Source organism: Bacillus cereus group sp. BfR-BA-01379 (assembly GCF_022663605.1).
Classification (GTDB): domain Bacteria; phylum Bacillota; class Bacilli; order Bacillales; family Bacillaceae_G; genus Bacillus_A; species Bacillus_A mobilis.
This window is the reverse complement of record NZ_JAKUFT010000005.1, coordinates 57,672-115,342: the sequence shown is the minus strand read 5'-3', so window position 1 is coordinate 115,342 and position 57,671 is coordinate 57,672. Positions and strand designations below refer to the sequence as shown.

Below are 57,671 nucleotides of genomic sequence, written 5' to 3'. Positions count from 1 at the left end.
TCTTCATTTTCTCCCCCTACATGTTTTAACTATCATAAAGAAAACTGTTTTCGGTTCTCACGCAAGCAAGAATAATATGTAATACATAGTGTAGCGATGCTTAGCCAGAACGTAAAATAACCAATTTCTTCTACAAACAAATGCATAATTCCATATCTCGGCATTTGCCAAAATAAATAATCAATTGCATCATTATGTAATGTCCATATAGCCGCTACCGCAAAATGCCATTTTTTTATACGATAAAACGGTGCATATAACAATCCTTGTACTGCCATCGCAAAATGCGAAAGCATTAACATATACCCCATAACACCAATAGGACCTTTTACATAGATCATAATTGCATTTACAACAACAGCCCATATACCATATTTTATTAAAGTAACAATCGCTAGCGCCTCTATTAATCCCCAATTTCTCTTTATTAAAAAAGCAATTAAAACAAAGACAAAAAAAAGACTCGCCATCGGGCTATCAGGTACAAACGGCCAAAATATAGGTGAAGTTTCTTTTAATTGATTTCCATACCATATAAATCCGTATATTGTACCTAATATGTTAACAACTAATAAAAATAATAATACGGAGCGTTGTCTTAACATTGCATACAAGTAAACCAAGCTGTATGTCCAACACCTTTCAAACAAAGTCATTCTTTCCTCAAACTCTACTCTATTATATAGTAAACTTTCTCTCATCAAAATAAAAAGCTGACTACAATTTTTTGTAGTCAGCTTTTTATTATTTTTTATTATACTTTGCAACGAATTCCGAAAGTTTCTTCAGTTCCTCATCTGTACCTTTAAATACACCTTTAGGCATTGAACCTTTTCCATCTTTCGCAATTTTAGCAATTTCTTCTGGCTTTAAAGTTAAGTTTTGCAGTGCAGGCGCTGCTGCCCCACCCTGTAAATTGTCACCGTGACACGTTAAACAAGTATTTTTTTGCATTAATTTATAGCCATCATCATTTTTATCAACTGGTGCTGTTTTTACAATTGCTCCTTGTTTTTTTGCAGCTTCCCAGTCGTGGTGTGCTACAGATTCCCAAGTTAAAAAGATAATCGATGCAATTGCTAAAAGCATAAATCCAGTTGCTACAGGACGCTTCAACGGGCGTCTTTCTGGTCCTCGATCAAGAAATGGCGCTAACAGTAATGCACCAAACGCAATCCCTGGCATAATAAACGCTCCAATTACAGTGAATGAACCAGAAGCATATGAATACTTTAATAACTGATACAAGAATAAGAAATACCAATCTGGAAGTGGTATATATCCGGCATCAGTTGGATCCGCCATTCTCTCAAGTGGTGACGGATGCGCCACTGTTAAACATAAATAACCGATTAAAAAAACTGCACCAACCATCCATTCTTTTAACAAGAAGTTCGGCCAAAATGCTTCTGTTTTTCCTGGGTATTCAGAATAGTCTTTTGGAATATTTGGTTTCCGAGCTACTGGTACCCGAGAATCTCCTACAAACTTCATCCCTTTGCCGCGATGCATAATCTCCCTCCTTTAGTTCTTTCTCCTTTTATTTAGCAATCTCTTATAGCGGACCGGAAATACCTTGTTTGCGAATCATGATGAAGTGGAAGGCCATTAAACCTAGAAGTGCTGCTGGTAAGAAGAAGACGTGAATAGCAAAGAAGCGAGTTAATGTTTGAGCGCCAACAATTTCGGAATGACCAGCGAGTAATGTTTTAATATAAGGACCAATGAGCGGTGTTTGCTCTGCAATTTGAATCCCTACTTTCGTAGCAAATAATGCTTTCATATCCCACGGTAATAAATATCCGGTAAAACCAAGACCTAACATAACAAAGAAAATAAGAACACCAACAATCCAGTTTAGCTCACGAGGCTTTTTATACGCACCCTGGAAGAAAACTCTAAGTGTATGTAAAAACATCATTACAATGACGAGACTAGCACCCCAGTGGTGCATACCACGAACAATTTGCCCATATGCAACTTCATTTTGTAAATAATAAACCGATTCCCAAGCATTTTTAATATCAGGCACATAATACATCGTCAAAAACATTCCAGATAAAATTTGAATTACAGTAACGAAAAAGGTAAGTCCTCCAAAGCAATAAACGAATGCAGAAAAGTGATGTGCCGGGTTTACATGTTCAGGTACTTCATGATCAGCAATATCACGCCATATTGGTGTAATATCTAACCTTTCATCTACCCAATCATAAATTTTATTTAGCATCTACTTTGCACCCCCTCTTGGCTTCGCTTTTCCTAAATACAGCGTTCCATCTTTCACTTTAGATTCGTACACATCAAGTGGAGCAAGGGGCGGCGTGCCTTTAATGTTCATCCCGTCTTTTGTGTAACGGCCCCCGTGACATGGACAAAAGAATTGATTCGGATGTGCTTTGTCCGAATTCCAGTTTACTGTACATCCTAAATGTTTACATACTGGAGAGAACGCCACAATGTCTCCGCTTTCATCTTTATGAACCCAAGCTGATTTTGGCTCTTCGGACTTGTACCAACCATCAACCTGCTTCACCTTAAAGTCGAAACGTTTCGGCTCTGTTGTAATATCCTTTACTTGTGCAACAGCAACCATATCCGTTCCCGCTTCTTTTCTTAACACCGGATCAAGCGCAAATCGCGTCATCGGCATTAAAATACCCGCTGCCATAAAGCCTCCTACCCCTGTAAGGGTGTAATTTAAAAACTGTCTTCTTGATACACGATGTTCTTTCTCGCTCACGAAAATTTCCCCCCTCTATCAGAAATTGTCCCCTCGTGATAAATTATATAAAAAATAAAAACTAGGACACTATCATGATATAATACGCTTATGCACAGGTCAATATCATACTACTCATAATAATAAGAACTTTCTGTTTATTATTACTTTCCCCATTTTCCTTCTAGCATTACCATTATATTTTTTATATGCGCATGAATAACTTCTCTTTTCGCTTGATCACTAAATTGTTCTAACGCCAATGAAGGAAACCAAAATAAATCTCCTTGTAATTCTTGCATATCTTCTTTCCATGAAAAATCACTTGTAACATAAGCAATATGCTTAAAACCTTGCTCTTGTAAATGATTTGTCCATTCTTGCAAACGACCTTTTTCATTTTTTTGACTTTCTACTAAATACGTAAATGCAGGTAGTAAAAGCACTCTTCCTTTATATTCTCTTTCCAGCTCCATACTCAACAATTCGATAAATTCACCTTGTTCTACTACCATTTTCATTTCTTTTGCTGCCGAAATTGATAAAAGTGGTATAACACCTGTATCTACATACTCTCTTGCTTGCTCAAACTGTTCCACATCTTTTACAATCCATTTCAAATTTCTTCCCTCCCCTCACCTACAAATGACAGAACTTTCACTTTATATATATTAAACCATACTAAAAGAGGTAAAAAAAGAAAAACTACCTATATTAAGGTAGTTTTTCTTAAAAAGTCTGAAATTTGTAAAATTTTATGAATCCAAATGAATTCTACAGCATCTTTAACTCAGCTGTTAACCTATGAAACGCTTCCTGATCCTGCTTATCTAGCGCTTCATCAATTTGTTTCAAAAGACGTTCTCTTCTAAAAGAAAATACACTTTCTTCTAAAAATCTTTCTGCAAGTAAACGATCTTTTTCATTTACTTCAATATGCTTTGGTAAATACGGGTTTTCTTCTAATACAGCTACATAATTGGCATTTTGAAATGATGATTTAAAATTGAGTTGAATATAAATATCCTCATCTCGATTTAAACGAATATCATGAAACGATTTTTCAGCATCCGTTGTCATAACATTTTGTTTAAAAAAGTGAAACGGTGTATCTTTTACACAATTCGCGGACATCACTAAGCCACGCGGACAATATTTTGCATGCTCTACGAAGTGGACTTTATGCATCAATTGGTCGTGACTCATTAAATAATTCAAAATCCATACACATTCACGCTGTTTCAGTTGGTAATTATTCAAAAACCATTTTACAAAATCCTTCTTCTCGTTTACAGAAACAGGGGTATTCATAGCAATTAAGTCCCTCCTCTGTCTTTCTCTTTTCTTTTTAGATTCAAGAAGCGGCATTCAGTTTCCTTCCAACTTATGAAAAATCCTCTAAATTATATAACAATTCTTCAATATGAATTTGTGTTGGGTCTAGTTGTATTAACTGAGTAAATACTTCTTTCGCCTCTTTTCTCATACCTTCTTCCAATAAGAAATAACCGTACTCTTCCAAGAAGTCTGGATGATTCTTAAAAGAAGTATATGCACTTTCATAGTGTTTTAATGCATCCGAATACATTTCTAATTGTTTTTTTGCAAACGCAAGATCCCAAAGTAGTTGTGTATCTGGTTCTCCGCTATCAATCGCACGCTCTACAACGGCAATTAGCTCTTCATACTTTTCTTGTTCTTTTAAGATATACGCATATTTTAATATCGCACCTAAATGTCCTGGATCTAACTCAAGCGCTTTTTGAAGCACTTCCTCTGCTTCCGCTATTTTCCCTAATTTCGCTGCAATGTTCGCTAATTCTACATACAATGGTACAGAAAGCTCATCTACTTTAATTCCTTCTTGAAGTGTTTCATAGCTTTCTTGAAGCATTCCTTCTTTTTCATAGCTTTTCGCTAAATACATGTAAAGCGACGCATACTCCGGATCCAATTCTTTTAGTTCTTGCCAAGCACCAATTGCTCTTTGGTATTCTTCGCCTTGGTATAATGTGAAGGCATATCCAAATAATGAGTGGATATCTTTTTGTTCCTCTAAACCTGCTTCGTAGTAAGAGATCGCTTCTTCCCAATTTCCAATCGCACTTAACGTTTCTGCGAGGCGAAGTGCAATGACAACACCACCCATTACTTTATGTTCCGCTAATAGCGCCTCATAATAAGTGATTGCCTTTTGTTCTTCCCCTTTACTACTATATAACTCTGCTAATCCAAACGTAATAACAGGCTCATCAGGCATCATTTCTTTCGCCTTTAATAGTTTTTGTTCCGCTACATCATCGAAACCTTGCATTTGGAATAAATCTGCAACAAGTAATAACGATTGAACATATAAATCATCATTTTCCGGAATATCATGAAGCACTTCAATTGCTTCATCTTCTTTGTCTAAATCAATATATAATTCTGCTAAAAATACAGTGAATTCACTTTCTTCCGGGTACAATAAACGCAAATCTTCTGTAATTGCTAACGCTTCATCCATAAATCCAAGTGTATGATAATAGCGAGCGATATCGTACTTCTCTTCATCATTCGCAATTTTTAATTGTTCTTTTAATAATTGTAATCCTTTTTCCGCTTCACCATTTTCAATATATGAAACAGCTTGTTCAAAGTTTTGCATAAACGTCTCCTTTAATTCTAACAAATATTATTTTCTGGTCATTTCCCCCGATTTATGCGGGCTAATAATCAGTGAAGATGAACATCCCACTGATTAAAGTTTCACTTTATCATAAGCAACTAGGTGTAAGAACGCAACCTTTAGAATGAGCATACTTCTTCTTGTACTTTCACTGATAACGATTCGAATATGACACCGATACCGCATTACTACTTTCTATTGTACCGTTTTCTTTCATTACCGTGCAAATAACTTCCCTTATTAATTATTAACACGCACGGATCGAGTCATTTAAATAAAAAAGACTCCTATAATAGGAGCCTTCACACACTCTTAAGAGTATGTTTCTTCTTTCTTTACTTGCTCTTTTACAAGCTCTTTCAATAATTCTATAATTTCATCATTTTCTTCTTTCAAACCGACAGTAATACGAATACCATCATGTATACCAAATGCAGCACCAGAACGAACAATGTAGCCTTTCTTCATTAATCGTTCGAAAGCCTCATTACCAGGAATACCGAGTTTTAAGAAAATGAAATTTGTTTGAGATGGATAATAGAATACGTTATATTCCTTACAAAATGCGTAATATTGATTTAATCCTTCTTCGTTCTTTTTCACACATTCTTGTAAAAATGCTTGATCTTCTAATGCAGCAAGTGCTACCGATTGGGCTACAGTCGATGTATTAAATGGTAACCTTGCTACTTCTAGCTGTCCGATTAACTTCGCATTACCAACCGCATACCCGATACGGAAAGCAGCTAAACCATATGCTTTTGAAAACGTACGTAAAACCATAAGATTTTCATATTTTTCAAGAAGTGATAATGTTTGTGGATAGTCTTCTGCTCCCGCATATTCATAATATGCTTCGTCCATAATAACGAGCGTTGACTTAGGAACTGATTCTAAAAATGAAAGTAACTTTTGCTTCTCTACATATGTACCTGTTGGATTATTCGGGTTACAAATCCATACAATCTTCGTTTTATCATCTACTTGCTGTAACATCGCATCTAAATCATGAATGCCATCTTTAAGTGGTACTTCACGAACTTCTGCTCCTTCAATAACAGCATGGTGATGGTATTGAGAGAATGTTGGATTCGCCATTACAACATTTGTTCCTTCGTGTAGTAATGCACGGCTAATCATTTGAATGACTTCATCTAATCCACTACCAAATAACAGTTGTTCCGCTTTAACACCTAACTGCTCTGCTACTTTTGTCCGAAGTTCAAATGCATATCCATCTGGATAAAGAGCATATTGACTCGCTAAAGAAGTTAATGCTTCTGTTACGCGTGCTGAGCAACCGAATGGATTTTCGTTCGATGCTAATTTCACAATTTTTGATAATCCATATTCCCTTTTTACTTCTTCAATGTTTTTCCCAGGTACATATGCTCTCAAAGTTAACAATTGCTCTTTCACTCTCATTTTTCTTCCCCCAGTCATTTTATTCAATTCGATTACACTACGGTTGTAATCCCGCACTGTAATCGTTTATCTTAACCGCCACTATTACGAGAATACCTCAAAACAAGCACTTCACACTTCTTAAGCCATATCCTTTTGAAATGCCTCTAACGCAATATGAACAGTCTCATCTGGAATAGATACGACATTCACTACCCCATATTCCTGCATTAACACCATATGAATTGCTCCAGCATTCGCTTTCTTATCTTGTTTCATCAACTGGACGAGGCGCTCTACATTCAAATCACTTGGCATTTTTGGATAACCGTACTTTAAGAACCACTGCTTCATCTCTTCATAGGAAAGATCAACCTTGTACACCTGTTCACTTAAAAACAAGGCAAATAACATTCCAACCGCTACTCCGTCACCGTGAGTAATATTTCCATATCCTAGCTCTTTTTCAAGAGCATGGCCTAACGTATGTCCAAAGTTCAAATGAGCACGTACGCCTTGTTCTGTTTCATCTTGCGCTACAATATTTGCCTTTACAGGAATCGCCTTCGTTAATATATGAATTAACTTTTCATCACGAAGGTCTGCTAATGTTTGCACTTCTTCTCTTAGCCAATGATACAGCTCTACATCACCAATAAGAGCATGTTTTATCACTTCTGCATAACCTGAACGCCATTCTTTTTCAGGAAGAGACTGTAAAAACGGCGTATGATATACAACTGCTTCCGGTTGATGGAATGCACCGATCATATTTTTACCTAACGGATGATTGATCGCTACTTTCCCACCTACTGCACTATCGTGAGCTAATAAAGTCGTTGGAACTTGAATAAAGCGAATTCCACGCATAAACGACGCAGCAACAAAACCAGCTAAATCCCCAATCATTCCGCCTCCAAGTGCAATAATTAAAGAATTTCTATCTAATTTATTTTCAAGAGCTGACGTATGAGCCGCATAGAAGTTTTCAAAAGACTTCTCTTTTTCACCACTCGGTACAACGAATGAAAATACTTTTTGCTCTATTTGCAATGCATCTACAACTGTCTGTAAATGGAAAGATGCAACAGCTTCATCTGAAATGATCATAACGTTTGATACAGATGGTTGCATATTTTGAACGATTGTTTTCAAATGTGACAACGATTCTTGTCCTACGTGTACATCATATTCTTTTGATTTCGTTTGAATATGTATGTTTCCCATTAAAATCCCCTCGCATATTCATTATGTTTCTCAATATTTTCACGAATAAGGTCCATACGATCTAATCCGAATTGTTCTATTAAAGCTGTCGCTAATTCCCAAGCCACAACCGCTTCTGCAACGACACTAGCTGCTGGAACGGCGCAACTGTCTGAGCGTTCAATGCTCGCTGTAAAAGGCTCTTTCGTATCAATATCTACACTTTGAAGAGGTTTATATAGTGTAGGTATCGGTTTCATCACACCGCGCACAACAATTGGCATTCCAGTCGTCATTCCGCCTTCTAAACCACCTGCGTTATTTGTTCTTCGTGTATATCCATGCTCTTCATTCCAAAGAATTTCATCATGAACTTCACTTCCTGGTCTATGCGCTGCTTCAAAACCAATTCCGATCTCGACACCTTTGAAGGCATTAATGCTCATAATTGCGGCTGCTAATTTTGCATCCAGTTTTCGGTCATAATGCACATAGCTACCAACCCCAATTGGCATTCCTTCCACAATCACTTCAACAATCCCACCGATTGAATCACCATTTGCTTTCGCATCATCAATTGCTTTCATCATTTTGTTACCTGCATCTTCATCTAAGCAACGTACAGGTGATGCTTCTGTAATACTTTTTAATTCTTCAATTGAACGATACGTAACTTCCTTAGCCTCAACACCGCCAATTTCAATTACATGGCCCGCCACTTTAATACCAAGTTCTGCTAACACTTTTTTAGCAACCGCACCAGCAGCAACACGCACTGTCGTTTCGCGTGCTGAAGAACGTTCTAGTACATTTCTCATATCTCTATGTCCATATTTAATCGCACCATTTAAATCAGCATGTCCAGGTCTTGGCTTTGTTACTTTTCTTTTCATTTCTTTTTCTTCTTGTTCTGTTAAAGGCTCTGCGCCCATAATTTTTGTCCAATGCGCAAAATCACGATTTTCAACAACAAGTGCAATTGGAGAACCTAATGTCTCTCCGTGTCTAACACCACTTACAATTTGCACTTGATCTGTTTCAATTTGCATGCGTCTACCACGCCCATAACCCTTTTGCCTTCTAGCTAACTCTTCATTTATATCATCCGCTACTAAAGGCAGTCCTGCCGGAACACCTTCTATAATCGTTGTAAGTTGTGGACCATGAGACTCACCAGCTGTAATATATCGCATACGTTATTCCTCTTTTCGTATATGTATTTATCTCGCTATATTAAGCAATGATATTATCTTTCCTTACTCTAAAAATATGAAAGAAATTATATAATACATCAGCCATTCGTTTATTATCCGATAGGCCTTTTACTTTACATATCAATATATCATAACCGCCCTAACTTCGTAACTAAATGAAATAAAAAAAGTGCAAGAAGAATACCCCTATTCTCCTTGCACTTTCTACTATTATCACAGTGATTAAAGCGTTTACAAATTATTTCAAAATAATTAGTAAATCCATTCATTCATTAATTTTGAGTAGTCAACTAATTCTTCTTCCTTAAAGAAAATAGCAATCTCACGCTCTGCACTTTCTAACGAATCAGAACCATGGATAATGTTTTTCGCAACAGTTACACCGAAATCTCCACGAATTGTTCCAGGAGCTGCTTCATGTGGTCTTGTTTTACCCATCATGTTACGAGCTGTATCTACTACACCTTCACCTTGCCATACCATTGCGAATACAGGGCCAGATGTAATAAAATCTACTAATTCACCAAAGAAAGGTTTCTCTGTGTGCTCAGCATAGTGTTGTCCAGCAATTTCCGGAGTGACTTGCATTAATTTTGCACCAACTAATTGAAAGCCTTTTTTCTCAAAACGAGCTACGATTTCCCCAATGAAGGCACGTTGTACACCGTCTGGTTTTACCATTAGAAATGTTTTTTCCATAAAAAATCTCTCCACTTCTGAATTATGTATGTAATTGTATATCCCCACACACATATTAACACCCTTATCACAATTGTGCAATAGTTTTGAAATAGAGAGATTATTTTATTTTTTAGAAAAAACACTAAAATTTTCGTTTTCCAATATACTTTGCTACATTTTGTAATGCATACTTCGCTTGTCCACGTGGGAGCGGTTTTATAATTTCTAATGCTTTATGTAAATAACGTTCACTAAATGCAAATGCTTTATCAATAGCGGCACTATTCTTTACAGCCTCAATAATTTCTTTCATTTCATCCGCTGTTGTATTTTCATGTACAGATGTGATTTTCTTACGAAGTACTGGATCTTCCATAGCGTATAGAGCAGGAAGCGTAATATTTCCTTGTAGTAAATCTCCGCCAGCAGGTTTTCCAAGCTTCTCTTCTGTGGACACGAAATCTAAAATATCATCAATAATTTGATACGACATGCCTACAAAATACCCATACCAAAATAGTCGATTTACCGTATCACGATTAGCGCCAGCAGCAATTGCTCCTAGTTGACAACTCGCCGCAATTAATAATGCTGTTTTTCGCTTTATTCTTCTTAAATACGTTCGTAAATTTTGGTCATAATTGTATTTATCTTTAATTTGTTCAATTTCACCTTTACAAACTTCTAAAATGGTATGCGATAGCGCCTGATGCGCCTCTGGAATTTCGATATTTGTTATACATTCAAGAGACTTAGCAAATAGATAGTCCCCTGTATACATTGCAATACGATCTCCCCATTTCGCATTCACAGTTGCACTACCACGTCGTAAAAATGCAGCATCAATAACATCATCGTGAACAAGAGAAGCCATATGAATAAGTTCTAACGCAACAGCTACATGCTTAATTGCATCTAACTTATAATCTCCAAACTTTCCCGCAAGCAATACAAATACAGGACGAATTCGCTTCCCACCAGCTTCAATAAGTTGTAATGCCGCCTCTTCTACTAATGGCTGTTCAGAAGCAACTGTCTTTTTTAATTCTTTTTCTATCACATTAATATCCGATCGTAAAAAAGAGTACATAAGTTGTAACTTCATATTGTTCACCTTAACCTAAAACTTCTTTTTTCTATTTTGATTCTGGTTTTATACCTAAATGCATCGCAGCTACCCCAAAAGTAAACGGCTTCACTTGTACACGTTCAAGTCCAGCTTCTTCAAACATACTAGCCAATTCTTTCATACCTGGGAATGAACTAGCAGATTCTTGCAGCCATGAATATTCTTTATAGCTTTTCGCAAATAACTTTCCAAATAACGGCATGATATATTTAAAGTATAAAATATACCCTTGTCGAAAACCAATCATTGTTGGTTGAGATGTTTCTAAACAAATTACTTTTCCACCTGGTTTGACTACACGCGTCATTTCTTTTAATACGTGCATATAATCCGGTACGTTACGTAAACCAAATCCAATCGTTACATAATCAAATGTGTTATCTTCAAATGGAAGCTCCATTGCATTCCCGTGTAGAAGTTCTACTTGTTTTAATTGTAACGCCTCTACCTTTTGCTTACCAACAGATAACATATTTTCACTGAAGTCTAAACCAACAACCTTACCCTGTTCACCTACCGCTCCAGCTAGCGCAATTGTCCAGTCCGCTGTCCCGCAGCATACATCAAGAGCCTTGTTACCTGGTTTTACATCCATAATGCGCATCGTCTCTTTACGCCACGCTTTATGTCTTTGAAAACTAATTACAGAATTCATCACATCGTATTTATCAGAGATTTTCTCAAATACATCATGTACTCTTTCTTCTTTTGATTGTTGCATGCTCGTACCTTCTTCCAATGTAAAATAGCTTATGTCTTCGATTTATCTCTTAACACAGAGTTTATTTCACTTATATCTGTGTGGTTTTCTAAAAATTGATTTTCTTTCTTTCTGAGTTCCATCATCCATCCATGTATTACTGTTTCTACCTCTGCTTGATCCTTCACAATTCCTTGAACTGCTTGGAAAACAGGTGAATGTCTTTTATCAGCATGCAGTTCACATTCTTTTTGAAGACGGTTCTTTCCTAGTACATACGTTATAAACGGCTTCCAATGCGATAACTGAAAATGATCACATGTTTTTTGCAAGAGTGCAGACTCAATCGTAACTACACTTTCCATTATGTCATCCATCGTTTCATGCGCTTTTTGATATAACATTATTTTGTGTTCATTAATTTCTTTAATTCCTTCAGCAAGCGCACGAATTAAAACAATATCACGATTCATAGACAATAAATAATAATATAACCCGCTATAGTAATCACCAGCAAGTACTGTTAGCTGACGACGTTTATGCGATTCATTTGCTTCTTCCCCTGCTTTATTTGATACTCTTTCATGTGTATCAAGCGCAATTTGCACAAGCATAATCGTTACTACATAATGCTCAATTTGTTCTATATGTAAATTTGCACTTTTTAAAGCTCCATATAACAATGCTATTTTTTCTTCATCAATAAATGGTTCTTCAATATAGTTTATAAAATAAGGATGGCGTAATTTCTCCATCAATTTCTCTCTTATACCCGCATACCCTCCGTAGATGTCACACACAAAAATCACCCTTGTTTTCTAATTCATAAAACTTATTATAACACATACATACTATTTTCTATAACCAAAACTTGGCTACTCTTTCCAAACTTCCACCGAACGAAATAACATCTTCCACTCTTTTTAGTAGTCTTTCTATTCTCACTCTGCCTTACTAAAACTATATCATTTATTTACATAAAAAAAAAAGAAAAGCAGTTTCCTACTTTTCTTTACTTCGATTTAATAAAAGATAAAATTTCACTGCGTGCTGCAGCATCATTTTCTAGCACACCACGTACTGCTGTTGTTACTGTTTTCGCGCCTGGCTTTTTCACACCGCGCATCGTCATGCACATATGTTCCGCTTCTACTACTACCATTACACCATGCGGCTCTAGTACTTCCATAATAGAGTTCGCTACTGTTGATGTAATACGTTCTTGCAGTTGTGGACGACGTGCAATTGTATCTACAGTACGAGCTAATTTACTTAACCCTGTCACTTTTCCGCCTTGCGGAATATATGCAACGTGAGCAACTCCATAGAATGGAACTAAATGATGCTCACACATCGAATAAAACGGTATATCTTTTACTAGTACAAGCTCCTCGTGATCTTCTCCGAACACTTTATGCAAATGTTCTTTCGGATCTTCATGCATTCCTGCGAACACTTCTGCGTACATTTTTGCAACACGCTTTGGTGTATCAAGCACTCCCTCGCGATTTGGGTCATCTCCGATTGCCTCTAAAATAAGGCGTACTGCATGTTCAATTTGTTCTAAATTAACTTTTGCCATCCGCTAGCCCTCCCGAAAACCTAAAAGTGATACGAACACATTCTAGCATATTTATGTTTTTAAAAGCAAAAAGAAGAGTTCCCAAAAAGGAAACTCTTCTTCCCTGTTAATATGTAAGGATTATTTAACCGCATCTTTTAACGCTTTACCAGGTTTGAATGCAGGTACTTTACTTGCAGCGATTTCAATCTCCTCACCTGTTTGTGGGTTACGACCTTTACGAGCCGCACGCTCACGAACTTCGAAGTTACCGAATCCGATCAGTTGTACTTTATCACCTTGTTTTAAAGCTTCTAAGATAGAATCAAAAACAGCGTCTACTGCTTTTGTTGCGTCCTTTTTAGAAAGGGAACTTGCTTCTGCAACAGCATTGATTAAATCTGTCTTGTTCATGCCATTCACCTCCTCCCAAAGATAAGACTGTATAATGATCATAAAATGAGTCTTACTTTCATTTGTAGGCAATTTTTGCAAATTCTATACTACAAAGATGTAGATAAATCATTATCAACGCCTATATTATACGATTCTCCTTTATAATTCAATATTTTTAAGGAAATTGTTACTCTTAAAATGTGAAAATCTGATGAAACTTGACAATTTACAACAATATATTAGATAATGACTGTTTATTTTTCTATTCTATACGCGAAAATCAAAAAAATCCCTCTGCGATGAGAGGGATTTTTTTCTTATAATATAATCGCAATTAATCCGCCAGATCCTTCGTTAATAATTCTTTCTAGCGTTTCTTTTAATTTATATCTCGCATTTTCTGGCATTAAAGATAGTTTTGCTTGTATGCCTTCTCGAACAATAGAGCTAAGCGAACGTCCGAATATATCAGAATTCCAAATTGATAATGGGTCATCTTCAAAATCCTGCATTAAATAACGAACTAATTCTTCACTTTGCTTTTCAGTACCAATGATTGGCTCAAACGTTGACTCCACATCTACTTTAATCATATGAATAGATGGCGCTACAGCTTTTAATTTCACACCAAACCTTGAACCGTGACGAATAATTTCTGGCTCATCTAAGCTCATGTCAGCTAGCGCAGGCGCTGCTACACCATATCCTGTTTGCTTTACCATACGCAGGGCATCCGCCACTTGATCGTATTCTATTTTTGCATGAGATAAATCGAGCATAAGCTTCAACAAATGATCTTTCCCTCTAATTTCTACTCCTACTACTTCTTTTAAAATTTGATCATATAATTCATCTGGTGCATATAAATCAATCTCTGCTACGCCTTGCCCCATATCAATGCCAGCTAGGCTTGCTCGATCAATAAATTCATACTGACTAAACTGCCAAACGACGCGGTCCACATCACGAAGACGTTTTATATCCTTTACAGTCTCTTGAACAGCTTCTTGATAGCTTTGGCGTAACCAATGCCCTTCATTTAACACCATCACCCAGCTCGGAAGGTTAACATTCACTTCTAAAACCGGGAACTCAAATAACGCTTCTCGAAGCACATTGTACACATCTGTTTCTCTTAAACTCTCTACACTCATCGCAATGACTGGGATATCATATTCTTCAGATAAACTTTGGCGCAATTGCTCTGTATCTGGATGATACGGCTGTACAGTATTAATGATCATAATGAAAGGTTTTCCGACTTCTTTTAACTCATTTACTACACGTTCTTCTGCCTCTATATAATCTCTTCTTGGAATTTCACCAATCGTTCCATCTGTTGTAATGACAACACCAATCGTTGAATGCTCTTGAATTACTTTACGTGTGCCGATTTCTGCAGCTTCATGGAATGGAATAGGTTCTTCATACCAAGGAGTATTAATCATGCGCGGGCCATTCTCATCTTCATAGCCTTTTGCTCCTGGAACCGTATATCCGACGCAATCTACTAATCGAATATTCACTTCAAGACCTTCATCTACTTCGATAGAAACCGCTTGGTTTGGAACAAACTTCGGTTCCGTCGTCATGATTGTACGACCAGCAGCACTTTGAGGCAGTTCATCCTGCGCCCTTTGACGGTCAGACTCATTCTCAATATTAGGAATAACTACAAGTTCCATAAATTTTTTAATGAATGTTGATTTCCCTGTTCGAACAGCTCCTACAACTCCAAAATAAATATCACCGCCTGTGCGTTCCGCAATATCTTTAAAAATATCTACCTTTTCCAAGTGATTCCCTCCCTCAATATTTTTGGGAATAATTCCACGTTTATAGTCAACTAATACCTTCTCTAACGTTGCCTATGATATCTGATATAATATAATGGTATTCTAGAAGTTCGGACAATATATCATATAATTTTGTCCAATTTCATATGACTATTAAAAAATACCTTTTGTTTGCATCGCAAGTTGTGTAACATAAAAAACCTTTCTTCTAGAACTTATTCACTAAAAGAAAGGTTCATGACTTATGATTTTAAAAAAATTGGTTCTCCATTCTTTACCGTATACGGTAAAGAATACGCAGGTACAAATGGAGAATCGTTCGAAAGTATATTCCGAATATCTTCCCCCTCCTTAAATTGACCTTCATTTTTTTTCAACGCTTCATATAAGTCGATTCGATAATCAACATAAACTTCTCCCTTTTCATTGATTACAAAAGGAAGCCCTTTACCAGAATACGGACTTGTCACTTGCGGTACATCTTTATATCCTAGTTTTTTGAAATCTAATTCATACACACCATCTGAAATTACCTTTTTAAAAGGTGGATATCGATGTTCATCCCGATACATCCTAAGCTTTAATGATAATTCCTGGATTTGTTCAGCCATCCTAACATCAATTAACTTTACTGTCGGGTTTGTTTCAACATCTATTAATACGTATTGGTATACGCCCCCGCTTTCATACGCATTCCCTGGCGCTTCTTGTATGTAACGCGGCGCAATCTTTTGAAAATCGATTGGATACTTTTGATAAATAGGCGTATTCATATCCCGCGTCTTAATCGGCAATATCCCATCATTTTGCTCCTTAAATGTCGCTACAGCTTTTTGAACAACCTGTAGCTGATCTTCATAAGGAACAGCATTTTGTTTCATATTTTCTTTCGGATACAGACATCCTGTTAAAAGGCTCATACAACAAAATATTAAAATAATATGGACTTTTTTCACTAGCAATCACCTTTTCATACTAATATAGCTTGCTTTGTATGTAACATTTTCGAGACTATCCCCTTTACTGCTGTACAGGTCCACTAAATACAACAAGAAAAATAACAATTCCTGATACAATCATAAGGGTGTACGCTACTAACGCTGTAATCCCTTTCAAAAATTTATTCTTTATTTTGTATCTACTTAGTAAAATAAAACTTACTGCAAAAAACATAAATCCAATTGCTCCTAAAGCAAACCACATTTTTAAAAGCCCTTCTGACATATACACACCCCATTTTATTAATCTATTTTTATACTATTTTAACAAATTAAAATCTTTAAACAAATACAAAAAAGAACATTTCACTACAAATTGCAAATATGTAACTTTAATCAACTGGTTTTTTCACAACTTTTACTAATCTAGATAAAAATAAAACCGAAGCGAGTGTATCTCTCGCTTCGGTTGACCAAATATGCCCAAAACAGCTCTATTCCCATACTTTCATGGCTATCATATGCAATCTACAAACTCTTTGTTTCTCATATATTTTATTTTTTAAACATTTTGCTTAACGAGCCAAAATCAGCGGGCATATTATTGTTAATGATCGCTTTTACAATTTGATCCTCTTGTTCTTTCGGCACTTCACGTCCTGCCATAAGAGCCACTTGATGAATCAATTGACGAAGCACAGTCTCATCACGTAAATTCGCGTTTTGCACAGATGATGCTAATTTAAAAATATCTTCTTTATTCACTTTCGCTTCTTTTTCAATGTTATTAAAAATATTATTATCCATTCTTTTCACCCTCTCCTCAAGTTACTCTTCATCCTATGCAAAAATAAAAAAATGGTGAAAATACCCAAAAAAAATAAAAAGCGACAGAAGTACAAATGTACTTCTGTCGCTTTTCTTTAAAGTAAGTCTGGTATAGCTTCCACTTCATGTTTTCGAACACGCCCCATCAATGAGCCTACTGCATCTTTCACATTATTCCCATTGAATAGCACATCATATAAAGCAGCTGTAATCGGCATTTCAACTTCCATTTTCTCAGCTAATTCGTGAGCAGCTTTCGTTGTTCTCACACCTTCTACAACCATACCCATACTTTCTAACACTTCTTCTAAAGAGTGCCCTTTTCCAAGCATATTTCCAGCGCGCCAATTTCGGCTATGAACGCTTGTACAAGTTACGATTAAGTCTCCCATTCCAGTTAGACCAGCAAACGTTAACGGATTTCCGCCCATTTTTCTACCTAAACGAGCAATCTCTGTTAAACCACGTGTCATTAATGCTGCTTTCGCATTATCACCTAATCCAAGACCATCAGTTATTCCAGCAGCTAATGCGATAATATTTTTTAACGCACCACCAAGCTCAACTCCAACGATATCTGGATTTGTGTATACACGGAAGTAGCTATTCATAAACAAGTCTTGTACTTCCTCAGCCGCTTCCATACGCTTTGCTGCAGACGTAACCGTCGTCTCTTGACGTAAACCGACTTCTTCAGCATGACTCGGTCCAGACAGCACAACAACGTCTTTAATCAAGTTCTCTGGAATTTCTTCCTCAATCACTTCCGAAATACGTTTTGACGTACCAGGTTCAATTCCTTTACTTGCATGAACCCAAGTAATCGGACCCGCTACATATTTCTTCATATCTTGCAATACTTCTCTATACGCTTTCGTTGGCACTACAAGAAGTACTACATTTACATCTACTAATGCTTCTTCTAAAGAAGAGTAGGCTACGATTGTGCTTGGCAATGTAATTCCTGGAAGGTATCGACTATTCTCATGTTTCGTATTAATCTCATCCATAAGTTCAGATCGATTTCCCCAAATTCGTACATCATGTCCATTGTCAGCCAATACCATCGCTAACGCTGTTCCCCAGCTACCTGCTCCTACTACTGTGATTTTTGTCATAAAATCACATCCTCTCCATTAGTCTCTTGCTCTAGCGATAATGTGAATCGGCGTTCCTACAAAACCGAACGCTTCACGTAAACGATTCTTTAAGAAGCGCTCATATGAGAAGTGCATTAACTCTGTATCGTTTACAAATATAACAAATGTTGGTGGTTTTACCGCAACCTGTGTCGCATAGAAGATTTTCAGACGGCTACCATTATGAGTTGGTGTTGGATTCATCGCTACCGCATCCATAATTACATCATTTAATACGTTCGTTTGAATACGAATGCTATGGCTTTCATTTACTTCATTAATAACTGGTAATAATGTTTGTGTACGTTTTTTCGTTTTTGCAGATAAGAATACAATCGGTGCGTACTCTAAAAATTGGAAATGAGCACGGATGTTTTCTTCAAATGCTTTCATTGTTTTTTCATCTTTTTTCACTGCATCCCATTTGTTTACGACGATAATAACAGCACGTCCTGAATCATGAGCATATCCAGCAATTTTTTTATCCTGTTCAATAATTCCTTCTTCTCCGTCTAAAACGACTAAAACAACGTCAGAACGTTCAATCGCTCTAAGTGCACGAAGTACACTATACTTTTCTGTACTTTCGTATACTTTCCCTTTTTTACGCATACCAGCTGTATCGATGATTACATAATCTTGACCATCTTTACTATATGGCGTATCAACAGCATCACGTGTCGTTCCCGCTATATTACTTACAATTACACGTTCTTGACCAAGAAGTGCATTTACAAGTGATGATTTCCCTACATTTGGACGTCCAATTAAAGAGAAACGGATTGTTTCATCATCGTACGCTTCTTCTTCAATCTTTGGAAAATGATTTGCAGCTTCATCTAACAAATCACCAAGTCCTAAACCGTGTGTACCTGAAATCGGGAATGGCTCGCCAAATCCTAATGCATAAAAATCATAAATATCACTACGCATCTCTGGATTATCAACCTTATTTACCGCAAGTACAATTGGTTTTTTAGAACGATATAAAATTTTAGCAACTTCTTCATCCGCTGCAGTTACACCATCGCGACCATTCGTCATAAAAATGATAACATCTGCTTCATCAATCGCTACTTCCGCTTGTTGACGAATTTGTGTCAAGAACGGCTCGTCTCCAATATCAATTCCACCTGTGTCAATAATGTTAAACTCATGATTTAACCATTCTCCCGCACTATAAATACGGTCTCGCGTTATACCTGGTATATCTTCTACGATTGAAACTCTTTCTCCAACAATTCTATTGAAAATAGTAGATTTTCCTACGTTCGGGCGGCCTACTATTGCTATTACTGGTTTCGGCATATACTTTCATCCTTTCAACTTGCTTCTGTTTATTATGTAAAAAACCCTTCTTTGTGCAAGAAGGGATTTGCATTCCAGAATATTTCTCAACGTATCAAAACACCTCACATTATAACACACGTTGCTAATGTTTCACAATAATATATACATTCTCTTGTAAGCGATGCGCAATACCATCTAAAATTGCCTCTAAATTATTTGCAACAAATTCTAATTCCTCTGTCGATTCACAAGTAAACAAAGGGGCACCACCAGCAAATTTCTCTGGCGCTGTTGTAATAACTGCGAGAATTACACTTTCTAACATCATCCCTTATCTCCCCTTCCTTTCGGGGCTTCCGATGACATATGAACAGCACTTTCTAACGTCGGCACATTTCCTATGACACCTATCGCTTTCTCTGCATCTTGATCTTGTGGCAAGACAAAGATTCCAACCCTACCATCTTCTAAATCACGCTTTGCTAACGGCACAAGCGCCGGCGTACCAGAATCTCTATAAATCCCTAAAGCGACAGAAACATCATGTAAAATAGCTTGTCGTTGTCCTAAGTTTGAGATTGTCACCATCGCATCAATTGATTTCGGCCTTAAAATAAAGCCCATTCCATACTTCATAATTTCCTCTTGCCTCGCTGGCAATCCAATATTCATAATGTAAATATTATCAATATACAGCCCCGCTCCTTCAAAACGAAGTGGAACATGCTCGATATCAACAAGATCATGTAACCTTTTGCCCGACATTAATTTTTTTGCGATAATAAATGCGATGATAGCCATAATTACTCCAGCAATCCATGAACGGAACCCTATATATGCAAACGTCGTTGCAAACGACGTTAACATCGCCAAATAGTTCCGACTTTCAAAAACTAATGCAATCCCTTCAATATATGTATTTCCACGCGGTACGAGCTCATATCCATCTAATTGTTGAAGTGTATTTCTTTCCATATTACGCACATCACGAAACTGCGTTGCTGCCAATGTAAGAAACGTAATAGCAGAAAAATCTTTTTTCAAAATTGACGGAATCGCAATTGCTCCTAAAGCCGCTGCAATTAACCCCATCGCAACGTGAATAATTTTCCCGTGGAGTCTCGTCGGATATTGACGCGTATCTGTCCGGAGCATTAGCACTCTCGTTACTGTCCCCGCTATTACTCCGCATAAAATGGCCGGTGTATATTCAGTCATGTATTACCCTCGCCTTTCTTTTACGTGTTTTCCCTTTGAACTGTTCCATATATACTGATGCTTTTGCAATCCAAAACAAAATTGCCATAAACAATGTAGAAACGGCGACGATATCAAAAAACGCTAAGCTACCGTAATCGTAAGGGAAGTGTAGTTTCCGAAAAATAAGTGTCACAAACAATTCTCCCTGTAACATTCCTACATAAAGAGAACATAATCGTAATATGCGATCTTCGTGTAGTAAAACCGATGCATACACAAGAGCACTACTTAACAAAAACAGCCTATCCACCACAATCCAAATTGGATCATATACTTCTAACAAATGAAAACTTGTATATAACATTGCAATAATAAGTGCCGAAAGTAAGGTATATAATTTTTTCCAAATAGAATAGAGCGTGATTCCTATAAAAGCAACAATACAAAGCAAAAGCGCATTTACTGATACCGCGAATGAAGCAATCGTTACATGCAACGGAGAGCAAATAATAAAAATCAATATACAGGCGCTTAGCTTCCACCGAATAGAATCCTTTTTCATAAAAAAAGTTACGACAATCCACCCTATCCAAGCTATAAAATAAAAAGTACTCCCTTCCATCATTTCACCTCCTATGTTTTCCATTATGGGAACTTTTTATGAAAGTTAATCCACTTTCTTCGCGCATAGTTTTTTCATATAACAGCAACACTTTTAATAAGGAGGTGCTATTCATTATGGGTAAAGATCGTCAAGAACGAAAACTAAGAGAATCACGCCGCGTTGAATCTGATCGTGACCAATCACTACAATATCCAGGTGCAACTGGACTAGATACACCAGAACAAGCTCGCAAGCAGAATCAGCACTAATGAATACAAAAAGACGGTTTCGATATTGTACGAAACCGTCTTTTACATTTTACTTATATCGAAATAATATTTCATATATAAATCTTTCTAGGATTTTTTTACCTCCACCTATTTCCTTTGACAAAATCAAACAATTTCCAATCATTCAGCCGTACAATACCTACAATTTCCAACCTCTATTTCAGTCGAAATTTTCACAAACTAATGTTTATATACATAATAATAATTTTTTTTATTTTTATAGAATATTAATTCATCACTCACTTTATATTACTAAAAAAGAGCAGAAAACAAAAAAATCAACCAAACGGTTGATTTTTTATCTTCTACTATAATGCGTCGTATCAATACCACGCTGCGTTAACCAATGATATGTTTCACCCTTTACAACAAGAGGCACAGCCTGTAACTCTTCTATCGTCTTCGCACCAAGAGCTGTCATAATAAATTTCAAATCTGTATGTAAAAGATCAATTTCATCCACTAACTTCTCAATACCATCTTGCATTAAAATACGTAAAAAGTAACCAGCAAACGCAGTTGTATTCGCCCCTAATGCGATTGCTTTCGCTACGTCGAGCGCTGTTTGTATACCCCCAGATGCAATAAAAGAGAGGTTATTATTTGTAGAGGTTGCTTCAATAATCGAGGTTGCTGTTTGTATGCCCCAGTTATTAAAATAAGAAAGCATTCGCTGTCTTCTTTCATTTTCAACAGCAGCAAAATTCGTACCACCTTGTCCGCCAATATCAATTGCCGTTACACCTACGCTCGCTAACTGCTGCACGGTTTCCTTACTCATCCCAAATCCAACTTCTTTTACAATGACAGGAACTTTACTATTTAAAACAATTTTCTCAATGCGCTGAAGTACACCAGTAAAGTCACGGTCTCCTTCTGGCATTGTTAACTCTTGTATGACATTTAAATGAATTTGCAATGCATTCGCTTCAATCATATCAACGGCACGCTCTGCCTGTTCGCTAGTTGCCTCACTACCTAAATTAGCAAAGAAAATACCATTTGGGTTTACTTTTCTAATAATCTTATAAGAAGCAGCCTCACTTTCATCTTTTAACGCCGCCATTTGCGAACCTACAGCCATAGCAAGATTATGATGTTTCGCTACATATGCTAATTGCTCATTAATATGTAACGTTTTCTCTCCTCCACCACCAGTCATCGCATTGATAAAAATCGGCGAACTTAGTGAAAGTTCGCCGATTTTTGTTTCACATGTTATTGTGTCATAACTTGAATTTGGCAAACCTTGATGCACAAAATCAATATCATGAAAGCCATGCGTACGAGACTGACCAGTAGAAAGAGCGTATTCAATATGATCTAATTTACGTTTTGCCCTTACCACTTGTACCCCTCTTTATTTCTTTAATTTTTTCAGTTGTTCACCAATAATATCACTTAATTGGAAAGTAGCAGAATCAGCATTTGGTTCATACTGACTGTAATCTTCAATTACATTATTTTCCTCAAGCGCTTCTTTTATACTTAAAGAAATACGTTTCTCTGCTACATGGACTTCAAGCACTTTCACTTTTACTTCTTGTCCCATTTCCAATACTTCACTTGGATTTTTCACGTGACGATTTGCAATTTGAGATACGTGCACAAGACCTTCAACGCCAGGTAAAACTTCAACGAATGCACCGAATGTAACAAGACGTTTTACTACTCCCTCACGAATATCTCCAGCCTTTAGTTCGCCAGCCACATTTTCCCAAGGTCCTGGTTGAGCTGCTTTAATTGATAAAGAAATACGTTGTGTATCAGCATCAACAGATAATACCTTTACCTTTACCTTTTGCCCTTGCTCTAATACTTCAGAAGGTTGCTCTACACGTTCGTGTGAAATTTGTGAAATATGAACTAAACCGTCCACACCACCAACATTTACGAAAGCACCAAAATCAGTTAATCGTTGTACTGTTCCTTCAACAACGTCGCCTTCTTTTAATGAAGAGATTGCTTCTTTTTTCTTAGAATCTAGCTCTAATTCTACTACTGCTTTATGCGAAAGGATTACACGATTTTTTTCGCGGTCTAATTCAACAATTTTCACGGCTAATTTTTTGCCTTTATAGTCAGTAAAATCTTCTACATAATGTACTTCTACAAGTGAAGCTGGGATAAAACCACGAACACCAAGGTCCACAACTAATCCACCATTCACGATATCTTTTACAGTCACATCAAATACATGACCAGAAGTAAATTTCTCTTGTAATTCTACCCATGCCTTTTCTGCATCAACTGCACGTTTAGATAAGACAAGATCATCCTCTTCTAATTTAATAACCTTTAATTCTAGTGTTTGATCTAATTCTACTACATCGCTTGCTTTTTCAATATGAACGTTAGCTAATTCACTAATTGGAATTACGCCATCTGTTTTGTATCCAACATTTACAAGCACTTGTTTCTCTTCAACCTTCGTTACAGAACCTGTAACAACGTCACCAACTTGTAATTCTTTTGAATCCATAACTTCTTCATTCATTTTCTCTACCATGGAAATACCTCCCTACAGAATTGACAAAGCATTTTTTATGTATATACGAAATGAAAACGAATGTTTTCATTTGCATGTTTAAGAATTTATCATCACATACTCAGTTTTCATACATTTCACTAGAAAATATATTAAACCTATATAAATAGTATACAGCAAAATCATCTTGAAGAAAGTATGTTTTGAAATATAATAGCGAATATATTCTGAAAGTTTTATCCCTCTTTTACTAACTTCTTACAAATCCGATCATTTGTCAAGGAAAGAGGTTCACAATTCACGTATCCTTTACATTTCTATACAAACAAAAAAAGAAAGAGGCTATCCCCTTTCTTTATTTCGCAAACACTCCTGAAACAATACTCATAATTTTTCGGACAACTTCTTCAATTGATAAAGAAGTTGTATCTAATTCCAATGCATCATCAGCTTTTTTTAGAGGAGAAACTTCGCGTTCTGAATCTAATTTATCACGCTGAGCAATTTCTTCTTTTAACTGCTCTAAATTAGAATCGAAACCTTTATTCATATTTTCTAAATGTCTTCTTTCTGCTCTTTCTTCAACAGAAGCAAGCATAAAGATCTTCACTTCAGCATCTGATAACACATGTGTACCAATATCACGGCCATCCATTACAACGCCGCCTTTTTCCGCTAACTCTTGTTGACGACGTACCATTTCTTCACGAACAAGGCGATGTTTCGCTACAATAGATACTCGATTCGTCACATCAGGTGTACGAATTACTTCAGAAACATCTTGTCCATTTAAAAATACAAGTTGTGTATTTTCTCCTTGTTGAAACTCAATATTCACATTTTTTACAACTTCCATTAACTGCTCTTCATTTTCAATGTCCACTTTTTGCTCAAGGGCTGCATATGTAATCGCACGATACATTGCGCCTGTATCAATATAAACGTAAGAAAGTTTCTTCGCTACTACTTTCGCAACTGTACTTTTTCCAGCAGCAGCTGGACCATCTATAGCAATTGAAATTCGTTTATCCATTGTAACACCTCATTTTTTCACTTATAAAACAAAACGAAAAGCAGGCATTCTCCTGCTTCTTCTCATTTGCTTCACGTCATTAAATCCTCAATTATTGTAGCATAATCCTTCATAGAAGAAAATGAAAACTACCTATTCACCTGTAAGGTTTCTACTTTGTTTTTTACCATGACACCTTCATAATAAACAATTTTAGATAAATATTTCACTGATGACTTATGTATAAATAACAATTGCACAACCGAAAGACAAATGAATTGTATTACTAATATACGAATAATAATTTGCTCCACCTTTTTCAACGTAATTGCTCCCTCCTATCCTATATTTACACTTTCCGTTTCGTGGTTTTACACATCGTACATATAGCAGCTAACTTTATTGTCATTTTCGAGGCATACTTTTATACATTTCCATTGTCGAATTTACTCAAAACATGTTATGTTCTAAATGTATTTTTTTACTTGAAAGGGGTATAAGCATTGAAAAGAATCCTAGTTTTACACACAGGTGGAACAATTGCAATGGAGGAAGATAAAGAAACTGGGGTCGTACAACCAGGTGAAAAAAATCCTCTTTTAAAATTTATTCCTGATTTAGAAGGCGATGTTGATTTGATCGTTGAAGACGTGTTCCATCTACCATCTCCTCATATGACACCGAGCGAAATGTTACAATTACAAGTCATCATCGATGAAAGAGTAAAACAAGACAACATTCATGGCGTAGTCATTACGCATGGTACGGATACATTAGAAGAAACAGCCTATTTCTTAGATTTAACAGTACAGGCAACTATTCCAATCGTTGTAACAGGCGCAATGCGTTCTAGTAATGAATTAGGTGCTGATGGTCTATATAACTTCTTATCGGCTGTAAAAGTCGCTAGCTGTAGTGAAGCAGCTGAAAAAGGTGTTCTAGTCGTATTAAACGACGAAATTCATTGCGCTACAAATGTAACGAAAACACATACTAGTAATGTAGCAACATTCCAGAGTCCACAGTATGGACCAATTGGTATGGTAACAAAGCGCGGCGTTGTATTCCATCACGCTTTAGTACATCATGAAACATATTCAGTAAATAAAGTTTCTAAAAACGTAGTTGTTCTAAAAGCATACGCTGGTATGGACGATACATTGTTAGCAGCAATTGAAAACCTTCCAGTAGATGGGATTGTTATTGAAGCACTTGGACAAGGTAATTTACCTCCAAGAACACTTCCTAGTCTAGAACGATTAATAAACAAAGGAATTCCTGTCGTATTAGTTTCTCGTTGTTTCAACGGCATCGTTCAAGATGTATATTCATATGAAGGTGGCGGCAAGCAATTAAAAGATATGGGTATTGTATTCACATACGGTTTAAATGCTCAAAAAGCACGCATTAAATTATTAGTTGCATTAGAGAATACAACTTCTCATGAATCAATCCAAAATATGTTTATGCACGATTAAAAAAGAAGCTGTCGAAGTTTATTTCGACAGCTTCTTTTTACATTTCTCTCGTTGCAATGGTTTGCGCAATCGCATCCCCATGAAATCGACCGTTCTCAATAAATATTTCATTTGCATTATTTCCAGCAGCAATTACACCTGCAATGAAAATATTTTCAGCGTTCGTTTCCATTGTATCCTCTGTATAAATCGGGCGTCCTGTTTCCTCATCAATCCGAACACCCATCCTCGTTAAGAAACTATGATCAGGATGGTAACCAGTCATCGCAAATACAAAATCATTTTGGATTGTATATGCCTCATCATCAACTGTAAACGTTAATGTATGTTCAGTAACTTCTTTCACGTGAGCCCCGAAATGCATTTGAATTGTGCCGCTTCGTACTAATGCCTCAAACTCCGGCAAAATCCACGGCTTAATGCTCGGAGAGTACTCACTTCCGCGATATAAAACTGTTACACGCGCACCGGCTTTAACAAGTTCTAACGCCGCATCTACACTCGAGTTTTTCCCACCTATAACTACTACATCTCGATCAAAATAAGGATGTCCCTCTTTAAAATAGTGAGCTACTTTCTTCAATTCCTCACCTGGAACATTCATATAATTTGGATTGTCATAATATCCAGTTGCTACAACAATATATTTCGCTATATATATTTCTTTACTTCCGTCACGCTTTGTCGTTTCAACTTGAAAAACATCTCCATCCTTTTGAACTTTCTCCACTCGTTCAAAAGCATTTACACGTACAGATTTACGCTTTACTACTTCACGATAATACGCAAGCGCTTGATTTCGAACAGGCTTACGATTTTCTGTAATAAAAGCTACATCACCAATTTCTAATTTTTCACTAGAAGAGAAAAATGTTTGATGTGTTGGATAATTATAAATCGCATTTACAATGTTTCCTTTTTCAATTACTAACGGGTTTATCCCTACCTTTTGCAACGAAATTGCTGCTGCTAATCCGCACGGACCGCCTCCAATTATGATAGCTGTTTCTTTCTCCATACTCAGCTCACTCCTAGTCTTCTACCAATACGCTATTTATAAAAACAAGAAAAAACCTACTTACAGCAGTAGGCACCTATCTTTATTGTATTCATTTTTCATATATTTGTCATCTAAACGAAACGTACATCCGATAGACATCTGCTAAAAACTGCTGAAATTTAATACCTTGTTTCCCTAATACATTTTCAGGATCAATCTTTCTAGCTGGGTCAAGTGTTTTATGTGATACGATATCTTTTTTCGGATTCAAGCCGAAGTTTTGACATAAATACGCATGATACCACGTAAAACGGGTATATGCTTCCCAAAAGTTAACATCACCGCCATAACAAAGTTCCACTCCAATGGCAGCCTTATTGGCATCATAACCATATAAGTCATTATCTGTCGACACACCATATCGAACATGATAGGCTACTTCATTTATAGGAACAATTTCCAATATTGTTTTATCATCTATAAATGTATGTGCCGAAGCTTTCGGTTGTATTTCATTAAAGTAATCCCGATTCCCTATCGCATTGCTACCAGGGTTCCCCGTATCATGACTTACAATAAATCTTACTTTAGAAAGAGGAATTCCCGGTCGTGAACTTCCATACCCAATATAGTTACGCTCTATAGGAAACATCGCCATTACTACCAACTCCCACTTCAGAAGATTACCTTACTTCTTTATATATGTATTCGGTAGCAATGTCCTTATCGCATATTTCTTATGCGAAGAGAAAATCGAAAATATTTGATGTGAACACCATAAATAATAAAATACTTACAGCAACTCCATAAAAACCGTAAAACCAAACACAATCTTCTTTCGTATCTAAACCGAAAAATTTATTTACTGATTGTAATAATGTGCCACGCTTACTTTGTTTGTTTCTTAATACTTCCACTCGTTCTACAACATCTGCTGGCATCATAAATCTTTGGTCTACTGTCATTTTCATCATTTATCTCTCCTTAAAATCATTTCCGTTTTGTTTATCTAAGGAAAGTATAGCACGTTTGTTCGTACAGAACAAGCGTTCTTTTGATTTTTTATTTTATTTTTCAACAAACCAAGTAAGTATTGAGATTACAAAGGCGATAATAGGCCCTACTACAACCACACCAAATATTAAAAACAGCAGTCCTTCCCCGAACACCCGAACGATACTTGTTTTTGAGGCTTTCATCGTTCTTGCGAGTTCTCCCTCTAACCTCTTAACTTTCTCTTCTAATTGTTCTACTCGTTCCATCATTTCATTTTCCATATACACCACCTCATCCTTATACTTCAACAAAAAAACGTGATTCCCTCGAAAGGAATCACGTTTTCTCATAATATAATATTATACCCAACCTCTGAAGCGACTTGCTTCAGCCATTTTACGAACACCAACCATATACGCCGCTAAGCGCATGTTCACTTTACGAACTTGTGCTGTTTCATAAATAGAATCAAATGATCTTACCATTACTTTTTCTAAACGTTGTTCTACTTCTTCTTCAGTCCAGTAGTAACCTTGGTTATTTTGTACCCACTCAAAGTACGATACTGTTACACCACCAGCACTTGCTAATACGTCCGGAACAAGTAAAATGCCGCGATCTGTTAAAATTTTAGTTGCTTCTAATGTTGTTGGACCATTTGCAGCTTCAACAACGATTTTCGCTTTAATATTGTTAGCATTTTCTTCTGTAATTTGGTTCTCAATTGCAGCTGGAACTAAAATGTCGCAATCCAGTTCTAACAATTCTTTGTTTGAAATTGTATTATTAAATAGTTTTGTTACTGTACCGAAGCTATCACGACGGTCTAATAAATAATCAATATCTAATCCGTTTGGATCATGCAATGCACCGTAAGCATCCGAGATTGCAATAACTTTCGCGCCTGCATCATGCATAAATTTAGCTAAGAAGCTTCCAGCATTACCGAATCCTTGAACAACAACGCGCGCACCTTTAATATCAATGTCGCGTTTTTTTGCAGCTTCACGAATACAAATTGTTACACCTTTCGCTGTTGCTGTTTCACGTCCATGTGATCCACCTAATACAAGTGGCTTACCTGTAATAAATCCTGGTGAATTAAATTCATCGATACGGCTATACTCATCCATCATCCATGCCATAATCTGAGAGTTTGTGAATACATCTGGAGCTGGAATGTCTTTTGTCGGTCCTACGATTTGGCTAATTGCTCGTACATAACCGCGGCTTAATCTTTCTAACTCACGGAATGACATTTCACGTGGGTCACAAATAATTCCACCTTTACCTCCACCGTATGGTAAATCAACAATACCACACTTTAAACTCATCCAGATTGAAAGTGCTTTCACTTCATTTTCTGTCACATTCGGATGGAAGCGAATTCCACCTTTCGTTGGACCAACAGCATCATTATGTTGTGCACGATATCCAGTAAATATTTTAACAGTCCCATCATCCATACGAACTGGTATTTTCACTGTCATCATACGAATTGGTTCTTTTAATAATTCATATACTTCGTTTGGATAACCCAATTTTTCTAATGCTTCACTAATAACAATTTGTGTCGAATTCAATAATTCAAAATGTTGTTCCCTTTGTTGTTGTGTTTTTGTTTGAGTTCCCTTTTCGGCTACCATAGTAAGTAAACCCCCTGTAATTTCACTTGTTTAGTAAACCTTCATTGCCTAGTATACACCGTTAAATTTGGAATGCAATAGAAAACGCTAACAAATATATACAAACTATTTTCTGTTGCAAGCGTTTTCACTATCATTATAGTCCTTTTATCACTTTTAGAAAAGTAAAATACTTAAATATTTAAATATTTTTTATTTTACTTATATATAACACCTTAAGAAGATACTTTTAAGTAATGTAAAGAACGCCTAAGTATTTATGACTCCCGCTATACCATCGATCGTTTTGACATTTCCAGACCAATATTTTAGATTTTTCCAAATAAAAAACAAAACCTAAGCTTTGTTATATTAGCTAAGGTTTTGTTTTTTCACAAAGTAATTGTGTATTTGTTCAATTGCTTGCGAAGCCATTAATTCTTTACCATACTCCATTAGACGATAAATAGTTGCTGTAGACGGATTACCATATTCCGCTAAAATAGCTATAAAATCTGCCTTCAGTAATTGAATTTGCTCCTCTTCTTCTATCCAAAGATAGAAACGACCATCCCACGTATATAGTTTTCCGCCAGTTACATCAAGGTTATATAAACGATTCGACAGGTTAATTACGTCATCTAGTGTAGCAAACTCATAAAGTATATGCTCGCTTTCATCTAGAGTCACTTGCATTTCAATAAACTCGTCACGGAACTCATCATCTGTATCCACATCTTGATGTTCTTTCGTTACAATTACGACCATTCCTTGCGCTTGTAGAGAAAATACTTCAACTGCAATCGGACCATCCGCTTCAAATCCTAGTTCCTTGTTTGCTTCCTGCATCATATCACGAAATAATTGCTGTACTTTCGGTGCATTTCTCCACAAATCTTCTTTCGTTAATCCTCGTTCAGATAAATCATCAAATGTTAAGAAAATTTTTATCTTATTGTAATTTAATCGTTCCAGCCTCATCTCATACCCTCCCTACGTAACCAATGAATATAATTTTTATTATATGAAATAGAAAATAGATGGTTCTTTTCGAACAACTATTCTAACATTTTTAACCAATCATCCCATTCTTCTTTCGTATCACCAATTAGGCGTGTTTGAATGTTCAACTGATCTCGAGCACCTATTTCTCCTATAAAACCAACCGAAAGGTTCTCACTTTTTTCTTGCAACAAATTCATGTCGTTCATCGCGTTCTTAAATTCTCGTCCGTCATCAAAAGAGACTACTACATATGTAGGTTGTATTTGCTCAACAGCTAACAAAATACCTTCTTCCGCTAAACTTGACCTAATATATATCACCTCATATCCCTTTAAGCGTAAATACGTTGAGAAAACAAACCCTTTCAACATATTATTTTCTAACACGACAACTTTGTGTATAGAAGAAAATGTCGATGCATTATGATACACCATTCCTAGACGAGTTTGTAAAAATGATACGACATATTGGAATTGCACCAATGTAACTTCATTATTATTTTTTAACGTTAACAATTTATTTGACACTTGAAGAACAATACTTGCTATAACTTTTTCTGTTGCATAAATACTAAAAGCCTCGTTTAACAATGCAGAAGTTGTAATTTCATCAAATTTTAACAAAGCATGTAGTAAGTCGTCCACTAAAACAACTTCTCTATCGTAATGTATTTCTTTTTGAACACTATGCTGCAAACGATTCCCTTCTAATAATTGAACTGCTTGTCCAATCATCATGCCGGAAGAAACTTTGTCCATTAACCATTTCAAAATTTGAATATGCTCTTCTGTATATAATCGATGCCCCGCATGATTCCGCTTTGGGGCAATAATTTGATATCGTCTCTCCCATGCACGAAGCGTACTCGGCTGAATTCCAATTATATTCGAAACAGCTTTTATGTTATATTTCCCGTTTAGAGTTGGCATCATTTCCCTCCGCATAACGTAATAATATGTGTTTGAGCAGGTGCTCGGAAGCGAAGTGGAATCAACGTTGTTCCATATCCATTACTAACAAAAAGAGTCATATTTGAATGCTTATATACGCCACCTTTTAAATGTTTTTTAGATGGGAATAATCGAATCTGTCCCCCATGTGTATGTCCACTTAAAACAAGTGAAATTTGTTCTTCTCCAGACATTTTACTTATGATATCAGGGTTATGGCTAATTAATATGCGAAAACCATCTTCTTTGCAATCAGCCAACGCCAAATCTAAACGATCACGTTTCAAACCAACATCATCTACACCAAGTAAACAAATTTTTTCTCCTCGTTCAGACTCAAATACAACTCTTGTATTATCTAAAACTTTCACATTATTTTCTAATAACAAAGCATCTAATTCATGATATTCAATCTCATAATCATTATTTCCCCATACAAAATATACAGGAGCTATCGCTCTTAACTTTTGTATATTCGCAGAGATTTTCGATAAAGGGACGCCTCTTTCCGCTAAATCACCACCAATAATTACAAGGTCTACCTTTCCTTTTACTTGTTCAATTAACGAACTTGAAATGACCCTTCTATGAATATCAGAAATAAAAAACACCTTTACTTCTTGAAAACTTTCCGGAAATTCTTCAAATATTAAAGTATGTTCTAACACAGTATTACGCATCGCTTCTGTATACATTACAAGAAGAAATATAATACCAATACATATGAGAGTACTTAATAAGATAATCCATATCATATATTTTTGACTCCCCTCCTCATAAAGAGAATCCTCAATTTTTATAGTAGGTATGTTACTAGCTATCCTGCTTTGCGGAATTATCTTTTATCGGAATTTTTAATTCTTGACCTATTTTCACTTCATCTTTTTGTAAATCATTATACTTTTTAATCACTTCGATCCCAGTTTCATCTGAAAAATATTGCTTCGCTATACTTTCTAAAGTTTCTCCCTCTTTCACCGTATGCGTTACTACTTTCTCAGATGGTGCCCCGGATTCAGATTTAGCTGAATCAAAGAAAATGACCTCAAACGCACTTTTCCCAGCGTTATTACCATCACTTTTCACCTGAATATATTTATCTGTATACCATAAGATACTAATTGGTAGTAATATGAATAGAAATGTTAAAACTCGGACGAAAATATGATTCATTTTAAACTTTTCTTTTTTCTCTTTATTTCTATGAATTTCACTACGCGGCGGTAAACCTTCTTTTTCTTCCACTCGCTCAACTTCTAATTCCTCTTCAAAATCAGGAATTCGTTTTCTCATGTTGTTCACCACCACCTTCCATTTATTTTCTTAATTGGAGTCCCATTATAAAATCAACAAGAAAGTGTGCAAAGATTGTTATAAACAAATTTCCTGTCCATTGAAATACATAACCAAAGACAAAACTAATGAAACAGACGAAACAAAACAAAAATGGCTTTTTTATATACCGAATATGTAACACTGCAAATACTAAACTCGCTATTACAATTCCAAAGTGCGTCTGCACTACACCTCTAAATAGAAATTCTTCTGCAAAACCGATAATGAACGTAATAACGAGTAGATGCATAACTGACATTCCTTGGAACATTCTATCGTTAATACCACCATCATCAAACCAAGACTCTGGAAATACTCGCATTGCAACATAATCTAATAACACAATACCAATTGCTAATAAGCCACCTATTATAAGTATAGACACCGGTTCCCATTTCCACAGACTATACACCGATTTTATATCTCGGAATAATATATATGCTAGTAAACAACCGATACCGATAATAATGAACTGTGTGATATACAGGTTCAGCCTTATTTCTTTCGGACTCATATCTTCAATATTATGCCTTTGAATGTTCATCATTCCCCCATCTTTTCTAGACCGAAAAGCTTTTGTAACTCTGTTTCCCAATTATAGTCGAAATCCGATTGTTGCGCTTGTCTTTTTTTATAATCTGTTTTTGTAATACCACAATAGTCACAGCAATTTTTTAACTCGTTCTCTTTTCTATAACCGAATTGTTGCAGCAAATATTCACGTCTACATCCTTTCACTTGTATCCATGATTTCATGTTTTCTAGCTCACTATATTTATTACGCAGCCTTATTTCTACTTCAGCTATTAATCTGTTCATAATTCCATCTGACAAGCTCTCTAATTTTAATTTTCGCTGTTGTATGATTCCAAGCTGCTCAAGATGATAACGGATGAAACGCCAATATTGTTCATTAAATCTTGCTGCATTATAACAAATTTCTTCTACCTCTTCTATTGGTAATTCTTTCGTTTGAAACATTCTTTCTTGTAGTAAAGAAAATAAAAACTGTATTTGCGACTGACTTGGCAATTCATCCTCAATTATTGAAATTGGCAAATCGTGATCTAACGGACTACATAGTAAGATAGCTATACTCGGTTCACCATCTCTTCCAGCTCTTCCGATTTCTTGTAAATAGGAAGCTATATTAGTCGGATAATGGAAATGAATAATATAGCTCGTATTCGACTTATTTACTCCCATACCAAAAGCACTTGTACATATTACAAGCTGCAACTGGTCATTCATAAACTGTTGTTGAATTAACATACGCTCTTCATGTTCCATACCACCATGATAAAATGCGACACCAGTCACGCCTTTTCCTCTTAAATATTCCGTTAAACGTTCTGTCCACGCTCTACTTGAACAATATACAATTCCTGGCCCTTGTAAATACATCACCTGGTCCAAAAGCACTTCTTTCTTCTCCTCTATCGTCTCCACAAATTGTACTTCCATTGCAATATTTGGACGATCAATAGAGTATACATGCTGCGTCACTTTCTTCAAATCTAAACTCTCCGCTATATCTCGTAGCACATCTTTCGTCGCTGTTGCCGTTAATGCTAGCACCGTAGGAGACCCGATATTCCCAATGACTACATTTAGTTTTTTATAGTCTGGTCTAAAATCATAACCCCATTGCGAAATACAATGAGCCTCATCCACAACAAATAATGAAATATGAACTCTCTTCAATTCTCTTATTAACACTTCCGACTGCAACATCTCTGGTGATACAAAAATAAATTTATATGAAGCTAATTTTTTCATCGCTTCTCTTTTTTCATGTAATGTCCGAAAACTATTAAATGCAATCACTCGGTTTTTCACAACATATTTTAATTGTGTAACCTGATCTTCCATCAAAGATAATAATGGTGATACAACAAGTACTGTTCCTTCTTGCATTAGCCCTGGAAGTTGATAGCACATAGACTTCCCTCTTCCAGTCGGGAGCATTGCTATAACATCTTTTCCTTCTAATAAATCTGTAATTACCCCTTTTTGCCCTGGACGAAATTCAGAATATCCAAACCATCTATATAAATATTCCTCAAGCTTCATTCATACCCTCCATCTGCGCCAATACAAGACGGACCTCAAAATAAGAAATCCCCTCTCCAACCGCTTGTTTCAACTCACGCAACTTACGTGTTTGTAATGCCTCAATTACTTTTGTTACTTTATCTATTTTATCTTTTTCCATAAACATCTCGATTGAAAACTCTTTTTCCCGTAAAGCAATTTCAACAAAATGATCTTCTATCGTTGCAACCTTTAAATTTCTAATTGTCGCTATTTCTTCTAAAGAACGTCCTTGTCTCCAAAAATTATATGTTTTTTTCGTTGATAAACTAAATAATTCAGCTCTCTCATTTGGGTAAGATATAATTTCAGCTAACAGCGGAAATTCATTTTCTTTATCGCGAACTTCTTGTATAAAGAAGTGAATTGTACCCCAAAATAAAAAGTACACCCGAAATATATCTTGTTTCGTAATTTCCGCTAATTGCTGCAATGTACAACCGATACGTTCATATCCTGTTAATCGATATGTTACAATTGTCGCTTCTACCACATCACCTTTTCCTAAAAGATTATGTATTTCTTTCCATAATCTTTTCGCCAATTCACTTCTCCTATACGGTATACCTGTTAAAAAACGTTTCACCCACACCGTTATTTCTGTATCTTGTTGAATGGGAATAAACTTCGTATTATTCTGTTGTAAATTAGATATAGTTTGAATAATTAATGATACTCTTTTCCAAAATGTTTCACCTAATTCTCCATAGTGCAAACCATGTAAATGCGCGGGAAAAGCATACACTTCCTCCCATGTTTGCAACTGCATTTTACCTTTAGATGTTAACAAATATGTATTTTCATGTATTTCTTGAATCAAATCCGCTTGCAACAACTTTGCAACTTCACGATCATAATCTGTTCTATTTAACGATTTATATATTGCAAACAAAAAAGAAATTCGGAACATATTTCCATCTTGTAACGTTTGTGAAGATCGTTTTCCTTTTAATAAATAATAAATAGAAGAAACGGTCCTTTCACCATTCAATTGTTTTAAACAATACAACACAGTATATTGTAGTTGCATTACCGCTTCCACCTTTCAATCTAACTTAGTTACTTTTTAATATGATTGCACAATTAAACTTATCATATCGGCACTGTGTACTTGTATATAGTATATTGTACCAAACGAAATAACATTTACGTATTTTGAAAATCTTGTGACATAATGCAAAAATTAGTTGACACTCTAATTGATAAGGATTATCATTATAATTTTATGTTGAAAAGTTTTAAAAACCGTTTTACAATAAGGTTATAATTTTTATGGCGAGCTTTTCACATACATATTATCAGGAGGGAAAAAAGATGGCAAAATATACAATCGTTGATAAAGATACTTGTATCGCATGTGGTGCTTGCGGCGCTGCTGCACCAGACATTTATGATTATGATGATGAAGGTATTGCATTTGTAACGTTAGACGATAACCAAGGTATCGTTGAAATTCCAGATGTATTAATTGAAGATATGATGGATGCATTCGAAGGTTGTCCAACTGACTCAATTAAAGTTGCTGACGAATCATTTGACGGCGACTCTTTAAAATTCGAATAGTCTTTTATTAACTTCAAAAAATATCCCTCATTAATATGAGGGATATTTTTTGTTTTCTATTTTCATTCTACTTAAAAAACCATTAGTAGTTCCATACTACTAATGGTTTTTTTATATTTTATGCATTTTTCATTTTTGCAAACACCCATACTTTCAGGCGTGAGAATAATGCTACAAATACAATTGTCACAACAATTCCTTTAATCAAATTAAATGGTAAGATTGCCGTTACAACCGTTGTTCTTATAGCCTCGCTAGACATAGCTGGTGAATTTAAAAACCAAGTGTAAGCTGGGAATATAATGATGTAATTTAATACACTCATGATGAGCGCCATTGTAATTGTCCCGAGCATTAATCCTGTCGTTAAACTCTTAACAGTACGATACTTTCTAAATAAGAAAGCTGCCGGTCCAATAAATAAACATCCTGCAATAAAGTTAGCAATTTCTCCAACTGGTACTCCCGTTAAACTCCCTTGAATCCCGTAATGTAAAATATTCTTTATCGCCTCTACAATTATCCCTGCAACTGGCCCGAAAATAATCGCAGCAATTAAAGCAGGTACATCACTAAAATCAATTTTTAAAAATGGCGGAAGCCCTGGAAACGGGAAATCCAACATCATCAGTAAATATGCAATACTACTTAGCATCGCTACACTCACCATCTGCACTACACTGTTTTTTTGTTTCATCTTTCTCTCTCCTTTTCCATCGATCTTCTCATGGAAAGTGGAAAGGTTCTGCTATGCCTACTTTTTCATAGAACGAAAAAACCCTTTGTGTTTTACACAAAGGGAGAATTTAAGGCACATCAAACAGACGTTCAAATCCATATCTTTTTTGAACGCTTGAACCTCCATCTTCTCCCATCCAGACTGTACTGTCGGCTTTGGAATCACACCAAATCCTGCCTTAGCGGCTCGCGGGCTTAGAACAAAATCACATATAGTTCATCACCGCCGGTCGGGATTTTCACCCTGCCCCGAAGATAGACCGATATTCTATTTTCCACTTCATTATACAACAACATGATCGTGTTGTGAACAAAAAAAGTGTAACTTATTAAAAATAAGTTATTAATTTTATATAACCGAAAGCAATCACTTTATTTTACAATACACTCCATATTTTTTAGTATTAGGCATTTCTCCTATGAATCCACTAGTCATATATAGTTAAAAGTGATAAGATGTTGAATTGTTAAGATAAGAACATTTTCTGGATTATGGAGGAAATGTCATGAAGAAAGAAAAGAGACACTCTATTCGAGAAGCAATGAAAAAAAACTTAAGAAAAGAATACTTTTACTTAAAAAAAGAATTACTTTTCCACTGTCCAATTGATTTAGGCACATTCTCAAGCGAGACATACTATGCTGCTTTTGATGAAGATGGCATCAGCATTTATCAGTATGATAAAAAAACAGAGAGTAAATTAAAATTATGTGAGCGTCATCCGTGGAAGAGTTGGAATAAAGTGAAGATTGATCACTACTTGACAACTTCACAATTTATTTTTCAAGGGGAGCGAAACTGGATATTATCCCTTTTCCAAAAAGGGAAAGAAGCTCAAAAAATAATTGAAGAGCATACATCTTTGCAAACTGAAGTTGTTTCCCGCTCTTTCTTAAAAAAGCTTCCAGGGTTCCGTTCTAATGCACCGCTGAATAAATACATCGGCAGCATTTGCTACACTGCACTTATTGCATTTTCATTAAAATGGATGATTCCATTTCAAGCACCACAAATTGCCCTGTACTCCATTTCAATCGGTTGTATGCTTCTTGGTCTACTTTGTTTGACAATCGGTTTAATTGAACCAACAATTGTACTGTTTCGGACAAACGAAAAAACAAGAACAAAAGTATTTTACTTATATAGCTACTTAGCTATTTCTGGATTTATATGTGTCTTTATTTTTTGGTAAAAGAAGAGCTAGTTAAACTAGCTCTTCTTTACTTTACGTATAATTGTTGATTTGGATAAATCTGATCTTGCTGCAGTCCATTTTTTTCTTTAACTTCCTTAACTGACATACTAAATTTCCGTGCAATACTAACCAAAGTGTCCCCTTTTTGGACGACATATAAGGATGAGGAAACGACTTCATTTCTCTGTTCATGTAAAACAAGTAATGGGTTCATCGCATTCTTTTTCGCCATCGTCCATCTTCCTTGATGAACTTCTAAATGTAAGTGTGCACCTCTCGATTCTCCTGTATTTCCTACTTCTCCAATTATTTCTCCTTTTGAAATATAATCCCCTTGAACTACATATCTCTTATTTAAATGTGCATACACGGCCTCATATTCTCCATGTTTAATAAATACAACGTTTCCATAACTACTTGAATAATAAGACTTTGTTACCTTACCTTCTTGAATAGCTGCCACAGGCGTACCAATCGGTGCCGCTATATCTATACCGTAGTGTTTTCCATGCCTTGTCCCAAAATAATCACTTATCTGCCCTTCAACAGGCCATGTCCATTGTTTTCCCTCTGCGTACACATGTAATTGAGATAAAAACAATACTGTCAATAACATGACGCCACATTTTAACACTTTCATATACATCCTCCGTTTTCTAATTAACACCATACCTTCTCTATTTTGGTATATTACAGAAAAAAGTATACCAAAAAAAGAAAGTGAATCACTCCACTTCCTTCTCTTTTTTATCACGAAAAACGATTGCACTGCGATTATACTCCACATCTTTTACTTGTAATCGAGCATTTATTACTCTAGCTACCGCAAACAAATAATCAGATAATCTATTTACATACTTTAGAACAACTTCATTTGTTTCCCCTTCTTTTTGCAAGGACACTATACAGCGTTCTGCTCGCCTTACAACTGTACGTGCCATATGAATAGCAGCTGCCGCTTCGCTTCCACCTGGTAAAATAAAACGCTCTAACGGCGGTGCTTCTTCTATATACAAATCAATCCTTCTTTCTAAACTTTCAACCATTTCAATCGTTACTTTATAAGGAATTTTCCCCTCTACTATCGCCAAGTCTCCCCCGCAATCAAATAGTTCATGTTGAATATTTTCAAGTTCATTGTAAATATCTCCGAAAGTCCCGCCTTGTAGCTTCGTCATTACATATCCAATATGAGAATTCGCCTCATCTATCGTGCCATATGCTTCCACTCTGATATTATCTTTATCCACTCTGCCGCCTATTACACTTGTTGTCCCTTTATCTCCTGTTTTCGTGTATAATTTCATCACTTTACGATACCCCTCTTATTATTCTTCATTCAACTAAGATAGAAAAAAAGTTCTACTATTATTTATTTAATTGATTTTACAAAAAAATAAAAAACAGTAGAACTTTATTCATTATCAACTTTAAAAACGCATATCTAAATTATACGATTCGGTAAATATACAGAGAATGTAGTTCCCTCTCCAACAACACTTGAAACAGCAATTTTGCCATCATGGCCTTGTACAATATTTTTTGCAATCGCAAGCCCGAGCCCTGTTCCAACTTTTTTTCCACGTGTTCTTGCTTTATCAGCTTTGTAGAAACGATCGAATAAAAATGGAATATCTTCTTCTGGAATGCCAGCACCCGAATCTTGTACTTCAAAAATAAGACCATTATTTTTCGTATCAATTACAAGCGTTACATGTCCACCTGCATTCGTATGACGAATTGCGTTATCAATTAAATTCGTCAATACTTGTTCCATACGATCTGCATCAAACGGGTATTGCTCAATTGGATTTTGGAAATCAACCGTTAATGCGACTTCTTTATCCTTTGCAATCCCTTGGAATTTACGACCTATTTTTTCAACGAAAGGATGAATATCAACTTCACCTATATGTAACTCTACATTACCACTTTCCATACGCGCTAAATCTAATAATTCATTTACAAGTTTACCTAAACGAACGGATTCATCATAAATGATTTGAACAAACTCATTAATTTCTTCTTTCGTTTGCACAATATCATCTAAAATCGCTTCACTATACCCTTGAAGCATGACCATCGGTGTACGGAGTTCATGTGATACGTTCGCAATAAAGTCTTGACGCATCTTCTCAAGACGGCGTTCTTCCGTCATATCACGTAATACAGCTACCGCCCCGCGAATTTTCGTTTGGTTGTAAAGCGGCGTCATAAGAACTACATAGTTCCCTTTTTGTAAGTTAATTTCAACCACTTGTTGTTGTTCACTTTCTACAACGAGATGGAATAGTTCAACAAGTTCAGAAGGTAGCTTTTTACTTAGTTCTACTTCTTTTTCTTCTTGCCAAACTTGTAAGAAATGTTCAGCCGGTGGATTGATTACAACAACTTCCCCTTCTTGATTTAACGTAATAACACCATCAGCCATACTACTCAAAATGCTAGTTAACTGCTCTTTTTCTTGCTGCAGAGCATTCATATTAAACTTCAACTGTTTTCCCATTTGATTTAAGGCTGTTGCAAGCTCACCAATCTCGTCCTGAGATACCATAGGAGCTTTCGCATCAAACTTCCCACGCGCCACCTCAAAAGCAACCTCACGCATTTTACGTAGCGGTGCTGTAATTCGAGTAGATAAGAAAAATGCAAAGAAAGTTGTTAAAACAATCGCAATCCCTGCTGATAAGAAAATAAAATCAGTCGTTCTCTCCATACCTTGTTGTGGAACTTGTAAAGATTCATATACAAACACAGCACTTTGATTTTTGGACTGCACTGGTTTCCCAACAATCATAATATCATTTTCAGTGTTTATATTTTTCCTACTATTAGAAGCTTTTCTAATATTATTCTTAATTTCCTTTTTATCTGTAAAAACAGCTGCTAACTCTTTATCATTTTTTAAATCATCTATTGTAAGAGTGACTAATCCTTCTTGCTTAGGAGAAGAAGAAATTTCCTTACCATCTTCTACAATAATAATTCTTGAGAGTTTATCAGAGAATTTGTAAGCAACATTCTCAATCGTTTTTACATCGGCACCCTCTTCAATTAATTGCGTAACACTTGTTGCAACTTTTTGAAGCTTATCTTGACTCATATCAACATAATATGTTCTAAAGTACTGTGAAAGTAAAATCGCAACAAATCCAAGTACAAACGAAACGAGAAGTAATATGGTCATCCATAACTTCCCTACTACACTTCTCCAAAGCATCAGTCGCTCACAACCTCAAACTTGTAACCTACACCCCAAACAGTAACAATCATCTTCGCAGCATCTGGTGATTTTTTGCTTAACTTCTCACGTAAACGCTTTACATGCGTATCAACTGTACGTAAATCTCCGAAGAATTCATATTGCCATACTTCTTTTAGCAATTGCTCACGATCAAATACTTTATCAGGCGCTTTTGCCAAGAATAATAGTAGTTCATACTCTTTCGGTGTTAAGTTCACTTCATTACCATCTGCTGTAACACGGTGTGCATCATTATCAATTGTTAAATGAGGGAACACAGTAACATCTTTTGTCGTTGTATCTTGTGTAAAGAATGTTGTTGGTACAGAACGGCGTAAGACCGCTTTCACACGAAGCACTACTTCACGTGGGCTAAATGGTTTCACAATATAATCATCAGTTCCTACCTCAAACCCTTGTACTCGATTTACCTCTTCACCTTTTGCTGTCAACATAATAATTGGCGTCGCTTTCTTCTCACGAACCCCTTTACAAACTTCAATACCATCTTTACCAGGCATCATAAGGTCTAATAGGATCAAATCGTAATCATTTTGTAACGCCATTTCTAAAGCTGTATCACCATTGTCTGCTTCTTCAATTGTGTATTGTTCTCTTTCTAAATACATTTTCAACAAACGACGAATACGATCCTCATCGTCTACAATTAAAATTCTTGATTCATTTTCCATTTCTACCCGTTGCGTATTTTTACCACAACGGTTTACACCTACCCTTCTACACTAGTATGTTGCGCTATTCTCGTTTATTTAAGCAATCTTCTAAATGTTTCACTTCCCATATTATGCTTCACAAGAATAATAAAGTTTGTTCAATTTTTTTCCAAAACTATGTATTTTTTTTGAACAGTATATAATGTCCTCGACATCATTTTACAAAATCAACCGCTACTTTGTCATGTTTTTCTCAAAAAAGAAGAAAAGTTGACAAAAATAAAATAGGAAAGTGACATTCACTCTCCTATTTTATTTCTCTATGCGTATGAATGTAAACCCGCGATAATTAAGTTTACTACAATAAAGTTAAACATAATGATTGCAAAACCAATTACCGCTAACCACGCTGACTTCTCTCCATGCCACCCTTTTGATAAACGTAAATGTAATACCGCCGCATAAAAGAGCCAAGTAATAAGCGCCCAAACTTCTTTTGGATCCCAGCCCCAAAAACGCGTCCACGCTATTTGTGCCCAAATCATCGCAAAAATTAATGCACCTAATGTGAAAACTGGGAATCCAATTGCAATAGATCGATATCCGATTTCATCTAGTAAATCACTATTCGTATTCTTCACTAACGGCTGAAGCGCCGCTGATACTCGTTTCCGTAAAACAAGTCTTAATACGATATAAAGTAACGCTCCTACTAACACAGACCAAATTACAGTATTTAATTTTTTCGCATTTACAATCGCTGGAACTTCAACTGTCGGTTCCAATTTATTTTCTGTCAATAACTTTCCTTCATGCGGTCCAACTAAAGCAGGAAGATTGTACTTCATCTCCACTTGTTGTTCATTTTTATCAATCCATTGAAACTTCGCTTCATATTTCATACTAGAAAATACCGTTGTTACTCCAATAAATCCAACTGTACAAACAAGTGTGAACACGACCGCTTCTAACCAAAATGTTCGTTTACTTCTCGTTGATTGATCTACATTCTTCAATAAATACATAACGCCCGTAATAAAACTAATTGCTAATATTGCTTGTCCTGCTGCTGCAGTTGTCACGTGAATATGTAACCAATTACTTTTTAAAGAAGGAATAAGCGGAGATATTTCCCGTGGAAACATACTTGCATAGGCAATTAATAAAAGTGCCACTGGTAATGCAAAGAGTCCGATTATACTGACGCGATACATAAAATACATGACAATAAATGCTCCGACAAGCATCATGCCGAAAAATGTACCGAATTCAAAAAAGTTACTAACTGGTGCATGTCCTGATGCAATCCATCTTGTAACAAAATATACCGTTTGCGCAATAAACCCTAAAATTGTAATCGTTATTCCTATATTTGCCCATTTATGACCTTTTTCTTTAATTGCTCCCCCGAAAAATAAAGTTGCAATTAAATATAAAATAAATGCGGTAAAGAGAAAGTTACTACTTATTTGCACCATATCGTTTCCCCACCTTAACTAGTTTTTTTATCTACTACTTTATCGCTTGGCTGCGGAATTGCTGTACCTTCTAGTACTCTTTCAATATCTTTCTTTAAACCGAACCAATTTTTATTCGTATGTCCTGCAATCCACCATTCATCATTAACGCGTTGTATCCAAATACGGCGATGATTCCAATACATCCCTTGAATGACACCAACCATAAATATAAATCCTCCAATACCGAGAATCCAAAGCGTTAAATCTTTCCTTACAGTAAGTGCTGTTGCATTTTGCATTTCCACACCTGCAAACGACATTTTATATTTGTTATTCCCATCAGGTTCTATATTTTGCTGAATACCAACAAAACTCACTTCACCATCTGGTGTTTCAGGCGTAAACATTTTAAACACAAATGCAGGGTTATTTGGTAATTTCGTTTTTGTATTTGGTCTTCCACTCTCATCAAAATAAAAATCAGGGAAATAGCTTAATAGTTCTAAAGAATAACCGTTTCCTAAATCATATTTTTCTGTAGGATTCGTTAAATCGACTTTAATCGGTCCCCACTTTTGATTATTTTCTTTGTTTTGCAAATGGAATGACATGCTTTTAAATTCACTTTCTTTGTAATCCACTTGATAAACAGCAAATTGATCAAATTTCATTGGCTCATTTACTCGAATTTCCGCTTCTTTTACTTTTTCTAATTTTGGTTTTTGTCCTGCTATATTTTCACCGACCGCTTTATACAATACAGCATTTGTTTGGAAGTTTTTCGCAATCATCTTATCGCCTACACGATCAATCGCTTCATCAAAAACTTCCTTGTCCTTACTTTTATCATAAACTTCCTTTATAAACTTCTCGTTTTTTAAATAGTATTGCCCATCCGTTCCAGGTATTTCTTTCGTTTCACCATCACGTAACCAAAGCGCTTCATCTACGTACATACTCGGTAAAAAACGGAGCATTGCACCGAATAAAAAGATAATGAGACCGATATGATTCACATATGGACCCCAGCGTGAAAACCGTCCCTTTTCAGCTAAAATGTTACCGTCTTCCACTTTCACATTATAGTTCGTTTTCTTTAAATTGATTTGAACTCTTTCCAAATCACCATCTTGCGGTGTACCAGTGCCGTACAATCTTTGTCTCTTTAAAAAGCTAGGGTGTCTTTTCACCCCTTGCTTCTTTAAAGCTTTATAAAGTGGAATGACACGATCTAAGCTACATATCACAAGTGAAATACCAATTGAAGCAATTAAAATCATATACCACCATGAACCGTATAAATTATTAAATCCTAATTGATAGTATAATTGCCCTAAAAATCCATATTCTTGCTTATAGTATTCAGCGGGTGCAATCCCTGGAGTTATGTACATTTCTTGTGGAAAAATAGTTCCTATCGCTGATGCAGCTAAAGTGATTACAATGAGCCATACACCCACTTTTACAGAAGAGAAAAAGCTCCAAATTTTATCGACTATCGTTTTTGTTTGCGTCAGAGATCTCCGAGCACTCCCCTCATAGCGCATATCCAATAGTTTTATATTTTCATTGCTTTCAAATGGTTTCCCACATGCTTCACAAAAAACAGTTCCTATCGGATTAACGTGTCCACATTCACATTTAATTTCTTTCAACACTCTCACCACCCCTGTATCTATATGTACTATTGTATATTCTAACCTCGAGTTACCGCAATACTCAGAATTTTTAAACCAGAGGCGCTATAGGTAAGCACCTCTTATGTAAAGGCTTTCTTTATTACGGAGTAATTTTCTTTAAATATCCTTCTAACTGTTCTTTCGTTTGTTCACCTATAATTTTCTCCACTACTTTTCCATCTTTATCAATCAAGAAGCTTGTCGGTAATGGCCCTACGCTATATGTCCCTATGATTTTTGTTCCTTTATCAATAGCGACTGGGAATTTCAAATCATATTGTTTCACAAAATTCTTAACAGCAATTTCTGTTTCATCTGCATCTAACGCAATAATTTCAACGCCTTTTTCTTTATACTTTGGATATAATTCATTCATATAAGGCATTTCTTTCTCGCAAGGTTTACACCAAGTGCCCCAAAAGTTTAAAAATACACCTTTTCCCTTTAAATCTTTTAGTTCAATTTTCTTTCCTTCTAAATCTGTCACAACAAAGTTAGGTGCTTCTTTTCCGATTTGCATTTTCTCCTTATCAGCAAAGAACCCTTGATAAAGGGTAAATCCTACAGCACCGCTTAAAATGAGCAGAATAATAACGCGAAATAATAAGCGATTTTTCTTCATATTGTCTCCCCTCTCTTCGACGAGTGATAAATATATGTATGTTTTAATAAATCACCAGCGGAGCATTCCACTGGTGAAAGTTTCACACTATCGATTAGCGCGGCTTTGTAGAAGCCAATGCACGTAATTGTTTCACCTCATGTGGTGACAATTCTCTCGCATCACCAGGGCGCAAGCTACCCACTTCTAAAAAGGCGTAGCGTTCACGCTTTAGTTTCACTACTTTACAATCTAGCGCTTCAAACATGCGACGTACTTGACGATTACGTCCTTCATGAATCGTTAATTGTACAATCGCAGTCTCTTTACGCTTGTCCCAAGAAATAATTTTCACTTGTGCTGGTGCTGTTTTTCCATCTTCTAATGCAACACCTCGTTCTAACATGCGAATTTTCTCACCTGTTAATGGCCCTTTAATTTTTGCAACGTACGTTTTTTCAACTTTATATCTCGGATGCATTAATACATTTGCAAATTCCCCATCATTTGTCATTAATAATACGCCAGACGTATCATAATCTAAGCGGCCGATTGGGAATAAACGTTGTCTAATTTCAGGGAAAAAGTCTGTTACAACACTTCTTCCTTTATCATCTGATACACTTGAAATTACGCCAGTTGGTTTATATAGTAAAAAATAAACAGGTTCTTCTTTTTCAAGAGGGATGTTATTTACTTCTACTTTATCTTGAGGAGTGACTTTCGTTCCTAACTCCTTCACTATTTTTCCGTTAACTTTCACTTTTCCTTGCTGAATTAATTCCTCAGCCTTTCTTCTCGATGCAATACCTGCTTGTGCAATCACTTTTTGTAATCGTTCCATTTCTTTTTTTCACCTCGAATTTATCTTACCTTACATTAGAAAGACTTGGCAACCGCATACACTTGACGGCTTTTCGCTTCATCTTACTTAAACAACATAGCGATGATAATAAACATATAAAGGGCAAATCATGTTTTTACCTTTTATTATTGTCCATATTCTTCATATTGCTCACAATAAAAGTTCATCATTTTGTCAAAAACACCGCATAAAAAAACCACTATTAAGCAACACCTTAATAGTGGTCGTATACGTATTATAAGCGAAATAGCATAAAAAATGAATAGCCTTACTTAAACATTAAAGAAACAAACACAATTGAACATATAATTCCGATTAAATCGGCAAAAAGTCCTACTTTTAATGCATCTCCCATTTTTCTAATTCCAACAGCTCCGAAGTATACTGTTAAAATATAAAAAGTCGTATCTGTACTCCCTTGCATCGTAGAAGCCAATCTTCCAATAAACGAGTCTGGCCCATATGTGGCAATTAAATCGGTCGTAATACTTAAACCAGCAGAGCCCGAAATAGGGCGTATAAGTGCTAGTGGAACAATTTCTGCTGGGACATGAATTAAATCTAACATCGGCTTCATTATTGATATCATTGCATCTAATGCACCTGAAGCTCGAAATATTGAAATAGATACAAGCATCCCAACCATAAACGGTAAAATGGAGATTGCAATTTGAATTCCTTCTTTTCCTCCCTCAACGAACGATTCATACGTTGGTACTTTCTTTATCGTGCCATATAAAAGGATAAAACCAATTACACAAGGGATTACCCATAACGATATCGTATTGACAATACTCATTTCTTCCGCCCCTTCCTACTCCTTCTTCGGTAAAAATAGCGGTCAATCCAAATCGCTCCAATCATAGAGAGTACTTGTGCAATGAATGTTACCCCTACAATTTCAGTAGGATTCGCTGATTCATACGTCATTCGAATCGAAATGACAGTAGTAGGAATTAAAGTAATCGCTGATGTATTTAACGCGAGAAACGTTACCATAGAACGGCTCGCCGAATCCTTCCCTCCATTTAATTCTTTCAATTGTTCCATCGCTTTAATACCAAGAGGGGTCGCTGCATTCCCTAATCCAAAAAAGTTTGCCATCATATTCGATAAAATAAATCCCATTGACGGATGATCTTTCGGTATTTCTGGAAATAATCTTTTTACGATCGGCATAAAAAGTGTCACTAACTTTTTTAACAACCCTGCTTCCTCTGCAATTTTCATTAAACCAAGCCAAAATACTAAAACACTAATGAGTCCTATACAAATTGTTACGGCGTCTTTTGCTCCGTCAAATACAGCTTTATTTATTGCTTCCATCGTTCCATTTATCATGGCATATACGATCCCTATGACTGCCATCGCTACCCATACGAGATTAACCATCGCTCCCAACACCTATCATATGAGAAAAAATTTCTTTCACATTATTCCAGTACATTCCCGTTGTAGCTACTAACTTTCGTTTACTATAAAATAAATTCCGTTCTCCAACTTTCTCATTGCCAACATAAATTTCTGTCTTCCCAACCTTTACGCCGTCCTTAAGTTTTGCACTTTTATCGAGTTCAACTTTTAATACGACATCCTTTCTTTCTTGCTCAGTTAATGGCAACGCAAAACTATTTTTCGTATAAACATGATTGGCATATTTCTTTTCAGTTATTTCAGTAAGAGCTCCTTGTCCTACAACATTCGTTTGCTTGAAACGTTCAAAACCTTTATCAAATAAATTCATATGGTCATCCCAATCGCTAGAAGCGCTCAAAGTTACGACAATTAGATCTAGTCCATCTTTTGATGCTGTTGTAACAAGCGTCCGTCCTGCTTTCTTCGTAAAACCTGTTTTTCCTCCTGTCGCAAATTCATAATAAGACGTCACGAGTTTATGTTTGTTTTTCCACGGATAATCCCACGAATCTGATTTATACGTTTTTGTCCCAAAAATCTTCTTAAAGGTTTCATTCCCCATTGCATACTTCGTTAAAAGTGCCATATCATAAGCCGACGAATAATGGGATCCATCTCCATCCAAACCATGTGGGTTTGAAAAGTGAGTATCTTTCATGCCAATTTGTTTCGCCTTTTCATTCATTAAATATACGAACCCGTCTATACTCCCTCCTACATTTTCAGCAATTACTTGTGCTGCATCATTACCAGATCTAAGCATGAGTCCGTATACTAAATCCTCTAACTTCACTTTCTGTCCAGGTTTTAAATAAATTGCTGAGCCTTCCACTCTCACCGCTTCATTACTAACCGGTACCATTTCTTTCATTTTTCCTGATTCAGCAGCTAACAAGGCAGTCATAATTTTTGTTATACTAGCAATTTTTTGCGACTCATGTTCTGCTTTTCCGTATAATACACGACCTGACTGTTGTTCCATTAATACAGCATTTCGAGCACTGACATTACTGTTCATCTTTGCATATGTAGGAATTGGCATAACGCTTGCATACATAATAAGAAGCGTGATTATTACACAAATTCGTCTCATATTTCCCCCCACGTCCTTTTGGCACTTTTTGTACAAGTGTATGCTTGGCCTTTTAAAATATGAACGAAATCTCCTTCTCCTTCCAATAAAAAAGACGCAGAAAACCTGCGTCTAATACGGTGTCCATTCAATTTGTTTCGCACTTTCAAATCTTTTTTCGACATCAGGCCAATTTACAACATTCCACCAGTTTTTAATATATTCATCTTTTCGATTTTGGTATTGTAAATAATACGCATGTTCCCACACGTCTAGTACGAGGAGCGGTATCGTATCCCATTGTGTAAATAATTGATGAAGTGTACTCTGTAAAATTTCTAATCTTCCAGATCGTGGCACCCATACGAGAATCGCCCATCCTGATCCTTCCACTTTAGAAGCTGCTTCTGTGAAATGTTTTTGAAAACGTAAAAAACTCCCAAAATCTTGTTCGATCTGTTGTGAAAGAGCCCCTCTTGGACTTCCGCCACCATCTTTTTTCATGTTATTCCAAAATATCGTGTGTAAGTAATGACCTGATCCATGAAAAGCGGCTTCTCTTTCCCAATGCTTAATTAAATCAAATTGATTCGTTTTTCTCGCTTCTTCCATCATCTTCTCTGCCTTATTTAATCCTTCCACGTAACTGCGATGATGTTTATCATGGTGTAACATCATAATTTCTCTAGAAATATAAGGTTCTAACGCATTATACGGATAAGGTAATGGTGGAAGTGTATGCCCTCCAATTGGAACAGCTCGTTCACTATCCCCTCTTTCATATAGTTCATATTCCTCTTCTCCTTGCACGAATACTTCCTGCAAATGATGCTGAATATGTTCTACATCATCACTTATTTCATACATAAATTCTGCATCTGTATCATACTCATGCTCTTTCATACGATCTAATAACGTTTGAATTTTATAAGCAAGCATATGGACATCGTACACTTCCATTGCACGGCTATCTAATACGTGAAGAACACTTTCACACCAGCTTTCTACTTCATGAAAGTAATCTGTAAATACACCTTGCTGACTCATGTTACACCTCCTTAATGCTATCCCCCTAAATATATTCAAAGGAAATCCCTTATATAACTTTACAAAAGGAAAAGAAGCTAAGTCCTCTTAGCTTCTTTTTCGCAATTAATATTTGTGTAACATCTTTGTTTGGTAATCCGTCTCATAATATTCTAGTTCTTCACGCATCAATTGAAATTTACCTTCTAAACTCTTCATCACTTGCTCTATAGACGCTGGTGGCGTTTGCTGAAAAACGATAGAATTTTTTCCCGTATAGGCGGACCGACTATTTTCATACCAATGATCACTCTTTGGTGAGAAAAACTCTGCAATTACTTGATGATAAATTTTATATAAAATTTTTTCTGCTGCTGTTTTTCGAAATGGTTGGCTATTTAACAAAACAAAACATGCATCATGTCCTTCTTCACAAAAGACAAGAAGACGTCTCATTGATGCTAATAACCCTTTATAATATTGCTCGTTCCCTGCTGGTGTTTCTTCTAATAAAGAAGGTAACGTATGATAATTTACATAATTGGTTATCAATGTAATAACATCTTCTAAAAACATAGAAACTTGTTCTGTTTGATTTTCAACCATCAGATTAGACATTTTTTCCCTCTCCTTTGCCATTTCACGCTATTTCTACTCTTTTATTTTTATGTAATTCAGCCAATATTTCTTGTACTTTCACCACTGTGCCCTCATCAAAATATTGTTGGAATTCTTCTATATTATTTACATACAAACGTTTTTGCATGCGATGCTCATTCTCTTTCAGTAAACAACATATCGCTACAATATCCCGTAAATATATGTCTTGTTCTTCTACTTTATATACTGGATTTCCTTCAAAAGGAGTAATTTCTTGTAAAACTTCTTCAAAATATCGAACGTATAAAACAGAAAAAGTTCTCTCTTTATTATCTAATATATATGTCACTTCAGATCTATTAAAGAAATCTTCTGATGTATTAGGCTTTGCTTTCTCTAACTCATATCCCGCATAACCTATTATAATCATCTACTTCCCCTCTCTTCCTTCTTTCAATTCATTTTAACTTAATTTTCTGACAAACGAAATACTCTTTTAAATATAACCCTTATAAAAAATAGCTTCCCTATACAGGAATTTACCTTTTTATTTTTCTTGAAGTTTGTCATAATAATATTATTGTCTCAGTTTTCTTATACAAGGAGAGTTGTATTTATGTCGTTTTCATGGAAACGTTTCTTACAAATCGGGAAATTTATCTTCCCATTTGTTGTATTAACAATTGTATTCTTTCAAGCAAAAAAAGAATTAGCAGGCATTTCTTTTTTAGAAGCAATCAATTCAATTAAAAACATTCCAACCGGCGGAGTCTTTTTAGCAATTACACTTGGTGCATTTGCTGTATCAACAATGTTCTTTTATGACTATGTTATGCTTCGTTATTTAAAAGCTGATATACCAGTTCAAAAGATTTTCCGTATCTCATGGATTGCTAATACTTTAAATGGATTTATTGGGTTTGGTGGTCTCGTTGGGGCTGGTGTACGCACAATGCTTTATCGTCCATACATAAAAGAAAATGGCAAGCTTATTAAAAGTATCGCCTGGATGACAACTGCTTTTATTAACGGATTAGCCATTCTTTCATTCCTCGGTCTTATTGGAATATTAGACACAAGTTTTATTTTGCATGAAAAACCGTGGCTATGGCCTGTTCTTATCTTTTTCGCTCTTTTCGTCCCTATATATATTGGCTTTTCTAAACTTAAAAATAGAAAAACAAACCAAATCGAAGGACAAGAAGAAGCAGAAGAGAAAAACCCAACTGTTTTATACTCATTAGTTTCATTAGTCGAGTGGGTATCTGCTGGTATTGTTATGTACGTCATATTAATATTATTTGGCATTGATATCGAATTTCAAAAGTTTTTAGGTGTGTATGTAATTGCTGCTTTAGCTGGCGTTGTGAGTCTTGTGCCTGGTGGCCTTGGTTCATTTGATCTTGTCTTTTTAACTGGACTCGGACAGTATGGCATTGATACAGGCGTACTACTACCTGCTATGTTATTATATCGCCTCGTCTATTACATTTTACCTTTCTGCCTTGGTCTTATTTTTGCAGCTTTTGAAATGACAGGCGTGGCCATTAAAAAGTTTGAAGATAAACCTTTTATTGCGCCTGCATTAGAAACAACTGGTGTTATATGGACTTTGCAGCGTGATTTTCTAGGAAAATTAGGTTCATGGGCATCTGCTGCCTTAACAGTATTTGCTGGACTAATGGTTATTTTATCGACCATTCTACCAACGAGTATAAACAGAGCACACGCCTTACATATTCTAGCTCCAAAACCTCTTATTCAATTTTCTTTTAGCCTATCACTAACATTTGGTATTCTCCTGCTAATCCTTTCACGAGGCATATATTATGGAACAAAACGTTCTTACTATATGACGATTATTTCTTTAATCGGAGCAGCAATCTTTAATACGCTAAAAGGAATTGATATTGAAGAAACGTTTATTTTATTAATCGTACTCGCTGTATTATATATGCTTCGTAAAAGATTTGTACGCGAGAAAATGGAAGTCTCACTTTCTGATATGGTAAAAGTTTTTATATTCCTACTTATAACTTTATATTTATATAAAAACTTAGGTGTTTTATTTGCAGGTGCAAAAGAAGCCTTTAAACCTGATTTTGTCGTTCGTAATATTACACAAGTGAAACGAAGTGCATTAGCAGCTGCCTTTTTCGTTCCTACTTTTTTACTGATTGGCTCACTCATTGCCAACCGTTATCGAAATGAATTTCCCGGGCAACCAGCGAATGATAAAAGATTGCAAAACTTCTTAGATGAACATAATGGAAATGTACTTAGTCATTTGGGATTTTTAGGGGATAAACAATTCTTCTTCAGTAGTGATGGGAAAGCGCTCCTTCTCTTCTCTATAACGGGAAAACGTCTTGTTGTGCTAGGTGATCCAATTGGGGATCCTTCCTCCTATCGTACTGTGTTACAAGAATTTTTAGCTGAGGCTGATCGATTTGGATACATTTGTGTATTCTACCAAATCGAAAGTAAATGGATGAGTTTATATCATGATTTTGGTTATAACTTCTTTAAGCTTGGTGAAGAAGCTGTCGTTGATTTAAACACATTTACAATAACAGGAAAAAAACGTGCCGGTATGCGAGCGACCTTCAACCGTTTTGAAAGAGAAGGCTATACATTCTCTATTCACCAGCCACCATTCTCAGATGAACTTTATGAAGAGTTAAAAAAAGTTTCAGAGGCATGGCTCGGCGGTAAAAAAGAGAAAGGCTTTTCACTCGGATACTTTGATCGTGAATATATTAGCCGAGCACCTATCGCTACATTATCTGATGCGGATGGAAAAATCATCGCATTTACAACCTTTATGCCGGTATATCAAGACGGATCATTGTCTGTTGATTTAATGCGCTATTATCCAGATGCACCTAGCGGCATTATGGATGCAATTTTCATTCACCTATTCCAGTGGGCCAAAGAAAATGAATACCATTCCTTTAATATTGGTATGGCACCACTTTCAAATGTAGGTTTATCAACACAATCTTTCTGGTCTGAACGGGTTGCTGCTGCCATCTTTAATAATGTTCGTTATACGTATAGTTTCAGCGGACTACGTCATTTTAAAGAAAAATATAAACCAGCATGGAGTGGTAAATATTTAGCATTTAGAAAGAATCATTCTTTACCAATTACAATGCTCTCTGTAACAAAATTAATAGGAAAACGAAAAAACAGCTAAACATTTAGCTGTTTTTTCGTTTTTGAACTTGTACAATAAATTCTTTTTCATATTTCTTACCATTTATATAGAAATCTCCCCATATTTTATACGTTCCTTCTACAGGAAATGTAATACGATATTGTAATTGCTCGTCTGTATCAACAGGTATTGCATATAAAAAGTTTTCTCTCGTTTCGTCCACGATATAGAGTGCCTCTACTTCTCCTCTCTCGGAATGTAATTTCAATTTTTCACCCTTTTTCGCTTGGAATTGAAATGTTAACGTCGCTGGTTCATTCGGATGCAAGGCACCAAATAATAGAGAAACTTCATACTCCCCTATTTTTTTTGTAAGCACACTATCGATTGGAAATTTTACTTTTTTCTTATTTTTCTCCTCTATTTCTCTCCCAAAATCTTTCTTCGCAAATGATTCCACAGACTTATTTTTGTCTTCATATAAAAATATTGTATATCCTTCATCTTTCGCTATTCTGGAAGAAACTTTATATGATCCATTCCCTGCAAATGTAGGTTTCATTTGTTGTACATGTTTTAATTGTCCATCTACAATAACTGCCCGAATTTGATCATTCACACCACGAACTTCGTTATTTTTATTATTTAGTAATTGAAACGAAATATCTGCTTTCTCATTTCCTTTTCCATTTGACACATCCCATTTTACTTCCTGAACATCACCTACAGTCTCTGTAGTTTCCTGATACTTCTTTATGTAAAATCCGCCTACTACAATAAAAAGCAAAGCAACAAGTCCAATGACAAGATTTTTCAAAACATCACCTACCATTTTTATTGTCTCTGTTCATACAAAACTTCTTACATATATATTCTAGATTATGATTTATGAAATCCTCCTGCTTTGCACATATTACAAATAATTAAAAGATTTTAATTAAAAGGATTGATAGTGTATAATGCAAATGATATTGATTTCTATCAATACATTATAAGGAGGACTTTTCATGAGTGTACATATTGAAGCAAAACAAGGCGAAATTGCTGAATCTATTCTATTACCTGGTGATCCATTACGTGCAAAATATATCGCTGAAACATTTCTAGAGGACGTTACTTGCTATAATAACGTTCGTGGTATGTTAGGTTTCACTGGAACTTATAAAGGAAAACGCGTATCTGTTCAAGGTACAGGTATGGGTGTTCCTTCTATTTCTATTTATGTAAACGAATTAATCCAAAGCTACGGAGTTAAAAATTTAATTCGCGTTGGAACTTGCGGTGCGATTCAAAAAGACGTAAAAGTACGTGACGTTATTATTGCAATGACAGCTTGTACGGATTCTAATATGAACCGTTTAACATTCCCAGGTTTTGATTTTGCACCAGCTGCAAACTTTGACCTTTTAAAGAAAGCTTACGATGCTGGAACTGAAAAAGGCTTACAGATTCGTGTTGGTAACGTTTTAACAGCAGATGTATTTTACCGCGAAAGCATGGACATGGTTAAAAAGCTTGGAGATTATGGTGTACTGGCAGTAGAAATGGAAACAACTGCTCTTTACACATTAGCAGCGAAATACGGTGTAAATGCGTTATCTGTATTAACAGTAAGTGACCACATCTTCACTGGTGAAGAAACAACATCTGAAGAGCGTCAAACTACATTTAACGAAATGATTGAAATCGCTTTAGATGCAGCAATTCAACAATAATACATTAAAGAACTCGTCATACGTCTGTCGAGTTCTTTTTATGTGACCTTTTATAAAAAACTACTTTCGGAAGAGACAGATTTTCTCCTCTACTTTTTGGCAACGTTTGTTATAATAAAGAAATCATTTACAGTATTTCTCACAAGAGGTGACGCAGTGAAAAACAGAAGTATCGTCTTTAAATTATTTTTATTAACATCAACATTATTTACAATCATATTCCTCCTTTTTTTTCTAGGACAATCTCTATTTTTAGAGAAATTTTATATTAATAAAAAGGTAAAAACCGTTCAAACTGCTTTCGAGAAGTTCGTAGATAATTACGAAAAAAGTGGTAAAACTTATGAAGAAATTCGAAAACTAAAACAAGAATTTCATGATAAAACAAATGCTGAAATGCAGTTTTTAAATGCGAACGGCATTATTAAAAGCGACAATAATTTTTACATTGATGTAATTAACCCTAAAAATAATAAAGCATATTCCATTCCACTCAATAATCTTTTAACGCCCGAAGAATATAATAAATTTGAAAACTTAGGATTGAAAAAAGATGGAGTGATAAACGTCGTCGGTTTTGTACAAGATTCCACCATAACACCAATAGAATTGACCACAAACTATAATCGATGGCAAAACGAATATATCAACTCAGATTTTCAATCCATTAATGGCAACCCTGCTAAAAATAGACTTACAAGTCGATCCAAAACTGTAACTCAAATTGAGTTTACTGGTATTGTATCTAAGTTACAGCTTCCATCCAAAGCTGATGTTCGTCTTGCAAATGATCTTGAAACATTACAAGCCGTTCAATATTTTGCAGAAATTATTAGAGATGGCACTACTAGCCCACAGCAATTGAGCCATTTCCTACTAGATAGCGGAGAAAATATAAAGAATAGTATCTTTG

Annotated in this window: 65 protein-coding genes and 1 riboswitch (2 of these 66 cut by a window edge); of the genes, 7 read left to right on the top strand and 58 right to left on the bottom strand. The window is 35.7% G+C overall.

The annotated features are described in order from the left end of the window. The 26 genes from lit to MR113_RS03570 form a co-directional block, all read right to left on the bottom strand. Positions 1-7: the beginning of a lipoprotein intramolecular transacylase Lit gene (gene lit, locus MR113_RS03695; protein WP_242251122.1), read on the bottom strand. The gene continues 680 nt to the left of window position 1, outside the view; only the first 7 of its 687 coding nucleotides appear in the window; the start codon lies at positions 5-7; its stop codon lies beyond the left edge, outside the window. 25 nt (positions 8-32) lie between these two features. After that, complete coding sequence (gene lhaT / locus MR113_RS03690) at positions 33-623, bottom strand: lipoprotein heptaprenylglyceryl N-acetyltransferase LhaT (RefSeq protein ID WP_098560751.1); 591 nt, start codon at positions 621-623, stop codon at positions 33-35. Positions 624-744: 121 nt separating this feature from the next. Next, the gene (qcrC, locus tag MR113_RS03685; protein WP_000554601.1) at positions 745-1,512 is read right to left on the bottom strand and encodes a menaquinol-cytochrome c reductase cytochrome b/c subunit; all 768 of its coding nucleotides are present in this window, start codon (positions 1,510-1,512) and stop codon (positions 745-747) included. A gap of 43 nt (positions 1,513-1,555) precedes the next feature. Further along, positions 1,556-2,230, bottom strand: coding sequence for a menaquinol-cytochrome c reductase cytochrome b subunit (gene qcrB / locus MR113_RS03680; RefSeq protein WP_000932700.1), 675 nt, complete (start codon positions 2,228-2,230; stop codon positions 1,556-1,558). Beyond that, complete coding sequence (qcrA, locus tag MR113_RS03675) at positions 2,231-2,743, bottom strand: menaquinol-cytochrome c reductase iron-sulfur subunit (protein ID WP_001290420.1); 513 nt, start codon at positions 2,741-2,743, stop codon at positions 2,231-2,233. 143 nt (positions 2,744-2,886) lie between these two features. Then, positions 2,887-3,342, bottom strand: a complete 456-nt coding sequence (locus tag MR113_RS03670; RefSeq protein ID WP_242251120.1) for a YpiF family protein — start codon at positions 3,340-3,342, stop codon at positions 2,887-2,889. A 154-nt stretch (positions 3,343-3,496) separates the two neighbouring features. Next, complete coding sequence (locus MR113_RS03665) at positions 3,497-4,033, bottom strand: ReoY family proteolytic degradation factor (RefSeq protein WP_001095929.1); 537 nt, start codon at positions 4,031-4,033, stop codon at positions 3,497-3,499. A 73-nt stretch (positions 4,034-4,106) separates the two neighbouring features. Continuing rightward, positions 4,107-5,369: a tetratricopeptide repeat protein gene (locus MR113_RS03660; protein ID WP_242251119.1), complete on the bottom strand. Its 1,263-nt coding sequence runs from the start codon at positions 5,367-5,369 to the stop codon at positions 4,107-4,109. A gap of 333 nt (positions 5,370-5,702) precedes the next feature. Next, positions 5,703-6,815, bottom strand: coding sequence for a histidinol-phosphate transaminase (gene hisC, locus MR113_RS03655; protein ID WP_242251117.1), 1,113 nt, complete (start codon positions 6,813-6,815; stop codon positions 5,703-5,705). Between the two features lie 120 nt (positions 6,816-6,935). Next, complete coding sequence (gene aroB / locus MR113_RS03650; protein WP_242251106.1) at positions 6,936-8,021, bottom strand: 3-dehydroquinate synthase; 1,086 nt, start codon at positions 8,019-8,021, stop codon at positions 6,936-6,938. Then, on the bottom strand, positions 8,021-9,193 hold the full coding sequence (gene aroC, locus MR113_RS03645; protein WP_242251104.1) for a chorismate synthase: 1,173 nt from the start codon (positions 9,191-9,193) through the stop codon (positions 8,021-8,023). The genes aroB and aroC overlap by 1 nt, the downstream gene beginning before the upstream one ends. A gap of 273 nt (positions 9,194-9,466) precedes the next feature. Next, positions 9,467-9,913: a nucleoside-diphosphate kinase gene (ndk, locus tag MR113_RS03640; RefSeq protein ID WP_000415885.1), complete on the bottom strand. Its 447-nt coding sequence runs from the start codon at positions 9,911-9,913 to the stop codon at positions 9,467-9,469. A gap of 124 nt (positions 9,914-10,037) precedes the next feature. Then, entirely contained in the window at positions 10,038-11,000 is a 963-nt protein-coding gene (hepT, locus tag MR113_RS03635; RefSeq protein WP_016088641.1) for a heptaprenyl diphosphate synthase component II, read from the bottom strand. 31 nt (positions 11,001-11,031) lie between these two features. After that, positions 11,032-11,745: a 2-heptaprenyl-1,4-naphthoquinone methyltransferase gene (menG, locus tag MR113_RS03630; protein WP_242251102.1), complete on the bottom strand. Its 714-nt coding sequence runs from the start codon at positions 11,743-11,745 to the stop codon at positions 11,032-11,034. 29 nt (positions 11,746-11,774) lie between these two features. Next, entirely contained in the window at positions 11,775-12,524 is a 750-nt protein-coding gene (locus MR113_RS03625; RefSeq protein WP_242251100.1) for a heptaprenyl diphosphate synthase component 1, read from the bottom strand. A gap of 212 nt (positions 12,525-12,736) precedes the next feature. Further along, positions 12,737-13,306 (bottom strand): GTP cyclohydrolase I FolE, encoded by a 570-nt coding sequence (gene folE, locus MR113_RS03620; RefSeq protein ID WP_001151477.1) that lies wholly within the window; start codon positions 13,304-13,306, stop codon positions 12,737-12,739. A gap of 120 nt (positions 13,307-13,426) precedes the next feature. After that, the gene (locus MR113_RS03615) at positions 13,427-13,699 is read right to left on the bottom strand and encodes an HU family DNA-binding protein (RefSeq protein ID WP_001043860.1); all 273 of its coding nucleotides are present in this window, start codon (positions 13,697-13,699) and stop codon (positions 13,427-13,429) included. Between the two features lie 299 nt (positions 13,700-13,998). After that, complete coding sequence (gene spoIVA, locus MR113_RS03610; protein WP_000416519.1) at positions 13,999-15,477, bottom strand: stage IV sporulation protein A; 1,479 nt, start codon at positions 15,475-15,477, stop codon at positions 13,999-14,001. A gap of 242 nt (positions 15,478-15,719) precedes the next feature. Continuing rightward, positions 15,720-16,433 carry a hypothetical protein gene (locus MR113_RS03605; protein WP_242251096.1) on the bottom strand — a complete coding sequence of 238 codons (714 nt, stop codon included), beginning with the start codon at positions 16,431-16,433 and terminating at the stop codon, positions 15,720-15,722. Between the two features lie 64 nt (positions 16,434-16,497). Continuing rightward, positions 16,498-16,701: a DUF2768 domain-containing protein gene (locus MR113_RS03600; protein WP_001289002.1), complete on the bottom strand. Its 204-nt coding sequence runs from the start codon at positions 16,699-16,701 to the stop codon at positions 16,498-16,500. Positions 16,702-16,970: 269 nt separating this feature from the next. Then, entirely contained in the window at positions 16,971-17,222 is a 252-nt protein-coding gene (locus MR113_RS03595) for a stage VI sporulation protein F (protein ID WP_000369753.1), read from the bottom strand. 116 nt (positions 17,223-17,338) lie between these two features. Further along, the gene (locus MR113_RS03590) at positions 17,339-18,361 is read right to left on the bottom strand and encodes an NAD(P)H-dependent glycerol-3-phosphate dehydrogenase (protein ID WP_000161774.1); all 1,023 of its coding nucleotides are present in this window, start codon (positions 18,359-18,361) and stop codon (positions 17,339-17,341) included. Between the two features lie 18 nt (positions 18,362-18,379). Beyond that, the gene (der, locus tag MR113_RS03585) at positions 18,380-19,690 is read right to left on the bottom strand and encodes a ribosome biogenesis GTPase Der (protein WP_001125888.1); all 1,311 of its coding nucleotides are present in this window, start codon (positions 19,688-19,690) and stop codon (positions 18,380-18,382) included. A 124-nt stretch (positions 19,691-19,814) separates the two neighbouring features. Further along, entirely contained in the window at positions 19,815-20,000 is a 186-nt protein-coding gene (locus tag MR113_RS03580) for a capping complex subunit for YIEGIA (protein ID WP_061677809.1), read from the bottom strand. Then, positions 19,997-20,890 carry a YIEGIA family protein gene (locus MR113_RS03575; RefSeq protein ID WP_061677810.1) on the bottom strand — a complete coding sequence of 298 codons (894 nt, stop codon included), beginning with the start codon at positions 20,888-20,890 and terminating at the stop codon, positions 19,997-19,999. Before MR113_RS03575 ends, MR113_RS03580 begins: the two co-directional genes overlap by 4 nt. Further along, entirely contained in the window at positions 20,883-21,494 is a 612-nt protein-coding gene (locus MR113_RS03570; RefSeq protein WP_242251094.1) for a YphA family membrane protein, read from the bottom strand. Before MR113_RS03570 ends, MR113_RS03575 begins: the two co-directional genes overlap by 8 nt. Before the next feature lie 116 nt (positions 21,495-21,610). Here MR113_RS03570 and MR113_RS03565 point away from each other — a divergent pair, with 116 nt between their 5' ends. Continuing rightward, a complete protein-coding gene (locus MR113_RS03565) occupies positions 21,611-21,745 on the top strand; it encodes a YpzI family protein (RefSeq protein ID WP_000513900.1) in 135 nt (44 codons plus the stop codon). Between the two features lie 319 nt (positions 21,746-22,064). On the opposite strand, the gene MR113_RS03560 is transcribed toward MR113_RS03565, so the two are convergent. The 4 genes from MR113_RS03560 to MR113_RS03545 form a co-directional block, all read right to left on the bottom strand. Further along, entirely contained in the window at positions 22,065-23,114 is a 1,050-nt protein-coding gene (locus MR113_RS03560; RefSeq protein WP_242251092.1) for a type 2 isopentenyl-diphosphate Delta-isomerase, read from the bottom strand. A 12-nt stretch (positions 23,115-23,126) separates the two neighbouring features. Next, positions 23,127-24,275 (bottom strand): 30S ribosomal protein S1, encoded by a 1,149-nt coding sequence (gene rpsA, locus MR113_RS03555; RefSeq protein WP_242251090.1) that lies wholly within the window; start codon positions 24,273-24,275, stop codon positions 23,127-23,129. A gap of 334 nt (positions 24,276-24,609) precedes the next feature. Beyond that, complete coding sequence (gene cmk, locus MR113_RS03550) at positions 24,610-25,287, bottom strand: (d)CMP kinase (RefSeq protein ID WP_242251088.1); 678 nt, start codon at positions 25,285-25,287, stop codon at positions 24,610-24,612. 128 nt (positions 25,288-25,415) lie between these two features. After that, the gene (locus MR113_RS03545; protein WP_088029087.1) at positions 25,416-25,589 is read right to left on the bottom strand and encodes a YpfB family protein; all 174 of its coding nucleotides are present in this window, start codon (positions 25,587-25,589) and stop codon (positions 25,416-25,418) included. 180 nt (positions 25,590-25,769) lie between these two features. Between MR113_RS03545 and ansA the strand changes: the two genes are divergently transcribed. Further along, on the top strand, positions 25,770-26,744 hold the full coding sequence (gene ansA, locus MR113_RS03540; protein ID WP_071721983.1) for an asparaginase: 975 nt from the start codon (positions 25,770-25,772) through the stop codon (positions 26,742-26,744). A 37-nt stretch (positions 26,745-26,781) separates the two neighbouring features. On the opposite strand, the gene MR113_RS03535 is transcribed toward ansA, so the two are convergent. The 12 genes from MR113_RS03535 to MR113_RS03480 form a co-directional block, all read right to left on the bottom strand. Next, the gene (locus tag MR113_RS03535; protein WP_242251080.1) at positions 26,782-27,762 is read right to left on the bottom strand and encodes a YpdA family putative bacillithiol disulfide reductase; all 981 of its coding nucleotides are present in this window, start codon (positions 27,760-27,762) and stop codon (positions 26,782-26,784) included. 109 nt (positions 27,763-27,871) lie between these two features. Then, positions 27,872-28,402, bottom strand: coding sequence for a peptidoglycan recognition protein family protein (locus MR113_RS03530; protein ID WP_001240651.1), 531 nt, complete (start codon positions 28,400-28,402; stop codon positions 27,872-27,874). Between the two features lie 79 nt (positions 28,403-28,481). Then, positions 28,482-28,718 (bottom strand): DUF3961 domain-containing protein, encoded by a 237-nt coding sequence (locus MR113_RS03525; RefSeq protein WP_001983018.1) that lies wholly within the window; start codon positions 28,716-28,718, stop codon positions 28,482-28,484. A 93-nt stretch (positions 28,719-28,811) separates the two neighbouring features. Continuing rightward, positions 28,812-29,021: a hypothetical protein gene (locus MR113_RS03520; RefSeq protein WP_242251068.1), complete on the bottom strand. Its 210-nt coding sequence runs from the start codon at positions 29,019-29,021 to the stop codon at positions 28,812-28,814. 78 nt (positions 29,022-29,099) lie between these two features. Then, positions 29,100-30,386 (bottom strand): NAD-specific glutamate dehydrogenase, encoded by a 1,287-nt coding sequence (gene gudB, locus MR113_RS03515; protein ID WP_000225171.1) that lies wholly within the window; start codon positions 30,384-30,386, stop codon positions 29,100-29,102. A 351-nt stretch (positions 30,387-30,737) separates the two neighbouring features. Further along, on the bottom strand, positions 30,738-31,346 hold the full coding sequence (locus MR113_RS03510) for a genetic competence negative regulator (RefSeq protein WP_242251066.1): 609 nt from the start codon (positions 31,344-31,346) through the stop codon (positions 30,738-30,740). Between the two features lie 77 nt (positions 31,347-31,423). Continuing rightward, entirely contained in the window at positions 31,424-32,299 is an 876-nt protein-coding gene (locus MR113_RS03505; protein ID WP_242251064.1) for a MerR family transcriptional regulator, read from the bottom strand. After that, a complete protein-coding gene (locus MR113_RS03500; RefSeq protein ID WP_242251062.1) occupies positions 32,299-33,075 on the bottom strand; it encodes a metallophosphoesterase in 777 nt (258 codons plus the stop codon). The genes MR113_RS03505 and MR113_RS03500 overlap by 1 nt, the downstream gene beginning before the upstream one ends. 58 nt (positions 33,076-33,133) lie before the next feature. Next, the gene (locus tag MR113_RS03495) at positions 33,134-33,613 is read right to left on the bottom strand and encodes a LysM peptidoglycan-binding domain-containing protein (RefSeq protein WP_242251060.1); all 480 of its coding nucleotides are present in this window, start codon (positions 33,611-33,613) and stop codon (positions 33,134-33,136) included. Between the two features lie 22 nt (positions 33,614-33,635). Next, positions 33,636-34,199: a CPBP family intramembrane glutamic endopeptidase gene (locus tag MR113_RS03490; RefSeq protein ID WP_073517756.1), complete on the bottom strand. Its 564-nt coding sequence runs from the start codon at positions 34,197-34,199 to the stop codon at positions 33,636-33,638. Beyond that, a complete protein-coding gene (locus MR113_RS03485) occupies positions 34,199-35,728 on the bottom strand; it encodes a RecQ family ATP-dependent DNA helicase (protein ID WP_242251058.1) in 1,530 nt (509 codons plus the stop codon). The genes MR113_RS03490 and MR113_RS03485 overlap by 1 nt, the downstream gene beginning before the upstream one ends. Continuing rightward, entirely contained in the window at positions 35,718-36,779 is a 1,062-nt protein-coding gene (locus MR113_RS03480; RefSeq protein ID WP_242251056.1) for a YpbB family protein, read from the bottom strand. Before MR113_RS03480 ends, MR113_RS03485 begins: the two co-directional genes overlap by 11 nt. Before the next feature lie 284 nt (positions 36,780-37,063). Between MR113_RS03480 and MR113_RS03475 the strand changes: the two genes are divergently transcribed. Continuing rightward, positions 37,064-37,312 (top strand): ferredoxin, encoded by a 249-nt coding sequence (locus MR113_RS03475; protein ID WP_001151994.1) that lies wholly within the window; start codon positions 37,064-37,066, stop codon positions 37,310-37,312. A gap of 118 nt (positions 37,313-37,430) precedes the next feature. Here the strand turns inward: MR113_RS03475 and MR113_RS03470 are convergent, their stop codons facing one another. Next, positions 37,431-38,009 (bottom strand): ECF transporter S component, encoded by a 579-nt coding sequence (locus MR113_RS03470; RefSeq protein ID WP_000810851.1) that lies wholly within the window; start codon positions 38,007-38,009, stop codon positions 37,431-37,433. Between the two features lie 162 nt (positions 38,010-38,171). Continuing rightward, positions 38,172-38,311, bottom strand: a riboswitch (FMN riboswitch). 245 nt (positions 38,312-38,556) lie between these two features. Between MR113_RS03470 and MR113_RS03465 the strand changes: the two genes are divergently transcribed. Beyond that, positions 38,557-39,243, top strand: coding sequence for a hypothetical protein (locus MR113_RS03465; protein WP_242251055.1), 687 nt, complete (start codon positions 38,557-38,559; stop codon positions 39,241-39,243). Positions 39,244-39,271: 28 nt separating this feature from the next. On the opposite strand, the gene MR113_RS03460 is transcribed toward MR113_RS03465, so the two are convergent. The 14 genes from MR113_RS03460 to MR113_RS03395 form a co-directional block, all read right to left on the bottom strand. Then, complete coding sequence (locus MR113_RS03460; protein ID WP_242251053.1) at positions 39,272-39,886, bottom strand: peptidoglycan DD-metalloendopeptidase family protein; 615 nt, start codon at positions 39,884-39,886, stop codon at positions 39,272-39,274. Positions 39,887-39,971: 85 nt separating this feature from the next. After that, positions 39,972-40,553 carry a cob(I)yrinic acid a,c-diamide adenosyltransferase gene (locus MR113_RS03455; protein ID WP_242251138.1) on the bottom strand — a complete coding sequence of 194 codons (582 nt, stop codon included), beginning with the start codon at positions 40,551-40,553 and terminating at the stop codon, positions 39,972-39,974. Between the two features lie 137 nt (positions 40,554-40,690). Next, complete coding sequence (gene resE, locus MR113_RS03450; protein WP_242251051.1) at positions 40,691-42,466, bottom strand: sensor histidine kinase ResE; 1,776 nt, start codon at positions 42,464-42,466, stop codon at positions 40,691-40,693. Beyond that, the gene (resD, locus tag MR113_RS03445; RefSeq protein ID WP_098343591.1) at positions 42,466-43,182 is read right to left on the bottom strand and encodes a DNA-binding response regulator ResD; all 717 of its coding nucleotides are present in this window, start codon (positions 43,180-43,182) and stop codon (positions 42,466-42,468) included. Before resD ends, resE begins: the two co-directional genes overlap by 1 nt. A gap of 302 nt (positions 43,183-43,484) precedes the next feature. Beyond that, positions 43,485-44,642 carry a cytochrome c biogenesis protein ResC gene (resC, locus tag MR113_RS03440; protein ID WP_242251039.1) on the bottom strand — a complete coding sequence of 386 codons (1,158 nt, stop codon included), beginning with the start codon at positions 44,640-44,642 and terminating at the stop codon, positions 43,485-43,487. 14 nt (positions 44,643-44,656) lie between these two features. Then, positions 44,657-46,282, bottom strand: a complete 1,626-nt coding sequence (gene resB, locus MR113_RS03435) for a cytochrome c biogenesis protein ResB (protein ID WP_242251037.1) — start codon at positions 46,280-46,282, stop codon at positions 44,657-44,659. Positions 46,283-46,403: 121 nt separating this feature from the next. Further along, complete coding sequence (gene resA / locus MR113_RS03430; RefSeq protein ID WP_001978271.1) at positions 46,404-46,925, bottom strand: thiol-disulfide oxidoreductase ResA; 522 nt, start codon at positions 46,923-46,925, stop codon at positions 46,404-46,406. Positions 46,926-47,019: 94 nt separating this feature from the next. Beyond that, positions 47,020-47,748: a 23S rRNA pseudouridine(2605) synthase RluB gene (gene rluB, locus MR113_RS03425; RefSeq protein WP_000440552.1), complete on the bottom strand. Its 729-nt coding sequence runs from the start codon at positions 47,746-47,748 to the stop codon at positions 47,020-47,022. A 289-nt stretch (positions 47,749-48,037) separates the two neighbouring features. After that, complete coding sequence (spmB, locus tag MR113_RS03420) at positions 48,038-48,568, bottom strand: spore maturation protein (protein ID WP_242251035.1); 531 nt, start codon at positions 48,566-48,568, stop codon at positions 48,038-48,040. Then, positions 48,565-49,161, bottom strand: a complete 597-nt coding sequence (gene spmA, locus MR113_RS03415) for a spore maturation protein SpmA (protein WP_046955232.1) — start codon at positions 49,159-49,161, stop codon at positions 48,565-48,567. The genes spmB and spmA overlap by 4 nt, the downstream gene beginning before the upstream one ends. Further along, entirely contained in the window at positions 49,154-50,278 is a 1,125-nt protein-coding gene (locus MR113_RS03410; protein ID WP_242251034.1) for a D-alanyl-D-alanine carboxypeptidase family protein, read from the bottom strand. The genes spmA and MR113_RS03410 overlap by 8 nt, the downstream gene beginning before the upstream one ends. Before the next feature lie 111 nt (positions 50,279-50,389). After that, on the bottom strand, positions 50,390-51,304 hold the full coding sequence (locus MR113_RS03405) for a superoxide dismutase (protein ID WP_000082672.1): 915 nt from the start codon (positions 51,302-51,304) through the stop codon (positions 50,390-50,392). Positions 51,305-51,409: 105 nt separating this feature from the next. Next, positions 51,410-51,901, bottom strand: a complete 492-nt coding sequence (locus tag MR113_RS03400; protein ID WP_016133998.1) for a YpuI family protein — start codon at positions 51,899-51,901, stop codon at positions 51,410-51,412. Between the two features lie 22 nt (positions 51,902-51,923). Continuing rightward, on the bottom strand, positions 51,924-52,313 hold the full coding sequence (locus tag MR113_RS03395) for a hypothetical protein (protein WP_242251032.1): 390 nt from the start codon (positions 52,311-52,313) through the stop codon (positions 51,924-51,926). A gap of 186 nt (positions 52,314-52,499) precedes the next feature. On the opposite strand from MR113_RS03395, the gene mprF reads away from it, so the two are divergent. Continuing rightward, complete coding sequence (gene mprF / locus MR113_RS03390; protein WP_242251030.1) at positions 52,500-55,082, top strand: bifunctional lysylphosphatidylglycerol flippase/synthetase MprF; 2,583 nt, start codon at positions 52,500-52,502, stop codon at positions 55,080-55,082. A 4-nt stretch (positions 55,083-55,086) separates the two neighbouring features. On the opposite strand, the gene MR113_RS03385 is transcribed toward mprF, so the two are convergent. Next, a complete protein-coding gene (locus MR113_RS03385; RefSeq protein ID WP_242251029.1) occupies positions 55,087-55,875 on the bottom strand; it encodes a thioredoxin domain-containing protein in 789 nt (262 codons plus the stop codon). 175 nt (positions 55,876-56,050) lie between these two features. On the opposite strand from MR113_RS03385, the gene deoD reads away from it, so the two are divergent. Together deoD and MR113_RS03375 are read left to right on the top strand one after the other, a co-directional pair. Next, positions 56,051-56,758, top strand: coding sequence for a purine-nucleoside phosphorylase (deoD, locus tag MR113_RS03380; protein ID WP_242251025.1), 708 nt, complete (start codon positions 56,051-56,053; stop codon positions 56,756-56,758). 156 nt (positions 56,759-56,914) lie between these two features. Next, positions 56,915-57,671, top strand: the beginning of a protein-coding gene (locus tag MR113_RS03375) for a sensor histidine kinase (RefSeq protein WP_242251015.1). It continues 1,055 nt past the right edge of the window; the window shows 757 of its 1,812 coding nt (coding positions 1-757); its start codon is at positions 56,915-56,917; its stop codon lies off the right edge, out of view.

Excerpts from the sequence above, each read along its gene's own strand:
- qcrC (WP_000554601.1), bottom strand. The coding sequence starts at position 1,512 with ATGCATCGCGGCAAAGGGATGAAGTTTGTAGGAGATTCTCGGGTACCA.
- qcrB (WP_000932700.1), bottom strand. The coding sequence starts at position 2,230 with ATGCTAAATAAAATTTATGATTGGGTAGATGAAAGGTTAGATATTACA.
- MR113_RS03665 (WP_001095929.1), bottom strand. The coding sequence starts at position 4,033 with ATGAATACCCCTGTTTCTGTAAACGAGAAGAAGGATTTTGTAAAATGG.
- MR113_RS03660 (WP_242251119.1), bottom strand. The coding sequence starts at position 5,369 with ATGCAAAACTTTGAACAAGCTGTTTCATATATTGAAAATGGTGAAGCG.
- hisC (WP_242251117.1), bottom strand. The coding sequence starts at position 6,815 with ATGAGAGTGAAAGAGCAATTGTTAACTTTGAGAGCATATGTACCTGGG.
- aroB (WP_242251106.1), bottom strand. The coding sequence starts at position 8,021 with ATGGGAAACATACATATTCAAACGAAATCAAAAGAATATGATGTACAC.
- aroC (WP_242251104.1), bottom strand. The coding sequence starts at position 9,193 with ATGCGATATATTACAGCTGGTGAGTCTCATGGTCCACAACTTACAACG.
- ndk (WP_000415885.1), bottom strand. The coding sequence starts at position 9,913 with ATGGAAAAAACATTTCTAATGGTAAAACCAGACGGTGTACAACGTGCC.
- hepT (WP_016088641.1), bottom strand. The coding sequence starts at position 11,000 with ATGAAGTTACAACTTATGTACTCTTTTTTACGATCGGATATTAATGTG.
- menG (WP_242251102.1), bottom strand. The coding sequence starts at position 11,745 with ATGCAACAATCAAAAGAAGAAAGAGTACATGATGTATTTGAGAAAATC.
- folE (WP_001151477.1), bottom strand. The coding sequence starts at position 13,306 with ATGGCAAAAGTTAATTTAGAACAAATTGAACATGCAGTACGCCTTATT.
- MR113_RS03615 (WP_001043860.1), bottom strand. The coding sequence starts at position 13,699 with ATGAACAAGACAGATTTAATCAATGCTGTTGCAGAAGCAAGTTCCCTT.
- MR113_RS03600 (WP_001289002.1), bottom strand. The coding sequence starts at position 16,701 with ATGTCAGAAGGGCTTTTAAAAATGTGGTTTGCTTTAGGAGCAATTGGA.
- MR113_RS03595 (WP_000369753.1), bottom strand. The coding sequence starts at position 17,222 with ATGGATAATAATATTTTTAATAACATTGAAAAAGAAGCGAAAGTGAAT.
- MR113_RS03590 (WP_000161774.1), bottom strand. The coding sequence starts at position 18,361 with ATGACAAAAATCACAGTAGTAGGAGCAGGTAGCTGGGGAACAGCGTTA.
- der (WP_001125888.1), bottom strand. The coding sequence starts at position 19,690 with ATGCCGAAACCAGTAATAGCAATAGTAGGCCGCCCGAACGTAGGAAAA.
- MR113_RS03580 (WP_061677809.1), bottom strand. The coding sequence starts at position 20,000 with ATGATGTTAGAAAGTGTAATTCTCGCAGTTATTACAACAGCGCCAGAG.
- MR113_RS03575 (WP_061677810.1), bottom strand. The coding sequence starts at position 20,890 with ATGACTGAATATACACCGGCCATTTTATGCGGAGTAATAGCGGGGACA.
- MR113_RS03570 (WP_242251094.1), bottom strand. The coding sequence starts at position 21,494 with ATGGAAGGGAGTACTTTTTATTTTATAGCTTGGATAGGGTGGATTGTC.
- MR113_RS03565 (WP_000513900.1), top strand. The coding sequence starts at position 21,611 with ATGGGTAAAGATCGTCAAGAACGAAAACTAAGAGAATCACGCCGCGTT.
- rpsA (WP_242251090.1), bottom strand. The coding sequence starts at position 24,275 with ATGGTAGAGAAAATGAATGAAGAAGTTATGGATTCAAAAGAATTACAA.
- cmk (WP_242251088.1), bottom strand. The coding sequence starts at position 25,287 with ATGGATAAACGAATTTCAATTGCTATAGATGGTCCAGCTGCTGCTGGA.
- MR113_RS03535 (WP_242251080.1), bottom strand. The coding sequence starts at position 27,762 with ATGGAGAAAGAAACAGCTATCATAATTGGAGGCGGTCCGTGCGGATTA.
- MR113_RS03530 (WP_001240651.1), bottom strand. The coding sequence starts at position 28,402 with ATGGCGATGTTTCCTATAGAGCGTAACTATATTGGGTATGGAAGTTCA.
- MR113_RS03525 (WP_001983018.1), bottom strand. The coding sequence starts at position 28,718 with ATGATGAAAATGACAGTAGACCAAAGATTTATGATGCCAGCAGATGTT.
- MR113_RS03520 (WP_242251068.1), bottom strand. The coding sequence starts at position 29,021 with ATGGAAAATGAAATGATGGAACGAGTAGAACAATTAGAAGAGAAAGTT.
- gudB (WP_000225171.1), bottom strand. The coding sequence starts at position 30,386 with ATGGTAGCCGAAAAGGGAACTCAAACAAAAACACAACAACAAAGGGAA.
- MR113_RS03510 (WP_242251066.1), bottom strand. The coding sequence starts at position 31,346 with ATGAGGCTGGAACGATTAAATTACAATAAGATAAAAATTTTCTTAACA.
- MR113_RS03505 (WP_242251064.1), bottom strand. The coding sequence starts at position 32,299 with ATGCCAACTCTAAACGGGAAATATAACATAAAAGCTGTTTCGAATATA.
- MR113_RS03500 (WP_242251062.1), bottom strand. The coding sequence starts at position 33,075 with ATGATATGGATTATCTTATTAAGTACTCTCATATGTATTGGTATTATA.
- MR113_RS03495 (WP_242251060.1), bottom strand. The coding sequence starts at position 33,613 with ATGAGAAAACGAATTCCTGATTTTGAAGAGGAATTAGAAGTTGAGCGA.
- MR113_RS03490 (WP_073517756.1), bottom strand. The coding sequence starts at position 34,199 with ATGAACATTCAAAGGCATAATATTGAAGATATGAGTCCGAAAGAAATA.
- MR113_RS03485 (WP_242251058.1), bottom strand. The coding sequence starts at position 35,728 with ATGAAGCTTGAGGAATATTTATATAGATGGTTTGGATATTCTGAATTT.
- MR113_RS03480 (WP_242251056.1), bottom strand. The coding sequence starts at position 36,779 with ATGCAACTACAATATACTGTGTTGTATTGTTTAAAACAATTGAATGGT.
- MR113_RS03475 (WP_001151994.1), top strand. The coding sequence starts at position 37,064 with ATGGCAAAATATACAATCGTTGATAAAGATACTTGTATCGCATGTGGT.
- MR113_RS03470 (WP_000810851.1), bottom strand. The coding sequence starts at position 38,009 with ATGAAACAAAAAAACAGTGTAGTGCAGATGGTGAGTGTAGCGATGCTA.
- MR113_RS03465 (WP_242251055.1), top strand. The coding sequence starts at position 38,557 with ATGAAGAAAGAAAAGAGACACTCTATTCGAGAAGCAATGAAAAAAAAC.
- MR113_RS03460 (WP_242251053.1), bottom strand. The coding sequence starts at position 39,886 with ATGAAAGTGTTAAAATGTGGCGTCATGTTATTGACAGTATTGTTTTTA.
- MR113_RS03455 (WP_242251138.1), bottom strand. The coding sequence starts at position 40,553 with ATGAAATTATACACGAAAACAGGAGATAAAGGGACAACAAGTGTAATA.
- resE (WP_242251051.1), bottom strand. The coding sequence starts at position 42,466 with ATGCTTTGGAGAAGTGTAGTAGGGAAGTTATGGATGACCATATTACTT.
- resD (WP_098343591.1), bottom strand. The coding sequence starts at position 43,182 with ATGGAAAATGAATCAAGAATTTTAATTGTAGACGATGAGGATCGTATT.
- resC (WP_242251039.1), bottom strand. The coding sequence starts at position 44,642 with ATGGTGCAAATAAGTAGTAACTTTCTCTTTACCGCATTTATTTTATAT.
- resA (WP_001978271.1), bottom strand. The coding sequence starts at position 46,925 with ATGAAGAAAAATCGCTTATTATTTCGCGTTATTATTCTGCTCATTTTA.
- rluB (WP_000440552.1), bottom strand. The coding sequence starts at position 47,748 with ATGGAACGATTACAAAAAGTGATTGCACAAGCAGGTATTGCATCGAGA.
- spmB (WP_242251035.1), bottom strand. The coding sequence starts at position 48,568 with ATGAGTATTGTCAATACGATATCGTTATGGGTAATCCCTTGTGTAATT.
- spmA (WP_046955232.1), bottom strand. The coding sequence starts at position 49,161 with ATGGTTAATCTCGTATGGGTAGCGATGGCAGTCATAGGGATCGTATAT.
- MR113_RS03410 (WP_242251034.1), bottom strand. The coding sequence starts at position 50,278 with ATGAGACGAATTTGTGTAATAATCACGCTTCTTATTATGTATGCAAGC.
- MR113_RS03405 (WP_000082672.1), bottom strand. The coding sequence starts at position 51,304 with ATGAGTCAGCAAGGTGTATTTACAGATTACTTTCATGAAGTAGAAAGC.
- MR113_RS03400 (WP_016133998.1), bottom strand. The coding sequence starts at position 51,901 with ATGTCTAATCTGATGGTTGAAAATCAAACAGAACAAGTTTCTATGTTT.
- MR113_RS03395 (WP_242251032.1), bottom strand. The coding sequence starts at position 52,313 with ATGATTATAATAGGTTATGCGGGATATGAGTTAGAGAAAGCAAAGCCT.
- mprF (WP_242251030.1), top strand. The coding sequence starts at position 52,500 with ATGTCGTTTTCATGGAAACGTTTCTTACAAATCGGGAAATTTATCTTC.
- MR113_RS03385 (WP_242251029.1), bottom strand. The coding sequence starts at position 55,875 with ATGGTAGGTGATGTTTTGAAAAATCTTGTCATTGGACTTGTTGCTTTG.
- deoD (WP_242251025.1), top strand. The coding sequence starts at position 56,051 with ATGAGTGTACATATTGAAGCAAAACAAGGCGAAATTGCTGAATCTATT.